51 protein-coding genes and 2 pseudogenes (1 of these 53 only partly in view) are annotated in these 56,112 nt (G+C 68.2%); 24 read left to right on the top strand and 29 right to left on the bottom strand.

The window, feature by feature from the left end; all coding sequences use genetic code 11:
- Both AC1RUS_RS15130 and AC1RUS_RS15135 read right to left on the bottom strand, forming a co-directional pair.
- On the bottom strand, positions 1 to 114 hold the 5' end (the start) of the coding sequence (locus tag AC1RUS_RS15130; RefSeq protein ID WP_492917406.1) for an alpha/beta fold hydrolase. It extends 723 nt beyond the left edge of the window; the window shows 114 of its 837 coding nt (coding positions 1-114); the start codon lies at positions 112 to 114; the stop codon falls past the left edge of the window.
- Between the two features lie 122 nt (positions 115 to 236).
- On the bottom strand, positions 237 to 1,856 hold the full coding sequence (locus tag AC1RUS_RS15135) for a PAS domain-containing sensor histidine kinase (RefSeq protein ID WP_492917407.1): 1,620 nt from the start codon (positions 1,854 to 1,856) through the stop codon (positions 237 to 239).
- A 186-nt stretch (positions 1,857 to 2,042) separates the two neighbouring features.
- On the opposite strand from AC1RUS_RS15135, the gene purD reads away from it, so the two are divergent.
- From purD to AC1RUS_RS15150, 3 genes are all read left to right on the top strand, one after another.
- Positions 2,043 to 3,329: a phosphoribosylamine--glycine ligase gene (purD, locus tag AC1RUS_RS15140; RefSeq protein ID WP_492917408.1), complete on the top strand. Its 1,287-nt coding sequence runs from the start codon at positions 2,043 to 2,045 to the stop codon at positions 3,327 to 3,329.
- 414 nt (positions 3,330 to 3,743) lie between these two features.
- Entirely contained in the window at positions 3,744 to 4,826 is a 1,083-nt protein-coding gene (locus tag AC1RUS_RS15145) for a phosphotransferase family protein (protein WP_492917409.1), read from the top strand.
- Positions 4,827 to 4,833: 7 nt separating this feature from the next.
- Positions 4,834 to 6,120 carry a metal-dependent hydrolase family protein gene (locus tag AC1RUS_RS15150; RefSeq protein ID WP_492917410.1) on the top strand — a complete coding sequence of 429 codons (1,287 nt, stop codon included), beginning with the start codon at positions 4,834 to 4,836 and terminating at the stop codon, positions 6,118 to 6,120.
- A gap of 118 nt (positions 6,121 to 6,238) precedes the next feature.
- Here AC1RUS_RS15150 and lpxK read toward each other — a convergent pair whose 3' ends face one another.
- Genes lpxK through AC1RUS_RS15175 form a run of 5 tightly spaced genes read right to left on the bottom strand, consistent with a single transcriptional unit; the run spans position 6,239 to position 12,073 of the window.
- Positions 6,239 to 7,246, bottom strand: coding sequence for a tetraacyldisaccharide 4'-kinase (lpxK, locus tag AC1RUS_RS15155; RefSeq protein WP_492917411.1), 1,008 nt, complete (start codon positions 7,244 to 7,246; stop codon positions 6,239 to 6,241).
- A complete protein-coding gene (locus tag AC1RUS_RS15160; protein WP_492917412.1) occupies positions 7,243 to 8,496 on the bottom strand; it encodes a 3-deoxy-D-manno-octulosonic acid transferase in 1,254 nt (417 codons plus the stop codon). The genes lpxK and AC1RUS_RS15160 overlap by 4 nt, the downstream gene beginning before the upstream one ends.
- Positions 8,493 to 9,530 (bottom strand): cation diffusion facilitator family transporter, encoded by a 1,038-nt coding sequence (locus tag AC1RUS_RS15165; RefSeq protein ID WP_492917413.1) that lies wholly within the window; start codon positions 9,528 to 9,530, stop codon positions 8,493 to 8,495. The genes AC1RUS_RS15160 and AC1RUS_RS15165 overlap by 4 nt, the downstream gene beginning before the upstream one ends.
- Positions 9,531 to 9,572: 42 nt before the next feature.
- Positions 9,573 to 10,298, bottom strand: a complete 726-nt coding sequence (locus AC1RUS_RS15170) for a lysophospholipid acyltransferase family protein (protein ID WP_492917414.1) — start codon at positions 10,296 to 10,298, stop codon at positions 9,573 to 9,575.
- Positions 10,295 to 12,073, bottom strand: coding sequence for an ABC transporter ATP-binding protein (locus AC1RUS_RS15175; protein WP_492917415.1), 1,779 nt, complete (start codon positions 12,071 to 12,073; stop codon positions 10,295 to 10,297). Before AC1RUS_RS15175 ends, AC1RUS_RS15170 begins: the two co-directional genes overlap by 4 nt.
- Positions 12,074 to 12,204: 131 nt before the next feature.
- Here AC1RUS_RS15175 and AC1RUS_RS15180 point away from each other — a divergent pair, with 131 nt between their 5' ends.
- Positions 12,205 to 12,870 (top strand): fused DSP-PTPase phosphatase/NAD kinase-like protein, encoded by a 666-nt coding sequence (locus tag AC1RUS_RS15180; RefSeq protein WP_492917416.1) that lies wholly within the window; start codon positions 12,205 to 12,207, stop codon positions 12,868 to 12,870.
- Positions 12,871 to 12,989: 119 nt separating this feature from the next.
- Here the strand turns inward: AC1RUS_RS15180 and AC1RUS_RS15185 are convergent, their stop codons facing one another.
- The 3 genes from AC1RUS_RS15185 to AC1RUS_RS15195 are packed head-to-tail and all read right to left on the bottom strand — an operon-like array spanning position 12,990 to position 15,351.
- Positions 12,990 to 13,223, bottom strand: a complete 234-nt coding sequence (locus tag AC1RUS_RS15185; RefSeq protein ID WP_492917417.1) for a DUF4170 domain-containing protein — start codon at positions 13,221 to 13,223, stop codon at positions 12,990 to 12,992.
- Positions 13,224 to 13,243: 20 nt separating this feature from the next.
- Positions 13,244 to 14,023 (bottom strand): 3'(2'),5'-bisphosphate nucleotidase CysQ, encoded by a 780-nt coding sequence (locus AC1RUS_RS15190; protein WP_492917418.1) that lies wholly within the window; start codon positions 14,021 to 14,023, stop codon positions 13,244 to 13,246.
- Positions 14,020 to 15,351, bottom strand: a complete 1,332-nt coding sequence (locus AC1RUS_RS15195) for a TldD/PmbA family protein (RefSeq protein WP_492917419.1) — start codon at positions 15,349 to 15,351, stop codon at positions 14,020 to 14,022. The genes AC1RUS_RS15190 and AC1RUS_RS15195 overlap by 4 nt, the downstream gene beginning before the upstream one ends.
- A gap of 50 nt (positions 15,352 to 15,401) precedes the next feature.
- Here AC1RUS_RS15195 and AC1RUS_RS15200 point away from each other — a divergent pair.
- Positions 15,402 to 15,550 (top strand): annotated as a pseudogene (locus AC1RUS_RS15200) (hypothetical protein); the annotation flags it as partial.
- Here the strand turns inward: AC1RUS_RS15200 and AC1RUS_RS15205 are convergent.
- The 9 genes from AC1RUS_RS15205 to obgE all read right to left on the bottom strand — a co-directional run bounded on the left by AC1RUS_RS15205 (position 15,535) and on the right by obgE (position 24,073).
- Positions 15,535 to 15,936, bottom strand: a complete 402-nt coding sequence (locus AC1RUS_RS15205) for an MAPEG family protein (protein WP_492917420.1) — start codon at positions 15,934 to 15,936, stop codon at positions 15,535 to 15,537. The pseudogene AC1RUS_RS15200 and the gene AC1RUS_RS15205 sit on opposite strands and share 16 nt — an antisense overlap.
- Positions 15,937 to 16,021: 85 nt before the next feature.
- A complete protein-coding gene (locus AC1RUS_RS15210; protein WP_492917421.1) occupies positions 16,022 to 17,851 on the bottom strand; it encodes a M14 family metallopeptidase in 1,830 nt (609 codons plus the stop codon).
- A 38-nt stretch (positions 17,852 to 17,889) separates the two neighbouring features.
- Positions 17,890 to 18,501 carry a hypothetical protein gene (locus AC1RUS_RS15215; RefSeq protein WP_492917422.1) on the bottom strand — a complete coding sequence of 204 codons (612 nt, stop codon included), beginning with the start codon at positions 18,499 to 18,501 and terminating at the stop codon, positions 17,890 to 17,892.
- Between the two features lies 1 nt (position 18,502).
- Entirely contained in the window at positions 18,503 to 18,823 is a 321-nt protein-coding gene (locus AC1RUS_RS15220) for a type II toxin-antitoxin system PemK/MazF family toxin (protein ID WP_492917423.1), read from the bottom strand.
- Positions 18,817 to 19,083 (bottom strand): AbrB/MazE/SpoVT family DNA-binding domain-containing protein, encoded by a 267-nt coding sequence (locus tag AC1RUS_RS15225; RefSeq protein WP_492917424.1) that lies wholly within the window; start codon positions 19,081 to 19,083, stop codon positions 18,817 to 18,819. The genes AC1RUS_RS15220 and AC1RUS_RS15225 overlap by 7 nt, the downstream gene beginning before the upstream one ends.
- Before the next feature lie 32 nt (positions 19,084 to 19,115).
- Positions 19,116 to 20,654: a UbiD family decarboxylase gene (locus AC1RUS_RS15230; RefSeq protein WP_492917425.1), complete on the bottom strand. Its 1,539-nt coding sequence runs from the start codon at positions 20,652 to 20,654 to the stop codon at positions 19,116 to 19,118.
- Positions 20,655 to 20,838: 184 nt separating this feature from the next.
- Entirely contained in the window at positions 20,839 to 21,861 is a 1,023-nt protein-coding gene (locus AC1RUS_RS15235) for a cupin-like domain-containing protein (protein WP_492917426.1), read from the bottom strand.
- 2 nt (positions 21,862 to 21,863) lie between these two features.
- A complete protein-coding gene (gene proB, locus AC1RUS_RS15240) occupies positions 21,864 to 23,012 on the bottom strand; it encodes a glutamate 5-kinase (protein WP_492917427.1) in 1,149 nt (382 codons plus the stop codon).
- Positions 23,009 to 24,073, bottom strand: coding sequence for a GTPase ObgE (gene obgE / locus AC1RUS_RS15245; RefSeq protein WP_492917428.1), 1,065 nt, complete (start codon positions 24,071 to 24,073; stop codon positions 23,009 to 23,011). Before obgE ends, proB begins: the two co-directional genes overlap by 4 nt.
- A 199-nt stretch (positions 24,074 to 24,272) precedes the next feature.
- Here obgE and AC1RUS_RS15250 point away from each other — a divergent pair, with 199 nt between their 5' ends.
- Positions 24,273 to 25,208, top strand: a complete 936-nt coding sequence (locus AC1RUS_RS15250; RefSeq protein ID WP_492917579.1) for a hypothetical protein — start codon at positions 24,273 to 24,275, stop codon at positions 25,206 to 25,208.
- 102 nt (positions 25,209 to 25,310) lie between these two features.
- On the opposite strand, the gene AC1RUS_RS15255 is transcribed toward AC1RUS_RS15250, so the two are convergent.
- From AC1RUS_RS15255 to rplU, 3 genes are all read right to left on the bottom strand, one after another.
- Entirely contained in the window at positions 25,311 to 25,844 is a 534-nt protein-coding gene (locus AC1RUS_RS15255; protein WP_492917429.1) for a GNAT family N-acetyltransferase, read from the bottom strand.
- Positions 25,845 to 26,033: 189 nt separating this feature from the next.
- Positions 26,034 to 26,303 (bottom strand): 50S ribosomal protein L27, encoded by a 270-nt coding sequence (gene rpmA / locus AC1RUS_RS15260; RefSeq protein WP_421736361.1) that lies wholly within the window; start codon positions 26,301 to 26,303, stop codon positions 26,034 to 26,036.
- Positions 26,304 to 26,335: 32 nt separating this feature from the next.
- Positions 26,336 to 26,854: a 50S ribosomal protein L21 gene (gene rplU / locus AC1RUS_RS15265; RefSeq protein WP_492917430.1), complete on the bottom strand. Its 519-nt coding sequence runs from the start codon at positions 26,852 to 26,854 to the stop codon at positions 26,336 to 26,338.
- A 199-nt stretch (positions 26,855 to 27,053) separates the two neighbouring features.
- On the opposite strand from rplU, the gene AC1RUS_RS15270 reads away from it, so the two are divergent.
- The 3 genes from AC1RUS_RS15270 (at position 27,054) to AC1RUS_RS15280 (ending at position 29,085) form a co-directional block, all read left to right on the top strand.
- A complete protein-coding gene (locus AC1RUS_RS15270) occupies positions 27,054 to 27,683 on the top strand; it encodes a hypothetical protein (protein ID WP_492917431.1) in 630 nt (209 codons plus the stop codon).
- A gap of 38 nt (positions 27,684 to 27,721) precedes the next feature.
- On the top strand, positions 27,722 to 28,828 hold the full coding sequence (locus AC1RUS_RS15275) for a CobW family GTP-binding protein (protein ID WP_492917432.1): 1,107 nt from the start codon (positions 27,722 to 27,724) through the stop codon (positions 28,826 to 28,828).
- A 98-nt stretch (positions 28,829 to 28,926) separates the two neighbouring features.
- Positions 28,927 to 29,085 carry a hypothetical protein gene (locus AC1RUS_RS15280; protein ID WP_492917433.1) on the top strand — a complete coding sequence of 53 codons (159 nt, stop codon included), beginning with the start codon at positions 28,927 to 28,929 and terminating at the stop codon, positions 29,083 to 29,085.
- A gap of 12 nt (positions 29,086 to 29,097) precedes the next feature.
- Here AC1RUS_RS15280 and AC1RUS_RS15285 read toward each other — a convergent pair whose 3' ends face one another.
- The 4 genes from AC1RUS_RS15285 to AC1RUS_RS15300 form a co-directional block, all read right to left on the bottom strand.
- The gene (locus AC1RUS_RS15285; RefSeq protein WP_492917434.1) at positions 29,098 to 30,240 is read right to left on the bottom strand and encodes an acyltransferase family protein; all 1,143 of its coding nucleotides are present in this window, start codon (positions 30,238 to 30,240) and stop codon (positions 29,098 to 29,100) included.
- Between the two features lie 60 nt (positions 30,241 to 30,300).
- Entirely contained in the window at positions 30,301 to 31,392 is a 1,092-nt protein-coding gene (locus AC1RUS_RS15290) for an endo-1,4-beta-xylanase (RefSeq protein WP_492917435.1), read from the bottom strand.
- A 26-nt stretch (positions 31,393 to 31,418) separates the two neighbouring features.
- The gene (locus AC1RUS_RS15295) at positions 31,419 to 32,249 is read right to left on the bottom strand and encodes a WecB/TagA/CpsF family glycosyltransferase (protein ID WP_492917436.1); all 831 of its coding nucleotides are present in this window, start codon (positions 32,247 to 32,249) and stop codon (positions 31,419 to 31,421) included.
- A 219-nt stretch (positions 32,250 to 32,468) separates the two neighbouring features.
- Positions 32,469 to 32,915 carry a biopolymer transporter ExbD gene (locus AC1RUS_RS15300; RefSeq protein WP_492917437.1) on the bottom strand — a complete coding sequence of 149 codons (447 nt, stop codon included), beginning with the start codon at positions 32,913 to 32,915 and terminating at the stop codon, positions 32,469 to 32,471.
- 211 nt (positions 32,916 to 33,126) lie between these two features.
- Here AC1RUS_RS15300 and AC1RUS_RS15305 point away from each other — a divergent pair, with 211 nt between their 5' ends.
- Positions 33,127 to 34,158, top strand: coding sequence for a WD40 repeat domain-containing protein (locus tag AC1RUS_RS15305; RefSeq protein ID WP_492917438.1), 1,032 nt, complete (start codon positions 33,127 to 33,129; stop codon positions 34,156 to 34,158).
- 82 nt (positions 34,159 to 34,240) lie between these two features.
- Here AC1RUS_RS15305 and AC1RUS_RS15310 read toward each other — a convergent pair whose 3' ends face one another.
- A complete protein-coding gene (locus AC1RUS_RS15310) occupies positions 34,241 to 34,903 on the bottom strand; it encodes a nitroreductase (protein WP_492917439.1) in 663 nt (220 codons plus the stop codon).
- A gap of 88 nt (positions 34,904 to 34,991) precedes the next feature.
- On the opposite strand from AC1RUS_RS15310, the gene mtgA reads away from it, so the two are divergent.
- Positions 34,992 to 35,684, top strand: a complete 693-nt coding sequence (mtgA, locus tag AC1RUS_RS15315) for a monofunctional biosynthetic peptidoglycan transglycosylase (protein ID WP_492917440.1) — start codon at positions 34,992 to 34,994, stop codon at positions 35,682 to 35,684.
- 16 nt (positions 35,685 to 35,700) lie between these two features.
- Positions 35,701 to 36,246: a GNAT family N-acetyltransferase gene (locus AC1RUS_RS15320; protein ID WP_492917441.1), complete on the top strand. Its 546-nt coding sequence runs from the start codon at positions 35,701 to 35,703 to the stop codon at positions 36,244 to 36,246.
- Here the strand turns inward: AC1RUS_RS15320 and AC1RUS_RS15325 are convergent.
- Together AC1RUS_RS15325 and AC1RUS_RS15330 are read right to left on the bottom strand one after the other, a co-directional pair.
- The gene (locus AC1RUS_RS15325; protein WP_492917442.1) at positions 36,233 to 37,192 is read right to left on the bottom strand and encodes a cation diffusion facilitator family transporter; all 960 of its coding nucleotides are present in this window, start codon (positions 37,190 to 37,192) and stop codon (positions 36,233 to 36,235) included. The two genes, AC1RUS_RS15320 and AC1RUS_RS15325, sit on opposite strands and share 14 nt — an antisense overlap.
- Before the next feature lie 38 nt (positions 37,193 to 37,230).
- On the bottom strand, positions 37,231 to 38,049 hold the full coding sequence (locus tag AC1RUS_RS15330) for a LytTR family DNA-binding domain-containing protein (protein WP_492917443.1): 819 nt from the start codon (positions 38,047 to 38,049) through the stop codon (positions 37,231 to 37,233).
- 66 nt (positions 38,050 to 38,115) lie between these two features.
- Here AC1RUS_RS15330 and AC1RUS_RS15335 point away from each other — a divergent pair, with 66 nt between their 5' ends.
- The 12 genes and pseudogenes from AC1RUS_RS15335 (at position 38,116) to odhB (ending at position 56,070) form a co-directional block, all read left to right on the top strand.
- On the top strand, positions 38,116 to 38,667 hold the full coding sequence (locus AC1RUS_RS15335) for a DUF2306 domain-containing protein (RefSeq protein WP_492917444.1): 552 nt from the start codon (positions 38,116 to 38,118) through the stop codon (positions 38,665 to 38,667).
- Between the two features lie 49 nt (positions 38,668 to 38,716).
- Positions 38,717 to 39,187 carry a DUF2141 domain-containing protein gene (locus AC1RUS_RS15340; RefSeq protein ID WP_492917445.1) on the top strand — a complete coding sequence of 157 codons (471 nt, stop codon included), beginning with the start codon at positions 38,717 to 38,719 and terminating at the stop codon, positions 39,185 to 39,187.
- 24 nt (positions 39,188 to 39,211) lie between these two features.
- Positions 39,212 to 40,666, top strand: coding sequence for a carotenoid oxygenase family protein (locus AC1RUS_RS15345; RefSeq protein WP_492917446.1), 1,455 nt, complete (start codon positions 39,212 to 39,214; stop codon positions 40,664 to 40,666).
- A gap of 500 nt (positions 40,667 to 41,166) precedes the next feature.
- A complete protein-coding gene (locus tag AC1RUS_RS15350; protein ID WP_492917447.1) occupies positions 41,167 to 41,877 on the top strand; it encodes a TetR/AcrR family transcriptional regulator in 711 nt (236 codons plus the stop codon).
- Between the two features lie 8 nt (positions 41,878 to 41,885).
- A pseudogene (locus tag AC1RUS_RS15355) lies at positions 41,886 to 41,977 on the top strand (hypothetical protein); the annotation flags it as partial.
- Positions 41,978 to 42,185: 208 nt separating this feature from the next.
- Complete coding sequence (locus tag AC1RUS_RS15360) at positions 42,186 to 44,429, top strand: TonB-dependent receptor (RefSeq protein WP_492917448.1); 2,244 nt, start codon at positions 42,186 to 42,188, stop codon at positions 44,427 to 44,429.
- Positions 44,430 to 44,511: 82 nt separating this feature from the next.
- The gene (locus AC1RUS_RS15365; protein ID WP_492917449.1) at positions 44,512 to 45,801 is read left to right on the top strand and encodes a spinster family MFS transporter; all 1,290 of its coding nucleotides are present in this window, start codon (positions 44,512 to 44,514) and stop codon (positions 45,799 to 45,801) included.
- Between the two features lie 94 nt (positions 45,802 to 45,895).
- The gene (locus tag AC1RUS_RS15370) at positions 45,896 to 49,258 is read left to right on the top strand and encodes a glycosyltransferase (protein WP_492917450.1); all 3,363 of its coding nucleotides are present in this window, start codon (positions 45,896 to 45,898) and stop codon (positions 49,256 to 49,258) included.
- Positions 49,259 to 49,523: 265 nt separating this feature from the next.
- The gene (gene sucC, locus AC1RUS_RS15375) at positions 49,524 to 50,738 is read left to right on the top strand and encodes an ADP-forming succinate--CoA ligase subunit beta (RefSeq protein WP_492917451.1); all 1,215 of its coding nucleotides are present in this window, start codon (positions 49,524 to 49,526) and stop codon (positions 50,736 to 50,738) included.
- Entirely contained in the window at positions 50,739 to 51,623 is an 885-nt protein-coding gene (gene sucD / locus AC1RUS_RS15380; protein ID WP_492917452.1) for a succinate--CoA ligase subunit alpha, read from the top strand.
- A gap of 175 nt (positions 51,624 to 51,798) precedes the next feature.
- Positions 51,799 to 54,762, top strand: a complete 2,964-nt coding sequence (locus AC1RUS_RS15385) for a 2-oxoglutarate dehydrogenase E1 component (RefSeq protein ID WP_492917453.1) — start codon at positions 51,799 to 51,801, stop codon at positions 54,760 to 54,762.
- A gap of 78 nt (positions 54,763 to 54,840) precedes the next feature.
- Positions 54,841 to 56,070 carry a 2-oxoglutarate dehydrogenase complex dihydrolipoyllysine-residue succinyltransferase gene (odhB, locus tag AC1RUS_RS15390; RefSeq protein ID WP_492917454.1) on the top strand — a complete coding sequence of 410 codons (1,230 nt, stop codon included), beginning with the start codon at positions 54,841 to 54,843 and terminating at the stop codon, positions 56,068 to 56,070.
- Positions 56,071 to 56,112 lie beyond the last annotated feature (42 nt).

Genomic DNA, 56,112 nt, shown 5'->3' on the forward strand with positions numbered 1-56,112 from the left:
GTCGGCCGACAACGGCCAGCCGTGGTGGAACACTAGGGGCTGGGCAGTCTTGGGACCCCAGTCCTTGTAGAAGATCTGCGCGCCGTCCTGGGTGGTGATGAAGCCGCTGCTCATGTCCGTTTTCCTTGGCTCGAAGGGAGCGGCTGGCCCGTCCCGTTGTTCGATGACGCCAAGATGGACGAGGTTGATCACTCCGAAAACGGAAATGATCGAAACCCATTGTTTCTGAAAATGCGCTACTCTCGCGAGGCCGTCGCGGCGGCGAGGGTCTCGAACAGGCCGGTGACCGTGATCGGCTTGGCCAGGTGCAGGTCGGCGCCGGCGCTGAGGCAGGCCTCGACCTGATGGGGCATGGCGTTGGCGGTCAGGGAAACGATCGGAATCCGCGCCGCGCCCGCCGCCTGCTCGCGCTCGCGGATCTCGCGGATGGCGGTCAGCCCATCCATGACCGGCATCTGGGTGTCCATCAGCACCACGTCGAAGGGCTGGGCGGCGAAGGCGTCCAGGGCCGCCTGGCCGTTGTCGGTGATCACCAGCTCGGCGGTCTCGCCCAGCATCAGCTCGACCACCCGCTGGTTGGTGGGATGGTCCTCAGCCAGCAGCACGCGCAGGCGGCGCAGCGGGCCGGCCTGGCCGGGGCTGCGGGCCGACGGCGCGTCGTCGACCGCGTGCGGCGCCAGCCGGGCCGTGAAAGTGAAGCGCGCGCCCTCGCCTGGCACGGAGTCGCAGGCGATGTCGCCGTCCATCAGCTTGGCCAGGCGCAGGGCGATCGACAGGCCCAGGCCCGATCCGCCGAACCGGCGGGTGATCGAGCCGTCGCCCTGCACGAAGCGCTCGAACAGGGCGGCGCGCGCCTCCGGATCGAAGCCCTCGCCGGTGTCCTCGACCTCGACCGACAGGGTCAGCCTGCCGTCGGCCGACGGCGTGGTCCGCGCGCGCACGGCGACGGCGCCGGCGGTCGTGAACTTCACCGCGTTGCTGACCAGGTTGTTGACGATCTGGCCGATGCGCAGGGCGTCGCCGATCACCTGGTCCTGGAAGCCCTCGGCGAACGACAGGGTGAAGCCCAGGCCCTTCTGCTGGGCCAGGCCCTCGAAGGTCGCGGCGGCGGCCGTCAGGTTGGCGCGCAGGTTGAACGGGGCAGGCTCCAGGGCGATCTCGCCGGTCTCCACCTTGGCGAGGTCGAGGATGTCGCTGAGCAGGGCGTTCAGCACGCGGCCGGAATTGAGGATGACGTCCATCATCTCGCGCTGGGCCGAGGTCAGCTCCGTCTGGGCCAGCACCTGGGCCATGCCCAGCACGCCGTTCAGCGGGGTGCGGATCTCGTGGCTCATATTGGCCAGGAATTCCGACTTGGCGACGCTGGCGGCCTGGGCGTTCTCCAGGGCCTTTTCCAGGGCGGCGGCCGAGGCCTTCCGCTCGGTGATGTCCTCGCTGATAATCAGCAGCAGCTTCTCGTCGCCCTCGCCGGGGATGGCGATCTTCTTGGTCTGCAGCCAGCGGTCGCCGTTGTGCGGCGTCTTCAGCGGCTCCTCGTCAATCACCCACAGGCGGTCGCTTTCCAGGACCTTGTTGTCCATCTCGGCGAAGAAGGCGGCCTGTTCGGCGGGGAAGAAGTCGGCGTCGCGACGGCCGATCAGGGCCTCGCGCGGCACGCCCAGCAGCTCCTCGCCGGTGCGGTTGACCAGGACGAAACGCCCGTCGCGGCCGTTCTTGACCACCAGCATGGCCGGGATGCTCTCGACCACGGCGTCGAGGAAGGCGCGCGAATGCAGCGCCTGGCGGGCGCGGGCGGTCTCGCTCTCGTCCCGGTCGGCCGTCGGCTCTTGGGGAGAAACGGCGGGATCAAAGGCCATGGTCGGCGTCGTTCTGGTTGAGGGCGATCGGCTCTAACATCTTGAATGTGCGAGCGAACGAAGCCGCGCATTGAGGCTTGGCGCGCGCCTGGACGCAAGAGCCGGAGCGCCCAGCAACGCCAGGCGGGACGATAAGACGCACCACGCGCTTGACCTGACGCCACCCCCGCGCGACACCCCGGCCTCATGGAAAAGCTGACCATTCTCCTCGTCGGGTCCGGCGGGCGCGAGCACGCCCTGGCCTGGAAGATCGCCGCTTCGCCGCTGTGCGGACGCCTGGTCGCCGCGCCGGGCAATCCCGGCATCGCCGCGCTCGCCGAGGTGCGACCCGTCAAGGCCGTCGACGTCGAGGGGCTGGTCGCCCTGGCCCAGGAGATCGCCGCCGATCTCGTCGTGGTGGGGCCGGAATCGGCGCTGGAGGTCGGCCTGGCCGATCGTCTGGCGGAACTGAACATCCCCTGCTTCGGCGGCAGCCAGCGCGCCGCGCGGCTGGAGACCAGCAAGGCCTTCACCAAGGACTTCTGCCAACGCCACGGCCTGCCGACGGCGGCCTATGGCGTGTTCACCGAGGCGGCCTCGGCCGGTGCCTTCCTCGACACGCTGGAGGCCCCGTTCGTGATCAAGGCCGACGGCCTGGCGGCGGGCAAGGGCGTGGTGATCGCCGAGGATCGGGCGGCCGCCGACGCGGCCGTGCTCGACATGCTGGGCGGCCGCTTCGGCACGGCCGGCGCGCGGGTGGTGATCGAGGAGTTCATGCACGGCGAGGAGGCCTCGCTGTTCGCGATCTGCGACGGGACGACCGCCGTCCTCTTCGGCGCGGCCCAGGACCACAAGCGGGCCTATGACAACGACCAGGGTCCCAACACCGGCGGCATGGGCACCTATTCGCCGCCGCCCGTCCTGACCGACGCCCTGATCGACCAGGCCTGGCGCGAGCTGATCATGCCGACCGTCGAGGGCATGGCGGCCGAGGGCAATCCGTATGTCGGCGTGCTCTATGCCGGCCTGATGCTGACGCCCACCGGCCCCAAGCTGGTCGAGTACAACGCCCGCTTCGGCGATCCGGAATGCCAGACCCTGATGCTGCGCCTGGACAGCGACCTCGTGCCGATCCTGCTGGCCGCCGCCAAGGGCGAGCTGGTCTCGGCCGACAAGCCGGTCTGGCGCGAGGAGGCCGCGATCTGCGTGGTGCTGGCCGCCGAGGGCTATCCCGACGCGCCGGTGACCGGCGGCGTCATTGAGGGCGCCGAGTCCGACTACGGCCACGAGGCCGAGATCTTCCACGCCGGCACGGCCCGCGACGCCGAGGGCCGTCTGGTCGCGGCCGGCGGTCGCGTGCTCAACGTCTGCGCCCTGGGCGCGACCCTGCACGAGGCCCGCGACGTGGCCTATGCGGCGCTCGGTACGATCTCGCTGCAAGGCGGCTTCTATCGCAACGACATTGGCTGGCGGGCGCTGAGCCAGCACGGCTGAGCGCGGGGATCGGCAGCGTGACGATCGGAGCGTTCAGCTTCGTCGGAAGGTCTCTTTCAAGTCTGCCAGACATCGCCAAAGCCCGCCCAAACGTCCGTCATCCCCCGCTTCATGCGGGGGACCCAAGCGGCGCTTGCGGTTGCATTCGCTGACCTTCGGCCGGACTTCGACCTCGGCTTGGGTCACCTGGACAAGCCGGGTGATGACGGATTTTTTTGGGTCTTGAGCGCGGGATAGCCGCCTTCGCATCCAACGCACCCAGCCCTCCCGTATTCTTACCCCACCTGACCTGCTTCGCAGGTCGTCCGCCCCCTATGGGGGAGGCGCGCTGAAGGCGCGGAGGGGGCAAGTGACTTGCGCGCGACGCCCCACCCTCTAAACTCGCGTTCAAACAAGCGTTGGGGAGACAAGCGCATGGCCGAGGCCGCCGAACAGACCGCTCAGGACCTGAACTCGGGCACCAAGCCGGTCGATCCCCGCCACGCCATCGACGAGGCCAGGCTGGCCGCGTGGCTGGAAGCCCATGTCGAGGGCTATCAGGGCCCGCTGGAGGTGCGCCAGTTCAAGGGCGGCCAGTCCAACCCGACCTATCAACTGGTCACGCCCGCCAAGAAATACGTCCTGCGCCGCAAGCCGCCGGGCAAGCTGCTGCCCAGCGCCCACGCCGTCGATCGCGAGTTCAAGGTGATCTCGGGTCTGAACAGGGCCCACTTCCCCGTCGCCAAGGCCTACGCGCTCTGCATGGACGAGGACGTGATCGGCACGATCTTCTACGTGATGGACAATGTCGAAGGCCGTATCCTGTGGGACGGCACGCTGCCCGACTACCAGCCGGCCGAGCGCCGGGCGATCTATGAGGCGCAGATCGACACCTTGGCCGCCCTGCACAATGTCGACTACGCCGCCGTCGGCCTGGCCGACTACGGGAAGCCAGGCAACTATTTCTCCCGCCAGATCGACCGCTGGACCAAGCAGTACAAGGCCAGCGAGACCACCGACCTGGAGGACATGAACAGGCTGATGGCCTGGCTGCCCACCTCGGCGCCGGAGGATGACCGCACCACCATCGTCCATGGCGACTATCGCCTGGACAACATGATCCTGCATGCGACCGAGCCCAAGGTGGTGGCGGTGCTGGACTGGGAGCTGTCGACCCTGGGCAATCCGCTGGCCGACTTCAGCTATTTCCTGATGAACTGGGTGATGCCGTCCGACCAGCGCGGGGGCCTGGCCGAGATCGCCGATCTGGAAGCCTATGGCGTGCCGACCATCGCGCAGGCGGTCGAGCGCTACTGCAAGGCCACCGGCCGCGACGGCCTGCCCAATCTGGACTGGTACTTCAGCTACAACCTCTTCAGACTGGCCGGCATCTGCCAGGGCATCGTCGGCCGCGTCCGTGACGGCACCGCCGCCAGCGCCCATGCGCAGCTGATGGAAGCGCGCGTGCCGGTGCTGGCCAGGGGGGCCTGGACCTTCGCGCAGAAGGCGGGGGCCTAGGAACGCAATGCGGAAACTGGCGGCGGGCGTCTGCGCCCTGGCTTTGACTTCGGCGCTGTCCGGCGTCGCGAGCGCCGAGACCCTGTTCGTCCAGGCCGGCAAGCTGCTGGCCGATCCCGCCACCGGCAAGGTCGAGACCGCCAAGACGGTGGTGATCGAGAACGGCAAGGTCGCCCGCATCGTCGACGGCTATGTCTCCGAGCCGGGCGGCAAGGTGGTCGACCTGCAGGACAGCTTCGTGCTGCCGGGGCTGATCGACAGCCATGTCCACCTGACCCACGAGCAGAGCCCCAATTCGCGGCTGAACGCCGTCACGCGCGGTCCCGCCGACGAGGCGATGGTCGGGGCCGGCTTCGCCCGCAAGACCCTGATGGCCGGCTTCACCACGGTCGCGGACCTTGGGGCCGACAACAAGGCGATCTTCGCCTTGCGCGACGGGATCAAGCGCGGCGACGTGATCGGTCCGCGCATCATCGCCGCCGGCTCGGCCGTGTCGGTCCACGGGGGCCACGCCGACGTCAACGGCTACAGCGAGGAGGTCATGCACGTGCTGCGGCCGACCTCGGTGTGCTCGGGCGCCGACGACTGTCGCCGGGCCGTGCGCGAGCAGGTCTGGCTGGGCGCCGACATCATCAAGATCACCGCCACGGGCGGGGTGCTCTCCAACACCGCGGCGGGCCTGAACCAGCAGTTCTCGGACGACGAGCTGAAGGCCATCGTCGAAAGCGCCCACCGCATGGGCCGCAAGGTCACCGCCCACGCCCACGGCGTCGACGGCATCAACAGCTTCCTGAAGGCCGGCGGCGACTCCATCGAGCATGGCACCTATCTCGACGCCGACAGCATTGCGCTCTTCAAGAAGAACGGCGCCTATCTGGTGCCGACCCTGATGGCCGGCGACTTCGTCTATCGGATCGCCACGGGCCCCAACAACTTCCTCACCCCCGCTCAGACCACCAAGGCGATCGAGGCCGGCCCCAAGATGCTGGCCATGGCCCGCCGGGCCCATGAGGGCGGCGTCAAGATCGCCTTTGGCACCGACACTGGGGTCTCGGCCCACGGCGACAACGCCGGCGAGTTCGCCCTGCTGGTCAAGGCCGGCCTGACGCCGCTGGAGGCCATCCAGACGGCGACGGTCAACGCCGCCGACCACTTCGACCTCTCGGCCGAGATCGGCAGCCTGGCTCCCGGCAAGGCGGGGGATCTGATCGCGGTGAAGGGCGATCCGCTGAGCGACGTGACCGTGCTGCAGCGGGTGACGTCGGTGGTGAAGGGCGGCGTGGTGGTGAAGTAATCACTTGCCCCCTCCGGGCCTTCGGCCCTCCTCCCCCAGAGGGGGAAGATGAGGTCGGCGCGGTTCATCTTCCCCCTCTGGGGGAAGACGATCGCGAAGCGATCCGTAGGGGGCGAGTCTAAAGCCCCGCCTTCGCCAACACCGCGTCCAGCGCCTCGGCGTCGTCGAACCGCGCCCGGACGGGCCAGGGCGTCACGCGTTCACGCCAGTTCTGCGGCAGCCGAACCCAGTCCTTCTCCGTCGTGACCAGGCCCGCGTCGTAGAGCCTGGCGCGGTCGGCCAACAGCTTCAGGGTCGCCTCGTCGTACTCGCCGTGATCCGGGAACGGGGCGAAGTCGACCAGGTCGCAGCCGGCGGCCTTGAGGGCCTTCTCGACCTTCCAAGGCTTGCCGATGCCGGCGAAACCGACCTGCGGACCCTTGGGCACGGGGGCGGCGGCCTCCAGCCGGGCGACCAGCACCGGCATGTCGCCGAACTGGACCAGCAGGTCGAAGTCGGGCTGCTCCAGGTCGGTCGGCAGCAGCACGATCACCGCGTCGGCCCGGGCCAGCCCCACCTTCAGCGGCTCACGCATCGGCCCGGCCGGAAACACGTTGCCGTCGCCGAACGGCCACTCGTCGTTGCGGGTCTCGCCGTCGACCACGATCAGGGACAGGGCCTTGCGCAGGTCCGGGTTCTGGTGGCCGTCGTCCATGACGATGGCCTGGGCTCCGGCGGCCGAGGCGGCGCGGGCGCCGGCCACCCGGTCCCGCGACACCCACATCGGGAAGTCCTGGGCCAACATCAGCGGCTCGTCGCCGACGTCGGCGGCGGTGTGCGTGGCGGTGTCGACCCGGGTCGGCCCCTTGGCCTTGCCGCCATAGCCCCGGGCCAGGCCATGGGCGTCGACGCCGCGCTGGGTCAGGGTCAGCAACAGCTCGCGGACGATCGGCGTCTTGCCCGTGCCGCCGACCGTGATGTTGCCCACGCAGATCACCGGCGCGCCGACCTCCCTGGGCGAGCCCTTGGCCAGCCGGCGGGCGGTGGAGGCGGCCCAGATCCACGACAGCGGCGTCAGCAGGGCGCGGGTCACCGGGGCGGGACCGCCGGACTTCACGTACCACCAGCGGGGCGTCGACAGCTTCATGGGACCAGCTCGATGATGCGCGACAGGCCATCGCGGGCCTCGGCGTCGCGGGCCTCGACGAAGGCTCGGGCCCGCGCGGCGCGAGCCTTGCCGGCGGCGGGATCGGCCAGGGCGGCGGCCAGGCGCTCGGACAGCACGGCGGCGTCGGCCAGGGTCACGCCGTCGACGGCGGAGAGGTCGGCATAGGCGGTCAGCCAGTTCTCGACATGGGGCCCCGAGACGATCGGACTGCCCAGCCGCGCCGGCTCGAGCGGATTGTGGCCGCCGATGCCGGGAACCAGGCTGCCGGCCACCAGCGACAGGTCGGCCAGTCGGAACCACAGGCCCAGCTCGCCCAGCGTGTCGGCGACGGTCACCTCGGATGTCGCCGTGGGGTCCAGGCTGCGGAGCGAGGCCGAGAAGCCCCGGGCGCGAGTCGCCTCGGCGATGGACGGGCCACGCTCGACATGGCGCGGGACGATGACCAACCGGGGGCGATCGGGCAGGGCGGCCCAGGCGTCGAGCACGATCTCGTCCTCGCCCTCGTGTGTGCTGGCGGCCAGCAGCAGGGGACGGCCCTCGAAGGTGGGCTTCAGCCGCGCCAGCTCGGCCGCAACGACCGGCAGAGGCGCGGAGCCGAACTTCAGGTCGGCCTCGCCGGCCACGGTCCCGCCCAGGCTGGTGAAGCGCTCGGCGGCGCGGGCGTCCTGGGCCAGGATCAGGTCGAAGCCCGAGAACAGCAGGTGCGCCGCAAACGGCCGGGTTCGCCAGCCGTCGAAGCTCTTGTCCGACAGCTTGGCCGAGACCAGGGCCAGCCGCGTCCCAGCGGCCTTGGCGGCCAGCAGCAGGTTGGGCCACAGCTCGCTCTCGACGAACACCGCCAGGTCGGGCCGCCAGTGACCGATGAACCGCTGGGCGCCGCCGGGCGTGTCGACCGGGACGAACTGGTGGATGACACCGTCCGGCAGGCGTTTGGACAGCAGGGCGGCTGAGGTCACCGTGCCCGAGGTCACCAGGATCGCGACGTCCGGTCGCTCGGTCCGGAGGCGTTCGACCAGGGGCAGGATCGACAGGCTCTCGCCGACGCTGGCGCCGTGCAGCCAGACCAGCTTGCCGTCAGGACGCGGCGTCGCCGGACGCGCCAGGCGCTCGTTGAGGCGAGCGGCGTCTTCCTTGCCCTTGGCGGCGCGGCGGTTCAGCAGCAGGGGCGCGAACGGCTCCAGCGCGCCGGTGGCGAGCCGGTAGAGCGAGAGCGAGAGCGGCAGGCTCACACCACGTCTGCGGGGGCCAGGCGGCAGGCGTGGGCGCCAGCGCCGTGTTCGATCTGCACCGTGGCGTGGCCGATCTTGAACTTGCCGGCCAGCTCCGCGCAGATGTCGTGCAGGAACTGGTCGTGATCGTCGCCGGCCGGGCGGACGACGTGGGCCGTCATCGCCGTCTCGGTGGTGCTCATCGCCCAGATGTGCAGGTCGTGGACCTCCAGCACGCCGGGGCGGGCGGCCAGCCAGTCGCGCACCTTGCCGGGGTCGATGCCGCGCGGGGCGGCGTCCAGGGCCATGTCCAGCGAGTCGCGCAGCAAGCCCCAGGTGCCCAGCACGATGACGGCGACGATCAACAGGCTGGTGACGCTGTCGATCCACAGCCAGCCGGTTAGCATCATCACCAGGGCGGCGACCACCACGCCGGCCGACACGGCGGCGTCGGCGGCCATGTGCAGGAAGGCGCCGCGGACGTTGAGGTCGTCCTTGGACCCCTTCATGAACATCAGGGCCGTGGCGGTGTTGATGACGATGCCGATGGCCGCGACGATCATCACCGGGCCGCTTTCCACGGGCGTCGGAGCGGCGAAGCGGCGGATGGCTTCCCAGGCGATGGCGCCGGTGGCCGCCAGCAAGAGGGCGGCGTTGGTCAGCGAAGCCAGGATGGTGCCCTTGCGCAGGCCATAGGTGTGACGGCCGCTGGGCGCGCGTTTGGCCAGAGCGGCGGCGCCCCAGGCCAGCACCAGACCCAACACGTCCGAAAGGTTGTGGCCGGCGTCGGCCAGCAGGGCCAGCGAGTGGGTGATCAGGCCGGCGCCGGCCTCGATCAGCACGAAGCCCAGGTTCAGCGCGGTGCCGATGGCGAAGGCGCGGCCGAAGTCCTTGGGGACGTGGTGATGGTGGCCGTGCCCGTGACCATGCGAATGGCCGTGATCATGCCCATGGTCGTGGGCGTGATCATGGTCGTGATCATGCCCATGGTCGTGGGCGTGATCATGGTCGTGATCATCGTGATCGTGCGAGTGGCCCGAATGGTCGTGCGGCATGGGCCCTACATCCCACCAAGGGCGGGTCGGATCAATGCTGGATCAGGCTGCCCGCGGCGGCGCGCCGTCCTCTTCGCCCACCAGCGCCTCGGCGCGGCGCGACACGGCCGAAAGCCGGGCGCCCCAGGCCTGGGTCAGGGCGTCGGGATCGTCGTCGCGCCCGGCCGTCGCCGGGCCGTCCCAGACCATCGCCGCCTTGGCGAAGGGCAGGGGGATGATGGTGCGATCCCAGGTGTTCAGCCGGATGCACGGCTTTATCGCCACGCCCACGAACAGCACCGGCGCGCCGCTGACCCGGGCCAGGGCCACGGCGCCCTTCTGCATCACCTCGACCGGACCGCGTGGGCCGTCCGGGGTGATGGCCATGGCCCCGCCGTCCTTCACCCACTTGACCATGTCGCGGAAGGCCTGCTCGCCGCCCTTGTTCTTGTGGGTGTCGGTCTTCTTCAGCGACGAGCCGCGAATGGACGGCAGGCCCAGCCTTGCGATGACGCGGGCGATGAACTCTCCGTCGCGCGATTGGCTGACCAGCACCCGGATCTCGGGCTTGTCGGGGCCCACCGGCCAGGTCGTGGCGCCCACCGGCACGCGGCTGTGCCACAGGGCCAGGATGGCGCCGGACTTGGCTCGCAGGGCCTCAGCCCAGACGCCTTGAGCGATCTCCTGGCCTTCCCGCGTCCAGCGCAGGGTCCTGTAGGTCAGGGCCAGATAGCCCGACATCAGGTTGGTGGTCAGGCTCATCACCAGCCGCGAACGAAGCGGTCTCAAGCGGTCGTCTCCGGAAGGTGGTCGAGGTCCTGCGCCCTGGCCAGGCGCGCATAGAGCCCCCCCTGACGAACCAGTTCGGCGTGGGTCCCGGTCTCGACCACTTGACCCTTATCGATGACATAGATGCGGTCGGCGCCTTTCACGGTCGACAGGCGGTGAGCGATCAGGATCGTGGTGCGGCCGGCCATCAGCCGCTCCAGCGCCGCCTGGACCTGGGCCTCGCTCTCGGTGTCCAGCGCGCTGGTGGCCTCGTCCAGCAGCAGGATCGGGGCGTCCTTCAGGAAGGCGCGGGCGATGGCGATGCGCTGGCGCTGGCCGCCAGACAGGCGCGCGCCGGCCTCGCCGACGCCGGTGTCGTAGCCGCCCGGCAGGGCCGAGATGAACTCATGCGCCGCGGCCTGCTGGGCCGCCGCGACGATCTGGGCGTCGGTGGCGTCGGGGCGGGCATAGGCGATGTTGGCGCGGATGGTGTCGTCGAACAGGAACGGCTCCTGGGTGACCAGGGCGATGCGGTCGCGCAAGGACGCCAGGGTCACCGTGCGCACGTCCTGGCCGTCGATGGTCACCGCGCCGCCGGTGACGTCGTAGAAGCGCGGGATCAGGTTGAGGATCGAGCTCTTGCCGCCGCCCGACGGGCCGACCAGGGCCACGGTCTCGCCGCGCTTGGCGGTGAGTGAGACGCCGGTCAGGGCGGGGATGTCGCCGCCATAGGAGAAGCTGACGTCCTCCAGCGCGATCGTGCCGTCGCCGGCGGGCAGGGGTTTGGCGTTGGCGGGGTCGACGATGGTGGGCTCGACGTCAAGGGCCGAGAACAGCCGCCGCGCGGCGGTCAGGCCTTCGCTGAAGACGGTCTGCAGGTTGGCCACCTGCCGCAGCGACTGGCCGGCGGCCAACAGGGCGGTCAGGAAACCGAAGAAGACGCCGGGGGTGATCGCGCCGGATTTGGCCCGCCAGCCGGCATAGACGAACACCAGCGCGACCAGCAGGGTGGTGATGGTCTCGGTGGCGGGGGTGGCGCGAGCCTTGGCGTCCGAGCCCTTGATCAGGTGGGCCTGACGGCGCTGGATCACGGCGGCGACGCGGGCTTCCTCGTCGGCCTCGCGGTTCTCCAGCTTGACGATCTTGACCCCGTCCAGGCTCTCCATGATCGCCGTCGACAGGGCCGAGGTCTCGCCCATGGCGCCCTTGGCGGCCTTGGTCGTGCGCTTGGAGAAGCTGCGCATCACCGCGTTGACCACGGGGGCGATGGCCAGCACGCCCAGGGCCAGCCACGGGTCGTAGGTGAACATCACATAGAGCGCGCCGACCACGGTCAGGCCCTCGCGCACATAGTTGACCACGCCGGTGGTCGCCGCCTCGCGGATCAGGCCGGCGTCGTACAGCACCGAGGCGACATAGGAGCCGGAATGCGCGCCGCGCAGCCGCGCCAGGTCGGCGCGCATCAGCTTGCCGAACAGCTGGATCTGCACGTCGCCGACCACGCCGTTGCCGATGCGGTTGATGAAGGTCGACTGCAGCACCTGGAACAGGCCGCGGCCGATGGCGAGGGCGGCGATGGCTAGCGGGATCCAGACGATCGCGCCGGGCGTCTGGCGGGTGATCAGGTCGTCGATCGCCGGCTGGATCATCTGGAACAGACGGGCGTTCAGCGCCGCCACGATCGCCGCGCTGGCCAGCGACACCGTTAGCCCCTTCCAGCGGGGCTTGAGATAGTCGCGCCAGACCCGCGCGGCGAGGGCGCGGTTGCTGGCTTGCGGCTGGGCGGCATCGGTCATGGGCGAGGGGTCGGACGTCGGGGCTTGGCTGTCAAGGACACCGGCGCATCACTCCGCCTGTAAAAGACCGCGCCTTTTGCATTGGGCGGCGGACCATCCTACTTAGGCGCGGACCGTTCAGAGGACCTCCGTTGGCCGATTTCGACCTCTCCACGCCTTGGGGGCGCTTGAAGACCTATCTCCACTATCTGTGGAACGACCACGCCTATCTGCGCCTGGGCTTCTCGAACGCCCACTGGGTGAGCCCCGAACTGGTGCGCGCCAACCAGCCCTGGCCGTTCCAGCTGGCCTGGTGGAAGAAGCGCGGCGTCAAGACCATCGTAAACCTGCGCGGCGGGTTCGACGGCAGCTTCTACGCGCTTGAAAAGGACGCCTGCCAGCGCCTGGGCCTGAACCTGGTGGACTTCACCATCACCTCGCGGGAAGTCCCGATCCGCGAGCGCGTGCGCGGAGCCAAGGTGCTGTTCGAGACCCTGGAATATCCGGCCCTGATCCACTGCAAGTCGGGCGCGGATCGGGCGGGCATCATGAGCGTGCTCTACGCCCACTACCGTCTGGGTTTGCCGATCCGCGAGGCGATGAAGGAGCTGTCGCCGCGCTATCTGCACATCAAGGCCGGCAACACCGGCGTGCTGGACTATGTCTTCGAGCAATATCTGGAACGGGGCGAACCCAAGGGGCTGAGCTTCACCGACTGGGTCGAGAGCGACGACTACGATCCCGTGGCGATGAAGAAGACGTTCCGCGCGGGGATGCTGGGCAAGGCGCTGACGGACAAGATCCTGCGGCGAGAGTAGGGGGCGGAACTTGCCCCCTCCGGGCCTTCGGCCCTCCTCCCCCATAGGGGGAAGATGACGAACCCCATCCGCCCCCTATGGGGGCGGACGACCGCGAAGCGGTCAGGTGGGGGCGAGTATCAAGCCAGGCTCGGATCCATCAGCTTGTGCGCATGGATGATGAAATACCGCGCGTGGGCGTTGTCGACCGTGGCCTGGGCCTTGGCCTTCCAGGCGGCGTGCGCGTCGGAATAGCTGGCATAGGCGCCGACGAACTCGACCTTGGACAGGTCGCGGAACTCGATGTCGGAAACATCCTTCAGTTCGCCGCCGATTACCAGGTGGAGAAGCTGCTTGTCGGCCATGGTGAGCACGTTCCTTGCGAGGATTATGATTATGGCAGCTCGATATGCCTGACGCGTGACAGGATCAACGGTTGAAGCGTCGCATTGGCGCAAACCAGGCTCGGAACGAGCGGAATGGGGCGGTTATAGCTGAAACCCTGGCCCTTGTGGTCCGTCAGGCAGGCGCCGGCCTCGGCGCGGATCAGGTCGGCGGCGGCCAAGTCCCACTCGCTCTTGGGCGACAGCGCCACGGCCGCGTCGAAGGCCCCGGCGGCCACCAGGCAGATGCGATAGGCGATGGAGTTACGGCTCTCGACGCGCATGGCCGGCCAGGGCGTGGTCCAGGCGGGGTGCACGAACATCTTGGCGTCGCCCAGCATGGCGGCGTCCTCGAGATCGTCGGTGTCGCTGGGCGAGATGGCCATGCCGTTCAAGGTCGCGCCGCCGCCGGCCGTGGCGGCATAGGTCTCGTTGAGGGCCGGGGCGTGGACGACCCCGGCGACGGGGCGGCCGTTCTCGACCACGGCCACCGAGACGGCGAACCACGGCTTGTTCTTCATAAAGGCGACGGTGCCGTCGATCGGGTCGACCACGAACTGGCGCGTGGTGGTCAGGCGGGCCGGATCATCGACGGTCTCTTCCGACAGCCAGCCATAGTCGGGCCGGGCCGCGCCCAGGCGCGCCTTCAGCAGGGCGTCGACGGCCAGGTCGGCGTCGGTGACCGGCGAGCCGCCGTCCTTGGACCAGACCTTCAGACCGCCGGCGCGGGCCTTCAGGGCCAGTTCCCCAGCCTCCCGCGCCGCGTCGAGGATCAGGTCCAGGTCGGTCATTTGCCGGCGATCGCCAGGCCGTCGACCAGGATCGACGGCGCGTTGTTCGAGCCCCGGAACTCCAGGTCCGAGCCCGGGATCAGGCGGGCGTAGATGTCGATCAGGTTGCCGGCCACGGTGATCTCGGTGACCGGGCCGGTGACCTCGCCGTTCTCGAACCACAGGCCAGAGCACCCCACCGACCAGTCGCCGGTGTTGCCGTTCAGCGAAGGGCCGAACATTGAGGTGACCAGGAGGCCGGTCTTGGCGTCGGCCATCAGGCCGTCCAGATCGCGGTCGCCGGTCGACAGGGTCAGGTTGGTGGTCGAGACGCCCGACGGACCGGCCAGGCCGCGCGAGGCGTGGCCGGTGGTGGCCAGGCCCAGCTGCTTGGCCGAGCTGGTGTTCAGCAGCCAGGTGGTCAGCACGCCGTCGTCGATCAGAGCGCGGCGGACGGTCTCGACGCCCTCGTCGTCGAACGGGGCCGAACCCAGGCCCCGCACCCGGTGCGGATCCTCGATCAGGTCGACGCCCTTGGCGAACACCTGCTGGCCCAGCTTGTCCTTCAGGAACGAGCTGCCGCGGGCGATCGACGGGCCGGAGATCGCGCCCAGCAGCGGGCCGATCAGCGACATGGCCAGGCGGTTCTCGAAGATCACCGGGGCGGTGGTCGAGGCGATCTTCTTGGCGTTCAGGCGCGCGACGGCCGAGCGGCCGGCTTCGCGGCCGATATCGCCGGCGCTGGGCAGGTCGGCGAAGTGGCGGGCCGATCGGCCCTCGCCGCCGCGCTCCATGCTGGCGCCCTCGCCGGCGATGGCCGAACAGGACAGCGAGTGGCCGGTGGCGGCGTGCACGCCCGAGAAGCCGTCGCTGGTCAGCAGTCGCCAGGAGGCCGAGCTCCAGGTGGCCGAGCCGCCGTCGGTGTTAGTGACGCCCTGATAGGTCCGCGCAGCGTCCTCGGTCATCCGGGCCTGGGTTTCCAGGGCCTCGGCGCTGGGCTCGTAGGCGTCGATCAGATCAAGGTCGGGGAACGGGCCCTTGGCCAGGCGGTCGCGCGGCGCGAGGCTGGCGTAGGGGTCCTCGGGGGCCAGGCGGGCCATGGCCACGGCGCGCTCGATCAACTTGGCGCGGGCGTCGCTGGAAATGTCCGAGCCGGAGACCGTGGCGCTACGCTGGCCGATGAAGACGCGCAGGCCCAGATCCCGCGCCTCCTCGCGCTCGACCTCTTCCAGATCGCCCAGGCGGACGCTGACGGAGAGGGATTGTCGTTCGGCGAAGACGGCCTCGGCGCTATCGGCCCCGGCCTTGAGCGCGGCCGAGACCACGTCGTTCAGCAGATTATCGTCCATGGGGTCTTATGGACGAGGCCGACGGGGGCGGGCAAGGCGAGAGAGACTTTCTCCTCCCCCGTAAAACGGAGGAGGGGGACCGCCGAATGGCGGTGGAGGGGGCGCGGCCGGCGCACGGACGCCCCCTCCGTCACGCCGCGTATTCGCGGCCCGCCACCTCCCCCGTTTCACAGGGGAGGATACTCAGGCGATCGCGTAGAACAGCAGGGCCACGCCGACGAAGATGTAGGCCAGCCAGGTGGCGACGATGCCGAGGGCTCGGGGGATCGAGGCGCCGCCGCTGTTGGACAGGCCCACGGCGTGAACCACGCGGCCGGCGAACAGCACGAAGCCCGCGATATGGATCGCCAGGGGCGGGGCGTCGACGACGGCCAGCACGGCGATGGCGACCAGGGCGGTGGGCACGTACTCGCTGGCGTTGCCGAAGGCGCGGATGGCGCGGGCCAGTTCGGGAATGCCTTCGTCGCCTAGGGCCACCTTGTGCTTCTGGCGCTGGCGCACGACCAGCAGCGACAGGGTCAGCATCAGGAAGACGTGCAGCCCCGCCCAGAGGGCGGCGGCGTGACCCGAGGTGATGTTGTCCATCGCGAGACCTTACTGAATTAACCACCCGACGCGCGGGAGGGGCGCATAGAAGCCCTCTCGCGCGCCGGCTTGCAAGCGATCTGCCCTATCGCGCGAGTTCCCGGGCGATCGGATAGAGCAGGTGGTGGTCGTCGTAGAAGGGCGTGCGGCGATAGAACCAGGCTAGGCGCGCCTCGGGATCGGCGGCGAACTTGGGCTCGGCGGCCAGCTTGGCCTCGAACTCGGCCTTCAGCTTCGGATCGGCGGCCAGCATCTTCTCGGCCAGCGGGGCGATGGCGTAGGGCTCGATATATTCCACGCGGCTGAGCACCTCGGGGACCATGCCCCAGGCGAAGAAGCTCTCGCTGGACTGCGGCTCCAGCAGCAGCACGGCCAGGTCGCCCAGCGGCTGGTCGGTGGGCACGCGGATCGAGCCCTTGGGGAAGATCCAGTCGCGGGTCTCGGTCGTGACCTTGTCGACGCTGATCTGGACGTGACCCTCGTTGGCGCGCGGGGCTATCTTGGGATCGACAAGGCGGATCATCTCGACCTTGACCGTCTTGTCCTGGGCCAGGGTCTCGAGTTTCAGGCCATGCAGCTTGAGGCGCTCGATCAGATCGGCGCGGTAGCTGGGCACGTAATAGGCGACCGGGCGCTTCAGGGTGAGCGTGGCGTGCGAGCCGTAGAACGGGGCCTTCCAGAGCTCCGGATCGGCTTCGCCCAGCCAGCGCACTTCCTTGCGGCCCGAGGCGGGGCTGTCATAGGTCTCGTACTTGATGCCCTTGAACGCCCGCGTGTAGCTGGGCTTGTCGTCCGACATGAAGTTGGCCGGGATCTCCGCCGGGCGCAGGGCGCTGTCGGCGGCGATGGCCGCGCGCAGGTCGCCGCCCTTGTCGGCCAGCAGCTTCAGGGCCGTCTCGATGAAGACATAGGTGCCCAGCACGCGCTGGGCGTGGGGCTTGAGGCTGTGGTTCTCGATCAGGATGGTCGGGACGTGGGCGGCCGCGCCCCAGCCGTTCGAAAAGCGCTCGCCCAGGCCGCCGTCGTTGAAGCCGGCCTTGGGGTCGTGCTCGTCGATGCCGAACACCAGCTCGCCCGGGATATGGCCCTCGGCTTCGAGGCCCTTGTTGATGGTGGGCTTCAGCACGTCGTCCAGCCACTTGGCGATGGCCGGTGAGCGGTTCCAGACCCCGTTCTCGCCGTTAAAGCCGTAGGTGACGTCGTACTGGTAGTCCATGCCGTCGGTCACGTGGACGTCGACATAGAGATCGGCCCTGTACTTGGCCTGCAGGCGTTTCAACGCCTGCATCTCCGGCTGGTCCAGCTTCATGAAGTCGCGGTTGAGGTTCTGGTTGGTCGCCGTGTTGCGCCAGCCCTGGATGCGCGGACCGCGCTGGTTGGGTCGCGAATAGGCGCTGGCCCGCTCGTGGCCGTCGACCGACAGGATCGGGATCAGGACCAGGTTGACCTTGTCCAGCAGCTTGTCCTTGCCGTGAAACGCCATGTCCCGCAGCAGCATCATGCCGGCGTCCTTGCCGTCGATCTCGCCGGGGTGGATGCCGCACTGGACCAGCAGCAGGGGCTTCTTCGGGTCCAGCGTCGCGCCGTCCTTGCTGGCGATCACGGCGTAGATGGTCCGGCCCTGCGGCGAGACGCCGAAGTCCTCGATGCGGATCAGGTCGCTGGCCTTGTCCAGCCGGTCGAACCAGGCGCGGGTGTCGACATAGCTGGGACTGAAGTCGTGGTCTGGATCAGCCTCGAACGCGGTCGCCCACGGATCGGACTTGTCGCGGATCAGCGCCTGGCTCGCGCCCTGCCAATGCGGGGCGGGCGGCAGGAAGGCGTCGTCCCAAGGGGGCTTGGGTGTGGTGGTCTGGGACATGGCGGGGTTTCCCAAGGCAAGCAGGGCGGTCAGGAGAAGGGCTGTCGAGCGCATCACGCAGTCCTCGCGCCTCCGATCGTGGAAGACAAGTCTTAGCCGCCCAGCAGCGACCAACCGCCCTGGCGGAGCAGCGTTCCGGCTGAGCGGGCGATCTGCCAGCCTTGATACAGCAGCAGGATCACCAGAGCCGTCGGCGCGGTCCATCGCCACGGCGCGATGGCGGCGACCAGGGTCACGACCATGAACAGGCTGGTGCCGATCCAGAAGACCCCGTCCAGCTTCAGTCGAGCGATCTCGCCCGTCAGGTTCACCAGGCCCAGGAACACCGCGACGATCAGCAGATTGGCGGCCAGCACGCTGAGCAGCACCAGCTTTCGGTGGGCCCAGAAGTGGGTGTCGAGGCTCTCACCGGCCTTGAGTTCACGCGGGAACACCTGGGTGGCGGCGACATAGAAGGTGCTGGCCACGATCAGCCCCAGGATCAGCAGCGCGTAATTGTAGGGCGCGGGGCGGAAGATCACCCAGGCCTGGTTCCAGAAGCTGGCGATGTCGATGGCCACGAACAGGGCCAGCAGCGGCGTCAGCAGGCCGAACCTGACCTGCTTGCGCCCCTCCAGAAGCCGCGCGAACCCGCCGACCAACTCGGCCACCGAGAAGCCCAGCAGCAGGCCATAGAAGCTGAAGAAGAACTCGAAGGCGTCCATATCAATCTGGCTCGAACATCAGGCGCAAGACGCCCAGGACCTGATCCAGCGCCGCGTCGTCCAACCGGCCGAGCCTTTTGACGAGGCGGCTTCGCGCCACCGACCTGATCTGGTCGGGCAGCACGCGGCCGGCCTTTTCCTGGAAGACAATCTCGACGCGGAAGCGGGCCTTCGCGTCGCCAGAACTCATCGGCGCGACGATGACGACGTCATGGTGGCTCAATCGATCCGGTGAGACGATCACGCAGGGGCGTGTCTTGCGGATCTCGCTGCCTTCGGTCGGATCCAGGCGGGTCAGCCAGACCTCGCCGCGCTTTACCATTCCCAGTCCTTGTCGGTCTCGCTGGTGAGCGGGGCTTCAAGCCACTCGCGATCTTCCTCGGTCAGGCCCATGGCGCCCAAGCGCTTGGAGTCCTCTTCCCAGCCAGCCCGAGGGTCGGCGACGACAGGGGACAGGAAGACACGACCGTCTTCCGCCACGAAATCGATGCGGTCGCCCAGCTTCGCGCCGAGCGTCTCGAGCACCGGCTTGGGCAAGATGACGCCTGCCGAATTGCCGATCTTGCGAATGGCCGAGGACATGACCTACTCCGTTCTAACGAAGTAATAACATGCTAGGTCCGCGACTTCCAGATCGGCTTGCCGTCTCCTGGCAGGCCCAGCCGCGACCACTTCTCGCTGACCGCGTCGATCACAGCCTGGTCCATACGGATCTCCTCACCCCATTCGCGATGAGTCTCGGGCGGCAGCTTGTCGGTGGCGTCCAGGCCGATCTTGCTGCCCAGGCCGCTCTCGGGGCTGGCGAAGTCGAGATAGTCGATGGGCGTGTTCTCGATCACCGTGATGTCCCGGGCCGGGTCCATCTTGGTGGAGATCGCCCACATCACGTCCTTCCAGTCGCGGGCGTTGATGTCGTGGTCCACGACGATCACCCACTTGGTGTACATGAACTGGCGCAGATAGCTCCAGACGCCCAGCATCACGCGCTTGGCGTGGCCGGGATAGGCCTTCTTCATCGACACCACGGCGATGCGGTAGCTGCAGCCCTCGGGGGGCAGCCAGAAGTCGACGATCTCGGGGAACTGCTGGCGCAGCAGCGGGATGAACACCTCGTTGAGCGCCTCGCCCAGCACGCTGGGCTCATCCGGCGGCCGGCCGGTGAAGGTGGTCAGGTAGATCGGCTGCTTGCGCATGGTGATCGCCGTCACCTGGAAGACCGGGAACTTCTCGACGCTGTTGTAATAGCCGGTGTGGTCGCCGTAGGGGCCTTCGTCCTCGTACTCGTCGAGCAGGACGTGGCCCTCCAGCACGATCTCGGCGTGGGCCGGCACCATCAGCGGAACGGTCTTGGCGGGGACCAGATCGACCTTGGCCCCGCGCAGCAGGCCGGCGAACTGGTATTCCGACAGGGTGTCGGGCACCGGGGTGACAGCGGCCAGGATGGTTCCGGGATCGGCGCCGAGCACGGCGCAGGCGGGCAGGGGCTCGCGCTTGCCGGCCTTCTTGTGGCGGGCGTAGTGCTGGGCTCCGCCGCGATGGGCCAGCCAGCGCATAATGCACTTGTCCTTGCCCAGCACCTGCATGCGGTAGATGCCGAGGTTGAAATCGTCCTCGCGGTCCTTGCCGGGACCCTTGGTGACCACCAGCGGCCAGGTGATCAGCGGGGCGGGCTCGCCGGGCCAGCAGGTCTGGACGGGCAGTTTCGACAGATCGATGTCGTCGCCGGTCAGGACCACTTCCTGCACCGGGGCCTTCTTCACCGTGCCCGGCCGCATGGCCATGACGGTCTTGGCCAGGGGCAGCATGTCGAGGGCGTCCTTCAGGCCCTTTGGCGGCTGGGGCTGGCGGAGGAAAGCGAGGAGCTCGCCCACCTCGCGCAGTTCGCCGGCGGTGGTGCGCGGCTCGCCGCCCAGGGTCACGCCCATGGCCACGCGCTTGACGGTGCCGAAGAGGTTGGCGAGGGCGGGCATGGGCGATCGGCTGCCGTCCGGCAGGATGACGTTCTCGAACAGCACCGCCGGGCCGCCGGTGGCCAGCAGGCGCGTCTGAATCTCGGTCATCTCCAGCACGGTCGAGACCGGTTCGGTCACCCGGACCAGTTCGCCCTGCGCCTCGAGGACGTCGATGAATTCGCGCAAGGAACGATAGGCCATGGGGACTCCTGGAACGGGCGGAACCTAGACCGGGCCGGCGGCGAACTGAATCGGTTTTTGCCGAACATATCCTGTCATCCCGGCCAAGCGCGCAGCGCGCCGAGCCGGGACCGCAGGAAGCGCAGAGCTTGTTGCGGTCCCGGGTCTTCGCTGCGCTACGCCCGGGATGACAGAACTAGAGCGGTCAGACCTTGCTCAGCGTCGCGATCAGGATCTGGCGGATGCGGTTGATGTGCTCGGGCGTCATCTCGCCCAGCGAGCCGCGTCGGTCGGGCGGGATATGGGCCACCGGGTCGCCGTGGGCCTGGAACACGAAGTGGTCGAAGACGCCGCGCCAGACGTCGCGCTCGCTCGGCGACAGTTCGCGGATCGAGGCCAGGGCGTGCAGCAGGGCTTCCAGCGGCCGGCCCAGCGTGGCGCGTGGTTCGGTCCACCAGTAGTTCACCAGCACGGTGAACGGGTCGAGCGACTCGACATTGTGGAACCAGAAATAGGGGATGTAGATCGCATCCCCAGGCTCCAGTTCCGCGACCTGAGCCTGGGCCCAGGCCTCCTCGAAGCGCGGGAAGCGCTCCAGGTCCGGCTTGGCGATGTCGACCATGCTGACGGGCGGGCCGGCGGGGGTGAACTCCAGCGGACCGAGATAGAGGTTCTTCAACTGGTCGGGTGGGAACAGGGTGAAGCGCCGCCGGCCCGCCACCGCGCAGGCGATGTTATAGTTCATGTCGAAATGGGTGGCGGTGGTGATGGCGTTGCCGATCCAGATCCTCGGTCCGACTGACGTGTCCAGCAGCGGCTGGGGATTGGCGTCGGTGAAGCCAGGCAGGGCGGTCGCCGTCGGCGTCGACTGCACGGCTAGGGCCGGCGGCTCGGCCGTGTCGCGGAACGACAGCAGCGCGCTCAGGGCCTCGGCCAGCGGGACCTGCCGGCGGCGGAAGTTCAGGCCGCCCATGTCGTCAGTGTAGAAAAACCGTCCGCCGATCTCGGGACCGCCGTTCAGCACGGTGACCGGCTTGCCGGCGTCCAGGCCCAGCAGGTAGCGGGCCATGGCCTCGTCGGAGTCGCGCCCGGCGGCCGTGGCGGGCCAGTCCGCGACCAGGCCCTTCAGGATCGCCGGGGCGGTGGCCGGCATGATCTCCGCGCGAAAGATTTCGGTCGTCACATCGCGCCACTCGCGCGTCTTGGCGGGGGCTTGCGACAGGGTCATGGCTATTCGGCGACCGCCAGATCGTCGGCGTGGATCATCGGGCCCTCCGTGAAGCCCAGCTCGGCCTCGATGGCGTCGGAGCGCAGGCCGGCGATGCGGTGGGCGTCGGCGCTGTCGTAGCGGATCAGACCCCGGGCCACCTCGCGGCCGCTCTCGTCGCGCACCCGCACGGCGTCGCCCTTGTCGAACGGACCTTCCACGGCGCGGACCCCGGCCGCCAGCAGGCTCTTGCCCTTGGCCAGCGCCGCGGCGGCGCCGGCGTCGACCGACAGCCAGCCCTGCGGCGCCAGCGATCCGGCGATCCAGGCCTTGTAGGCGGCGGCGGGGCTGGCCCCGGCCTCGATCAGGGTCGCTTTGGCGCCCTCTTCGATGGCCTTCAGCGGATGGGGGCGCGAGCCCAGGGTGATCAGGGTGGCGCAGCCGGCGGCGCGGGCGATGCGGGCGGCGGCGATCTTGGTGGCCATGCCGCCCGTGCCGACGCCCGAGGCGGCGTTGGCGCCCCCGGCCATGGCCTCGATCTGCGGCGTGATCTCGGAGATCGTCGCCAGGTGTGTGGCGTCCGGATCGCGGCGCGGATCGGCGGTGTAGAGGCCGTCGATGTCGGACAGCAGCACGAGCAGGTCGGCCCCCGCCAGCTGGGCGACGCGGGCGGCTAGGCGATCGTTGTCGCCGTAGCGGATTTCCTCGGTGACGACGGTGTCGTTCTCGTTGACCACGGGCACGACGCCCAGCGACAGCAAGGTCTCGGCCGTGGCGCGAGCGTTCAGCCAGCGGCGGCGCGTCTCGGTGTCGTCGCGGGTCATCAGGATCTGGGCGACGCCGATGTCGTGCGGCTCGAACGCCTCTTCCCAGGCCCGCATCAGCAGCGACTGGCCGGCGGCGGCGGCGGCCTGTTTCTCGGGCAGTGTCAGCGACTTGGAGCCGGTCAGCCCCAGCCTCCGGCGACCCAGGGCCACGGCGCCGGACGAGACCACCACCACCTGCTGGCCCCGGGCCCGCAGGGCGGCGGCGTCCTCGCAGAAGGCCTTCAGCCAGGCCTTGTTGGCCGCGCCGGTCTCGGCGTCGATCAGCAGGGCCGAGCCGACCTTGAAGACGATGCGCCTGGCGCTGGCGAGCGGCCCGCCCCCCCGGGCGCCCGAGGTCTGGCTCACGGCGTCCAGCCCCCGGGGGTCTCCGGGATGTGGTCTTCTTCCTCGTCGATTTCCTCGATCTCGTCGCCGCGACGCACGCGCACCTCGCGATAGGCGGCGCGCAGCAGCTCCTTCACGCCCTTGCCCGACACGCCAGATACCAAGCGCGGCTTGACGCCGGCGACGGCTTCCAGTTCCGCGACCTTCTCGGCGATCGTGTCTTCGTCGAGGGCGTCGATCTTGTTCAGCGCCAGGATTTCGGACTTGTCGCCCAGCTCGTCGCCATAGGCTTCCAGCTCGCCCCGGATGGTGGTCCAGGCGCCGGCGATGTCGTCCTGGGTGGCGTCGACAAGGTGGATCAACACCGCCGAGCGCTCGACGTGGCCCAAGAAGCGGGTGCCCAGGCCCGCGCCTTCCGACGCGCCCTCGATCAGGCCGGGGATGTCGGCCAGCACGAAGCGCTCGCTGGTCGACAGGTCGACCACGCCCAGGTTCGGCGTCAGGGTGGTGAAGGGATAGTCGGCGATCTTCGGCTTGGCGGCAGTGGCGGCGGCGAGGAAGGTCGACTTGCCGGCGTTGGGCAGGCCCACCAGGCCGACGTCGGCGATCAGCTTCAGCCGCAGCCAGATCCAGCGCTCTTCGCCTTCCTGGCCAGGATTGGCGTATTTCGGCGCCTGGTTCACCGGGCCCTTGAAGTGCAGGTTGCCCCAGCCGCCATTGCCGCCCTTGCACAGGCGTACGGCCATGCCGGCCGTGTCGAGGTCGGCGATCAGGGTCTCCTTGTCCTCTTCCAGCACCTGGGTGCCGACAGGGACCTTGAGCGTGATGTCGGCGCCCGCCGCGCCGTGGCGCTGGCGGCCCATGCCGTGGATCCCGGTCTCGGCCTTGAAGTGCTGCTGGTAGCGGTAGTCGATCAGGGTGTTGAGGCCTTCGACGGCCTCGATCCAGATATCGCCGCCACGCCCGCCGTCACCGCCGTCGGGGCCGCCATATTCGATGTACTTTTCGCGTCGGAACGAGACCGAGCCGCCGCCGCCGTTGCCGGAGCGGACGTAGATCTTGCACTGGTCCAGAAATTTCATGGACGTCTTTTGTCGTAAGGCGCTTGCTACGTCGAGCCGAAATGCCGCCGAGCAGATTCTGGCAAGCTTCGCAAGAACGCTGTTCGGGCGTGTGACGAAATGTTAAAACGTATTGTGCGACAAAGAGTCCTACAGCGAAACCGCTGCTTTTAGAGCGGCGCAGGGGAGGCTGGCTTTGACGACGACGCAAGACGGCGGGATGGAACTGGCGCAGGACCTTCGGGATCTGACGCTCCAGACGCTGTGTCGTAAGTACGCCGGCGAAGCCTCGATTCATCGCAACATCCTGATGAGCCGCGGCACGGGCGTGACCGGCACGTGGCGGGATTTCCGGGCTTTCCTGACCGACATCGGTCCCAGGCCGACCGCCGAGCATGGCCTGGTCCTGCTCAATCGCAACGAACGCACCTATGGTCCGGGCCGTGCGCGCTGGATGACGCCGGAGGAACAGGCGGCCCATGAGGCCGAGTTCGACCGCATCCAAGCCGAGAAGAAGCGCGACGAGCAGCTGCTGCTGCACCAGTCGGCCGCCATGAAGCGCGCCTCGGCGCCCAACGCCGCCTCGTTCGGCCAATGGACGCCGATGGCCGGCAAGCAGGTGGCCTATAGCGACGTCGCCAAGCGCCTGAACATTCCGGTCACGGCCTTGTCCAAGACCATGGCCGATGGCCGGTCGGCCGACGAACTGGTCAAGCGCGCAGCCGCCGGCAGCGAGCTGATCAACCAGGACGCCACCTGGCTGCCGCCCGATCCCAAGCGCAAGGCCGGCTTCTTCGAAGCCTTCCGTATCTGGCACATGCAGGTGCAGCCGCAGTTCAGCCGCGCCGCGACGCCGACCTTCCTGTTCCTCTACATCGCCCTGCCGGTGATGAAGGACTGCCGCGACGAGCTGATGGACCTGGACCTGTGGAATCCGCTGGGCCAGAGGGCGATGAACGCGCGCGACAGCCACATCTCGTGGAAGAAGTACTGCGAGTTCATGCCGCGCGCCCAGGTGGCGATGATGGAGATCCCCATCTACGCGACCTATTCGCTGCTGTCGGACCTTGACGCCCTGTGCGAGCGGATCCTGACCGCCGAGAAGCGCTTCCGCGAGGGCCCGCAGAAGGTCATCGCCACGCACCGCGCGGCTTAGCGCCAAAGCTGGTCATCCCGGGCGTAGACCCGGATTACACTGACTAAGGGCTTCGGCGATCCCGGCTCGGCGCGCTGCGCGCTTGGCCGGGATGACAGTTTATCAGGCCAGCCACACCATCATCCGCGTCGCCGCCGGCTGTCCGCGCGCAACGGACGGCTTCATCTCGACGACGCCGGTATAGAGAAAGCCCGCCTTGATCAGCACCTGGCCCGACGCGGGGTTGTCGGCGAAGTGGCCGGCGACGACCAGCTTCTTGCGCCACGCGCGCTTGGCCCAGTCCAGCGCGCCCTGGCAGGCCTCGGTGGCCAGGCCGCGGCCCCAGTAGGGCTTGCCGATCCAGTAGCCGATCTCCAGGTGGCCATTGGGCGGCGTGAACAGGCCCAGCACCCCGACAACGCCTTCGTTCTCCAGCTCGATGGCGAAGGTGTTGTCGCGCCGGCGATCCTGCGCGTGGCAGCGACCGACGAAATCCTCGGCGTCCGAGCGGCTGTAGGGCCAGGGCATGCGGGTGGTCATGCGCGAGATGTCGCGATCGCCGCCGAGCGCCGTCAGGCGCGGGACGTCGGACATGGCCGGAGCCCGCAGCGTGATCCGCCGCGTCTCGATGGTGGGGCTACTGTCGATGACGCACATCGTACGCCTCCCGGTTTCTCGGTCCCTCTTTGCTCGGGGACCGTGACGCCGCCATGGCGATCATGTTTCAGGGCGGCGCTGGACAAAACAAAAGCGGGGAGCCCGGCGTTCCCGGACTCCCCGCTTAGGTTCGTCTGTCCGGGTCGTCTTCTCGTCCGAGAAGCGCGACCCGAAAAAGTCGAGTGCGTGCTACTCGGCGGGTTGCGCGGTCGGCGCTACCGTCACGTAGGTGCGATTATGCTTCTTGGTCACGAACTTCACCGCGCCTTCGACGAGCGCGAAGAGGGTGTGATCCTTGCCGATGCCGACGCCGGCGCCCGGCCAGAACTTCGTGCCGCGCTGACGGATGATGATGTTGCCGGCGAGAACCTTCTCGCCGCCGAACTTCTTCACGCCAAGGCGGCGGCCGTCTGAGTCGCGACCGTTGCTGGACGAGCCGCCTGATTTTTTGTGAGCCATCTTGCTCTCCTAATCTCTAGAGGCGCAGCCGCTTAGGCTTCGCCGTCTTCCGTGGCGGCTGCGGCCTTCTTCGGCGCGGCCTTCTTCTTCGGGGCGGCTTCAGCGGCCGGAGCGGCGACCTTGGCGACCGGGATCGAGGCCACGTCAGCGACAGCCTTGTCGCCGAGGCCGCGAGCGCGGGCGTCCAGGATCAGCTTCGGGGTCAGGTCGACCACGCCGTCCCACTTGATTTCCTTGCCGCCGCCGGCGACCGAGGTCACGCGCACGACCGACTCGGTCTGGCGGTGGCCGCGGGTGCGACGATAGCCCTGACGGCGGATCTTCTTGAAGATCTTCACCTTCTCACCCTTGCGGGTTTCGATCAGGGTGCCGGAGACGACAGCGCCGTCCACCGTGGGGGCGCCGACCGTCACGGCCTCGCCTTCGCCAAGCATCAGGACTTCGCCGAAAGCGACTTCCGCGCCCGGTTCACCGTCGAGCTTTTCGACAACCAGCAGATCGCCGGCTTGGACCCGGTACTGCTTGCCGCCGGTTTTGATCACCGCGTACATAGGTTAGCGCCTTAAGAAACGTGCGTTCGCAAAATAGGGAACGCCCGCAAGGAAACCCGGCGGGCGAGGGGGCGGACTTATACAGCCGAGCGACCGTGAGTCAACGGGTTCGGACAGATTCCCGGTCAGGAAACGCCGGTGCTTCAACCGGAGCGATTCAGGCTGTACCGTTACAATATAACAGTATATAGCCTCGAACGTGACCTCGACCTTCTTCGCCTCCATCGCCGCCACCGGTTTCGCCGTGGCCTTCCTGCACGCGGCCCTGCCCACGCACTGGCTGCCGTTCGTGTTGGTGGGCCGCGCGCAGAAGTGGTCGACGGGCCGCACCCTGGGCGTCACCCTCCTGGCGGGCCTGGGCCATGTGGGCCTGACGATCCTTTTGGGCCTGGCCCTGGTGGTTGCTGGTCTGGCCCTGCAGCCCAGCCTGGGCGGGGTGTTCCACTGGATCGTCGGCGGGCTGATGGTCGCGGTGGGCGTCTTCTATATACTGCGCGGACGGCACAACCACGCCATGCCGGAAGCCGGCCGCAAGGCCTACGCCTCGGACCGCGCGGCGATCGCCGCCCTCGTCACCCTGCTGACCCTGTCGCCGTGCGAGGCCTTCCTGCCCTATTACCTGGCCGGCATGGAGCATGGCTGGCAGGCCTTCCTGGTGCTGAGCGCGGTGCTGATGGCCGCCACCTCGGCCGGCATGCTGATCTTCACCGCGCTGAGCCTGGCCGGCTTCAAGCGGCTGGGCCTGCAGTGGGTGGAGCGCTACGAGGAGACCATCCTGGGCGCGGCCCTGGTGGTGGTCGGCCTGGCGGTGGCGTTCTTCAAGACCTGAGGCTTTCGCCGGGCTCGGCTAGCCCCTAAATAGCGGCCATGACCCAGACAACCGCTCCCACCGGCAAAATCCCCGTCACCGTGCTGACCGGCTATCTCGGCGCCGGCAAGACCACCCTGCTCAACCGCATCCTCACCGAGGAGCACGGCAAGCGCTACGCCGTGATCGTCAACGAGTTCGGCGAGGTCGGCATCGACAACGACCTGGTGGTCGGCGCGGACGAAGAAGTGTTCGAGATGAACAACGGCTGCGTCTGCTGCACGGTGCGCGGCGACCTGATCCGCGTTCTTCAGGGCCTGATGAAGCGCAAGGGCGGCTTCGACGCCATTATCGTCGAGACCACGGGCCTGGCCGATCCGGGTCCGGTGGCCCAGACTTTCTTCGTCGACGACGACGTCAAGGCCCGCACGGCGCTCGATTCGGTCACCGCCGTGGTCGACGCCAAGCACATCCTGCTGCGTCTTTCCGACAGCAAGGAAGCGGTCGAGCAGATCGCCTTCGCCGACCAGATCGTCCTGAACAAGACCGACCTCGTCTCGGAAGATGACCTGCGCCACGTGGAAGCGCGCATCAAGCGCATCAACCCACTGGCCCCGATCCACCGCGCCCAGCGCTCGAACGTCCCGCTGAGCGCCATCCTGGGCAAGCACAGCTTCGACCTGGAGCGGATCACCGAACTGGAGCCGGACTTCCTCAATCCGCCGCACGGCGAGGACGGTCACGTCCACGATGAGCACTGCGGCCACGATCATCACCATCACGACCACGGCCATGTGCACGATGAGCACTGCGGTCATGACCATCACGGTCACGACCATGGGCACGACCACAAGAGCGACATCCACGACGACGGCGTGAAGGGTATCTCCCTGACCCTGCACAAGCCCGTGGACGGCCAGAAGATCACCGCCTGGCTCAACGACCTGCTGGCCCGTCGCGGGACCGACATCCTGCGCGCCAAGGGCATCATCGACGTGAAGGGCGAGGACAAGCGTCTCGTCTTCCAGGCCGTGCACATGATCCTGGAAGGCGACTTCCAGCGCGAGTGGACCGACAAGGACCAGCGCTACAGCCGCATGGTCTTCATCGGCCGCGACCTGGACGAAGCCGAGTTGAAGGCGGGCTTCGAGGCGACGGCCGCTTAAGGCGAAACGGCGGGCGCGACTGGCGCCCGCCTTGCGACCGCTTCCTCGAACATCGGCGTTCCGAGCCATTTTGGAACGCCGCACGACGGAGCCTAGCCTTGACCCTCGCCGCCTTCACCCTGAACGACCGACTGCTGGCCGCCATGCAACTGGGCGCCCACGTTCTGGTGTGGCTGCTGCTGCTGGCTCCGCTGGCCGTCGTGGCCCTGATGGCCATGGGCTTCAACGCCGCCAAGCCGCGCAAGGCCAACGCCTAGTTTAGAACGACCTTAGCCGAGCGCTTTGGCCGTCTGGTCCAGCGATGGGGCTGGGGCGGCGGCGCTCGTTTTGCGTCGCGGCGTCACCAGCGGCTTGAGCTTCTGGGCCGGCGTGTAGACGAAGCGATAGCTGAGCTCGGCGAAGATCCACGACAGCGCCACCACGAACGGCAGGGCCGCCAGCTGCGTCGCCCGCGGTGCGTTTTCGATGATCCCGCCATAGCCGACCGCCAGGCTGCCCAGGCTCAGCGCCAGCATGTGCCACAGATAGGCGGCGTAGGAGCGGCGGCCCATCCAGCGCAGCGGCGCGATCTCCAGGAGCTTGACCAGGCCGGCGAGGCGCGAGGCGGTCACCAACGGCAGGATGATCCCCACCAGCGCCAGGCCCTGGACCGAATAGCGCAGGGTTTCGCGGAAGACGTGGTCGCGCACGGCCAGCGAGGCCAGCATCGTCGCCGCGCCGGCGCCGAACACCAGCCAGGCGCGGCGCTTGACGACATCCATGGCCGCCGGCCAGGCGCGTTCGATCACGGCCGCCAGGCAGCCCCAGGCGATCGAGTCGATCCGGCATTCCGTGGCCTTGTAGGTATAGACCTCCGAGACGTGCAGCACGGCGAAGGCGTAGGTCCGCCAGGCCGCCGCGGCCACGATGACGGTCAGGAACAGGCCCGCCAGTCGTCGCGGCGCGAAACCGCACAACAGCAGGGTCAGCGGCATGACGAGGTAGAAGTGCTCCTCGACCGCCAGCGACCACAGGTGTCCCGTCACGGCGCAGTTGGCGCAGTCGCCCAGGCCGCTGATGATGTAGTAGTTGGTCCAGTAGGTCAGGCCCGCCAGGGCCTGGAGCGGCTGCATGTGCTGGCCCAGCAGCGGCCCGACCACGAAGGTCAGGACTAGCAGCAGCACCAGCATTTCCGGCAACAGGCGCAGGGTGCGCCGCCCGTAGAACCGCATCAGGTCGACGCCGCCGTTGGCGTCGCGCTCGGACCACAGCAGGCGGGTGATCAGGAAGCCGCTGATGAAGAAGAAGATGGTCACGCCCATCCCGCCGGGGATCAGATCGCCCAGGCCGACGTGACCCAGAATGACCATGCTGACTGAGGCCGCGCGCAGCCCGTCCAGGCCGGCGACATAGTCCTTGTGCTGACCGCTCATGAGCGACCCCTTCCGCGCAACGTGCGGTCGAGGCTAGCGGCCTAATCTTAAAAAACCGGATCAGCGGCCCTGGAGCACGTCGACCAGGGTCCAGAAGGTCTCCTTCGGCCGGCCCAGGTCGTCGAACATCAGCGGCGTGTCGGTCTTGTCCTTGACCCAGGCGGCGGTGCGTAGCCAGGAATCGGCGTCGCGTACGCCCCAGATCGTGAAGGCGTATTGCTGCTTCTCGGGCAGGGCGATGAAGGATTCCAGCGCCTCACGATAGAGCCGCAGCTGGCTGGCCTGGCGCTCGGCGGACGAACGCAGGGTGGGGCCTTCCGTCTGGAACGAGACGTCCAGCTCCGACAGGTGCACGGGCAGGCCAAGGCTGGCGATGTCGCGCATGGCCTCGGTGATCTTGCCTGCCGGCAGGTCGACGTCGATATGGGTCTGGTTGCCGATCCCGCCGATCGGCACGCCGCGCTTGAGCATGTCCTCGATCAGCTTCAGCAGGGTGCGGCGCTTATGAGGCTTGCTCTCCAGGTGGTACTCGTTGACGAATAGGATGGCGTCCGGATCGGCCGCGTGGGCCTCCTCGTAGGCGCGGATGAAGTGGCCTTCCTGGCCCAGGGCCTTGGTCCAAAGCGACTCGCGCAGGGTCACGCCGTCGTCGGCCACGGGCTCGTTGACCACATCCCAGCCCCGCGCCTGGCCGGCGTAGCGGCCCGCGACCTGATGGATATAGCTGGCATAGGCGGCGTCAAAGGCGCGGCGGTCGCCCTCCAGCTTCTGGAAGGTCGGCGGATTGTCGATGTACCAGATCAGGGTGTGGCCATGCAGGGCCTGGTTGTTGGTCTTGCAGAAGTTGGCGATGCGGTCGCCGCCGTCCCAGCGCATCGCGCCATCCTTCTGAAGGATGTACTCCATCTTCATCTCGAAGCCGGGCGTGATCTGCGAAAACTGGCTGCTGGCCGCAGCGTCGAAGCCGGGGCGGCCGAACTCGTCCGAGACGATCTCCGTTCCGATCCGGAACGGCGCGAGGTCCCGCAGCAGAGGCGGCGGCCCCTTGGGGCGAGCTTTGGGCGCCGGGCCGGCCGAGGCCTGGCCGGCGCCGCGCCCGCAGGCGGCCAGGGCGAGGGCCGAGGCCAGCACCGTCCGCCGGGCCAGGGTCAAGCCGCCGTTTGCGGCGCCCGCCGGGATCACTGCACGGCGCGGGTGGGCTTGGCAACCATCGCCGAACGTCCCAGCAGCGGCGTCACACCCAGCACCAGGGCCGCGAACAGGATCGCGCACTGGCCGTAGCGGGCCGCCAGGCGGCGAGGGTCGTTGGCCAGGCGCCAGAACCATTCGAGCTTTCCCCGTTGCATCCATCGGGGCGCACGACGGGCTTCGCCGGCGATGAAGTCAAGCGCGGCGCCGACGCAGATGAAGCCCACGCGGGGGCAGCGGGCGGCCAGGGCGTCGGCCAGGATCTCCTGCTTGGGCGCGCCCAGCGAGACGAAGCAGATGCGGGCGTCCGAGCTGTTGATGCGCTCGGCCATGGCGTCCAGATCCTTGTCGTCCAGCATCGCCTGGCCGTTGCCCGACGGCAGCTGCGGGGCTTCGAAGCCGGCGACGCGCAGGGTCTTGAAGCGGCGCGTCAGCTTGTCCAGGGCGTTGACCTGGGCGCGGGGGCCGGGGCCGACGAAATAGACGCCCAGGCCGCGCTGGGCGGCGGCCTGGCACAGCGGCTCGACCAGGTCGGCGCCCGTGGCGCGCTCCAGGCGGGCGTTCTTGCGGCCGGCCAGCCAGACGACGGGCCAGCCGTCGGCGGTGACATAGGTGGCGCGACGATAGACGGCCCGGAAGGCGTCGTTCGAGGTCAGTTTGACCAAGTGATCCAGATTGACGGTGAACAGGGTGAACCCCTCGCCGCTCTCGGCCCGGCGCAGCGCCTCGGCGGCGGCGGCGTCCAGCGACGGCAGGTTGATGCGCACGCCTTCGACCGAAACGGCGCCGGCGGAGGGGTCTTGGTTCCATTCGTTGAGCATTCGGCTCTCCCTGGTCTCGGCCGGGAACCGCTTCTGTTCGGAAACGGGACGCCTCGGCCTTGCTGGGAGAGTCGGGTTCAAGCGCCGTGCCGCCCGGCGCGCGCATTTCGGGACGGCTATTCCCGCCTCGGGCGATCGGCCGGCGTGCGACGGGACAAAGAAAAACCCCCGGAAGCCAGGCTTCCGGGGGTTCTGATTTCTGGTTGTCGCCGAAGATCCTTAGTGGATGTCTTCGTTGATCAGGCCGACCTTGTACCAGCCTGCGGTCTGCAGCTGGTTCAGCACGCCCATGAAGTCGGCGTACATGACGTCGGCGTCGGCGCGGATCATGACGCGCTGGTCGTCCTTCGGACCAGCTTGGCCGGTCGCGTTGAACTTGGCGTCCAGATCGACTTCCAGGTTGTCCAGGCTGGTTTGCTTGTCAGCGATGAACACGGCGCCCGACTTCTGGATCGAGATGAACACCGGCTCTTTCGGCTTCACGGGATCGTTGTTCGGAACGGCCGGCGGAAGGTCGACCTTGATGGCCACGGTGGCCATCGGGACGGCGACCATGAAGATGATCAGCAGAACGAGGAGAATGTCCACGAACGGGGTGACGTTGATTTCGGAGTTCTGGCCGAGAGAATAGCGACCACCGCCGCCGCCAGAGAGTTTAGCCGCCATAGCCTGACTGTCTCCCAAGGGCCGCGCACTCCGCGGTCCCGCAATTGTTAGGTCGCCACGTCTGGCTCAGACGGACGCGGAAGTAAAGCCCGACGACGCGCTGCAATGGCAACCCCTTTTCGACTCTTTCTGGTCGAACGTCGTTCGCATCGGGCAGGGCGCCGGCGCCGTCCGGCTAGGCGCCACGGCCTTGCCGGGGTATGGCGCGGGCATGATTTTCTCGTTCGACGCCTTTGTCACCGCCGCGCTTTTCGACAAGGCCGGCCGCGCCGCCTTCGCCCTAGGCGACGGCACCGTCCGCCTCGAGACCGACGGCGGCTATGTCACCGTCGAGGCCCATGGCGGCCCGATGGGCGGGGCCGCGCTCAGCGCCGTGGTCCATCCGTCCGGCAACGGCCTGATCACCGGCGGCGACGACGGCCGCGTGGTCTGGAGCCGAATCGAGAACGGCGAGGTGGCCGCCACGGTCCTGGCCGAGATGAAGGGCAAGTGGATCGAGCACGTGGCCGCCAGCCCTGCTTCGGGCCTGATCGCCTTCACCGCCGGCCGCGAGGCCCATGTCCGCGATGCCGCCGATTCGGCTTTCAGCCGCGTCTTCACGCACGAGAAGACGGTCTCGGGCCTGGCCTTCGATCCCAAGGGCCGCCGCCTGGCCACCGCAGCCTATGGCGGCGCGCAGCTATGGTGGGCCAAGATCGCCGAGCAGAAGCCGCAAATCCTGAAATGGGCCGGCAGCCATATCGCCGTGGCCTTCAGCCCCGACGGCAAGTTCCTGGTCTCGTCGATGCAGGAGAACCAGCTGCATGGCTGGCGCCTGTCGGACGGCAAGGACATGCGGATGGGCGGCTATCCGGCCAAGATCAAGAGCGTGGCCTTCTTCGACAAGGGGAACCTGCTGGTCACCGCCGGCGCCAATGGCGCGGTGGTCTGGCCGTTCGCCGGCGCCAGCGGGCCGATGGGCAAGGAAGCCGCCGAGATCGGTTTCTCGCGCGATTCGATGGTCGTTCGGGTCGCGGGCCTCGACGCCCAGCCCGTCGCCCTGGCGGGCCAGGACAACGGCAAGATCTGGGCGGCGCACATGCGCAACGGCCGCATCGAGACCCTGAAGGCCGAGAAGGGCGCGGCCATCAGCGCCCTGTCGGTGTCGCCCGACGGTCAGCGCCTGGCCTGGGGCGACGAAGACGGCGAGGCCGGCGTCATCGCCATCCCGGACATCAGCGGCCCGCGCCAGTTCGCGGGATAGGTGTGATAGGCGCCTGACGAATTCTACAGCTGACGCTGCAATAGACCTCATCCTGAGCTTGTCGAAGGACGAGGTCGGCCCCTCAGAACCCCTTCAGCTCGCCCCACGCCTCGAGCGGATCCCGGCGCGAGCGCCAGGTGTTCACCGGGGCGGTCTCGTCGCGGTAGCCCAGGGCCATGCCGGAAAACAGCATGTGGCCCTCGGGCAGGCCGATGTGGTCGTCGACGACCTTGTTGTAGTGCGACCAGAACTCCTGGGCGCAGGTGTCCAGGCCGCGCTCGACGGCCAGCAACATCAAGGTCTGCATGAACATGCCGACATCGCTCCATTGCGGCGGGCCACAGCGGCGGTCGATCGAGAAGAACAGCTGCACCGGCGCGCCGAAACCCTGACCGTTGCTGGCGAACCATTGCAGGCGGGCCAGTTTGTCCTCGCGAGGGATGCCCAACGCGCCATAGAGATCCTCGCCGACCTGGAAGCGGCGGCTGCGCAAAGGCTCCCAGAGATTGGCGGGATAGACGTCGTACTCCGGCGTATCCGGCGAGGCGACGCGCTGGAGCATGGTGGCTGTCAGCGCCTTCAGCGGCTCGCCGGTCACGGCCTGCACCCGCCAGGGCTGGAGATTGCCGCCGGACGGGGCGCGGGCCGCCGCCTCCAGCAGGTCGCGGACGACGGCGCCGTCCACCGGATCGGGCTTGAAGGCGCGCACAGACATGCGGCGGTTCACGGCGTCGAGGACATCCATGTCGTACTCCCAGATCCGAGGCCGAGGCCAAGCTCCCCGCGACAGGGGCGTCGTAGGTCGCTAGCATCCGGCCGCAGCGTCAAGACAAGTGCTTTGGGGACGATACGTGAAGCTGTTGCGCAATATCTTTCTGGCGCTGTTCATCGTGCTGGTCGCCGGGCCGGTGCTGGCGGTGATCGTGTTCCGTTTCGTGCCGCCGCCGGTGACGCCGCTGATGGTTATCCGCGCCGCGGAGGGCAAGGGCCTGGACCATCGCTGGAAGTCGATCAGGAAGGTCTCGCCGGCCCTGCCGCGCGCCCTGATCGCCGCCGAGGACGCCAAGTTCTGCGACCATCGCGGCTTCGACTTCGACGCCCTGCAGAAGGCCTACGCCAACAACGAGAAGGGCGGGAAGATCAAGGGCGGCTCGACCATCAGCCAGCAGACCGCCAAGAACATCTTCCTCTGGCCGGGGCGCTCCTATGTCCGCAAGGGGCTGGAGGCCTGGTTCACGGTGCTGATCGAGACCTTCTGGGGCAAGAAGCGGATCATGGAGGTCTATCTGAACTCCATCGAGTACGGCCCGGGCATCTATGGCGCCGAGGCCGCCGCCCAGCGCTATTTCGGGGTCGGGGCCGACAAGCTGACCGCGCCGCAGGCCGCCCGCCTGGCCGCCATCCTGCCCAGCCCCCTGAAGTGGAAGGTGGTCGGGGCCGGCAAGTACGTGAAGAAGCGCTCGCGCAACATCGGCAAGGCCTCGGGCGCGGTGCGCCGCGAGGGCCTGGCCGCCTGCGTCGTCTAAGAGGGGGAGAACGCCAATGCCTGTCGCGCCGGGTCCCGTGCTGGAGACCGAACGCCTGATCCTGCGTCCGACGGCCACCGAGGACCTCGACGGCTGGGCCGAGCTGATGGGTGACGCCGAGGCCGCGCGGTTCATCGGCGGCCAGCAGGAGCGGGCCGGCGCCTGGCGGTTCATGGCCACAATGGCGGGGTCCTGGACGCTGAAGGGCTTTGGCATGTTCTCGGTGATCGAGAAGTCGAGCGGCGATTGGCTGGGTCGCATCGGTCCCTGGCAACCTGAGGACTGGCCAGGAACCGAGGTCGGCTGGAGCCTCAAGCGCGCCGCCTGGGGCAAGGGCTATGCGGTCGAGGCTGCGGTGGCCGCCATCGACTGGACCTTCGACCACCTGGGCTGGGACGAGGTCGTGCACTGCATCGATCCCGAGAACTCGGCCTCGCAGAGGGTCGCCGAGAAGCTGGGCTCGTCCAATCGCGGTCGCGGCCAGTTGCCGGCCCCGTTCCAGGACCACGTCATCGACATCTGGGCCCAGAGCCGCGACGCGTGGCGGGCTAGATCGCGCTGACCGGTTCGATGGGACGGGCATAGGCTTCCCGCGCTCGGCCCGAGCGGACGAAGACGCGGGTGATGCGGGTGTCGATGGCGCGGATGCGGGCGGCGAAATCGTCGCCGGCGGTCTCGATGTCGACCGCCGTCAGGTCGTCGCGGAAATCCAGGGTCACGCCCAGCAAGATTTCCTGCGGGCCCAGGTGCATGCTCAGCACCTCGGCGACGGTGTCGATGCGCGGATCGGCCGCCAGCATGCCGCGCACGGCCTCGACGATTCGGGGCGAAGCCGCCTCGCCGGTCAGCAGCGAGCGGGTCTCGTTGGCCAGGAAGATCGCCACCAACACCAGCAGCGCGCCGATCGCCACCGAGGCCGCGCCGTCGGCCCAGGGCAGGCCCAACAGGCTGGTCCCGGCCACGCCCAGCGCGGCGATCGCCAGGCCGGCCAGGGCCGCGCCGTCCTCCAGCAACACCGCGAAGATCGACGGGTCCTTGCTACCCTTCAGCGCCTTGAAGAACGGGATGTCGCGCCGCACGGTCTTGAACTCGCGCCAGGCGACGACAAACGATCCGCCCTCGAACAGGATGGCCAGGCCGATGACCAGGAAGTTGATCCAGGCCCGGTCAATTGGCTCGGGTTCGAGGATCTTGTGGACCCCCTGGTAGATCGACACCGCGCCGCCCAGGGCGAAGATCAGCAGGGCCACCACGAAGGACCAGAAATAGAGCTCCATGCCGTAGCCGAACGGATGGGTGACGCTGGGCGGCTTGCCGGCTCGGGCCAGGCCCCACAGCAACAGACCCTGGTTGCCGGTGTCGACGGTGGAGTGGATGGCCTCGGTCAGCATGGCCGACGAGCCGGTCAGCAGGAAGGCCGCCAGCTTGGTCAAGGCGATGGCCAGGTTGCCGCCCAGGGCGGCGTAGATCACCAGGCGGGAGCTGTTCTTCGATCCGGTCGCGGCCATGCCTGCCCAACGTCGGGGCGGGGCCGCCGTTCCGGACGCTAGAACCAACCGGCCTCGCGCAGGGCCTTGGCGTAGGCGCGGCTGACCGGCGCCTCGATCCCGCCGCTCAGCATCAGGGTGGCGCGGCCGTCGCCGCGCCGGGCGTCCTCGACCGCGTCCTTGGCCACCCACCATGAGCGGTGGGTCTGGGCGCCTTCGATGCCTTCCAGCTCGGCGATGGCGTCGGACAGGCGCATCAGGATCAGGTCCTGGCCCTTGGAGGTGTGCAAGCGCAGATAGTGGTCCTGCGCCTCGACGGCGTGCAGGCTGGCGCCGCGCAGCCGGGGCGGCAGGCGGTCGAGGAAGCGCGGAGCCGGAGCCCCCGCCGGCGCGGCGTGGGTTTCGGGCGGCTGGCGCTGGACCAGGAAGTTCAGCGCCGTCATGCCGGCGGTGACGATGGCCACCGGACCCAGATAGAGCGGCAGGGCCGCCGGCCGCGGCGCGCCGGGATGGAAGGCCAGCTCGGTCACCAGCCAGACCACCGCCGTGAAGGGCAGGGTGATGCCGATGGCCACCAGGGTCCCGTAGAGCACCGGCTTTTCGTCGGCGCGGCCGTCACGGCCGACCAGCAGGCTGACCCCGGTGCCGACCACGGCCCCCGACATGCACAGGCCGATCCAGTAGAGGAGCCGGACCGGCAGCGACGCCTCGTCGGTTCCGAACGGCCCGATCATCGCCAGGAACAGTCCCGCGCAGGCCGAGACGACGAAGCCCCGCCGCGCCTGGCGGTTCGTCAGCGCCGTTCGCGAAGCGTGAACGGCGTCGGCCAGCCGTTCACGAAAGGAGGCCGGCGACTGACGCAACGACGATTGAGACACGAGGCGGGCGACTCCAGAAACGGGGCGTCGACGGATCGGACGCCGTCGACGCGAACGGAGATGAAGATGGCCCGCGAAAACATGTCAATCAAAGGCTCGGTCTGGAGCGGTCGTTTGGGCGTCCTGGCCCTGGCCGGCGTCACCCTGGCGATCGTGGCGACCAACCCCGGCGTCGTGGCGGGCCCCCTGCGGGCCCTGGCCGAGGCGGGCGTCCGTCCGCATGCGCCGAACCTGTCGCTGATCGCCGCCGCGCCCCTGGTGATCCAGTTGCACATCGCCGGTGCGGTGACGGCCTTCGTGATCGGCTCGGTCCTGCTGGCCGGGGTCAAGGGCACGCAACTGCACAAGACCCTGGGCTGGATCTGGGTGATGGCCATGGGCCTGACCGCGACCAGCTCGCTGTTCATCCGCACGATCAATCCCGGCCACTTCAGCTTCATCCACTTCCTGAGCGGCTGGACCCTGATCGCCCTGCCGATGGCCATCGTCGCCATCAAGCGCAAGAAGGTCGCCGTCCACCGCCGGGCCATGACCGGCATGTTCGTGGGCGGCCTGCTGATCGCCGGCCTCTTCACGTTCATCCCCGGCCGCCTGATGTGGCAGGTCTTCTTCGGCTGAAACGCCGTCTCCCCGACCCCTCTTTGATCCCTTTTCCTGGAGATCCGACATGACCTCGATCAAGACTCTCGCCCTGTGCCTGGCCCTGGCCTCGCCGGCAGGCGCCGTGCTGGCCCAGACCGTTCCCGTCACCCCGACCCCGGCCGTCGCCGCTTCGCAGGACGCGACCCTGGCCCTGGCGTTTCCGGACCTGAAGCAGAAGACCGGCGTGCTGATGATCGCCGTCTATGACGGTCCGGACGGTTGGAAGACCGGCAAGCCCGCCCGCGTCGCCCTGGCTGCGGCCGCCGACGCTGAGCCCGTCGCCAGGCTGGACGGCCTGACGCCCGGGACCTACGCCGCCCGCGTCTTCCAGGACCTCGACGGCGACGGAAAGATGGGGACCAACCCCTTCGGCCTGCCCACCGAGCCCTACGGCTTCAGCAACGGCGCCAAGGTCAATATGGGCCCGCCCAGCTTCGAGGCCGCCAGCTTCGTCGTCGCCGCCGGCGACAACCGCCAGACCCTGTCCCTGAACTAGCCGACCCGACCGGAGCCCACGCCCATGAACCGTCGCGACATCCTGCGCGGCGCCGCCCTCCTCGGCGGCGCGACCCTTCTGACCCCCGAGACCGTCTGGGCGGCCGCAGCCGGAGACTGGACCCTGGGCTTCGCGGATGTCGAGGCCGACATCGCCCCCACCGAGCTGACGCGGATCCACGGCCGGGCGCCGATCGAACTGGAGGGGACGCTGTTCCGCAACGGCCCGGCCAAGTTCCGCCGTCCGGGCGGCTCGGTCGGCCACTGGTTCGACGGCGACGGCCTGATCCGCCGGTTCTCCATCGCCGACGGCAAGGCGCGGATGGCCGCCCGCTTCGCCGACACGCCCAAGCGCCGGGCCGACACGGCCGCCGGGGCGGTGATCACCGCGGGCTTCGGCACGGCGCCGGGCAAGGGCGCGGCCGTGTCGAGCCCCGACGACGCCAACGCCGCCAACACCTCGGTGATGCTGGCCGGCGGCGAGCTTTGGGCCCTGTGGGAGCCCGGTTCGCCCCTGGTTCTGGACCCCGACACCCTGGCGACCAAGGGCTTCAAGACCCTGCGTCCGGACCTGAAGGGCATGCCGTTCCTGGCCCATCCGCGCGTCGAGCCCGACGGGACGATCTGGAACCTGGGCCTGGCGGGCCAGCAGGCGGTGGTCTGGCGGCTGGGTCCGGACGGCGCGCTGAAGGACGCCCAGGTCATCGCCCTGCCGCGCGCCAGCTACCTGCACGATTTCACGGCGACCGAGCATCACCTGGTCATCGTGCTGCAGCCCTGGATCCAGGAGCGCTTCAGCATACCCTACATCGCGGGCATGGCCTGGCGGCCCGAGCAGGGGACGCAGGTGCTGGTCATCGACAAGGCCGATCTCTCCAAGCGGCGGGTGTTCGAGCTGGAGCCGTTCTTCTTCTTCCATCTGGGCGACGCCTGGGAGGAGGGCGACGGGACGATCCGCTTCGACGCCTGCATCGACGACAATCCCGACGGCACGGCCAAGGCCAGCGACCGGCTGCTGCGCGGCCAGCCCCTGACCGGGATCGCTCCGCCGCGCCTGGCCCAGATCGTCCTGCGTCCGGACGGCAAGGCGTCGATGACGCGCTTCGCCAGCACCGCCGAGTTCCCGCGCTCGGACCCGCGCTTCGCGGGCCGCAAGCGCGCGTTCAGCGTCTACGCCACCAACGAGCGTCCCGACCGTCCGATGTTCCAGGGCGTGGCGGTGCGTGACTGGGTACGCGATCGCGAACAGGTCTTCGACTTCGGCAAGGACCATCTGGTCGAGGAGATGATCTTCGTCCCGCGCAAGGGCTCCAGCGCCGAGTTCGACGGCTGGCTGGTCGGGACCAGCCTGGACGTGAAGGCCCGGGCGACCCTGCTGCATGTGTTCGACGCACGGCGGGTCGAGGCGGGGCCGGTGGTGACCTGGAAGGCGCCGGCGGCGCTGCCGATGACGTTCCATGGCTGCTTCGCCCAGGTTTGAGGCGAGCGTCGGCGGCCTCGCGCTTTCGCTGCGATGGCGGTGGGAAGGGTCACGGAGCGTCCGGACCTTCGTCCGGAAGATTGGATGGAAAATACCGTTTCGACGAAGCCGTCCGCTCCGCGTGGCCTGCTTCCAGAAGCCTTCGGGACGCGGGGTCTTAACCCGCTCCCGAGCTCGGCCTCCGGCGGGCGGAGGGCTGGCTCCCCTCCGGACCGCATGGGCGATTTCAGCCCATGCCTACGTGTCCCGCTCGACCACCGCCAGAAGCCCGTCGGGTCGCCGGCCGACGTCCCTTCCCTTGCTCCTGGGTGAGACCAGTATGCGAGCGGTTCGGACGCCGCGGACCGGCGCGCTGCGTTTAATTTCAGCGCCTTGATCTTGCTGGGCTTTATTTGGGGAATCGCGGGTATTCGGCCTCGCCTTTCCCCGCGCCCCGCTTGCCACGCCTGCCCGGATGCTTCATCCGAGGACCGCGCAATCACGGCAGGCCAGAGAGTCGAATGACCGCAGCCAAGCCCCACGCCCGTCCCCTCGCTCGCAGCGGCGGACGCGGCAGACCGTCCAAGGCCAAGGGCCTGGACCTGAAGGAAACTATCCTCGACGCCGCCGAGGGCCTGTTCGCGCGCCACGGCTTCTATGGGGTGACGACTCGCCAGGTGGCGGCCGAGGCCGGGGTCGATACGGCGCTGATCCACTATTATTTCGGGGCCAAGCGCGAGCTGTTCGACGCGGTGTTCGTGCGCCGCGCCGAGATCCTCAACCAGGTGCGCGGCGCGTCGATGGACCTCTATGTCCAGACCCATGCCAAGACCATGACGGTGGAGGGCGTGATCGAGGCCTTCATCGAGCCGCTGCTGCGCATCTCGCAGGACGGCGGGCCGGGCTGGAAGAGCTATTTCGCCCTGGTCGCCCAGGTCAACAACACCCCCGCCTGGGGCGGCGAGACCATGGCCAGGTTCTTCGATCCGGTCGTCCATCGGCTGGTCGAGACCCTGAAGACCGTCCGTCCCGAGGCTGAGTATCGCGACCTCTACTGGTGCTACCAGTTCCTGACCGGATCGATGATGCTGGCCCTGTCGGAGACCGGCCGCATCGATTCGTTGTCGGAGGGCGAGTGCCATTCCAGCGATCTGGAGGCGGTGCGGCGCCGGCTGTTCGCCTATTGCGCGGCCGGGTTCGAGACTGTGATCGCGCGGGCGCCGAAGGGTTAGGGCGGGGCTTGGCCCTCGTCCTTCGACAGGCTCAGGATGAGGACCATGGCCGTCGCCTCGCGGTCGAGAACCTCATCCTGAGCTTGTCGAAGGACGAGGTTTTCGGGCGCTGAAGCCCAGGCATATCCGCCCTCGGATAATTCCTCGAAATTACCATTTCACCACCTGATGAAAAAAGACTGGCGCGATTCCGCCGTCTGAGTGACAGTGCTGCAATTCGCGGTTCGATGAATTCGCGGAACTCCGAACACGCGTCCGCCAAAAGGACCCGGTTCGGGATGGGCGGAACGTAAGGGAGGGGAAACCCAATGACTTCGATGTGGAAGGCTGCGCTGCTGGCTGGCGCGGCATGGAGCGCGGCCGCGACGGCCGTTTCGGCTCAAGAGGCTCCGGCCGCGACCGGCGACCTGCAGGTCGAACAGGTTGTGGTCACCGCTCGCCGGCGCGAGGAAAGCCTCAAGGACGTGCCCGTGGCCGTCTCGGCCTATAGCGGCGAGACCCTGGCTCGCCAGGGCGCGGCGGACATCACCGTCCTGCAGCAGACGACCCCGAACATCACGGTCCAGACCGCGCGCGGTTCGAACTCGACCCTGATCTCCTACATCCGCGGCGTGGGCCAGCAGGATCCGCTGTGGGGCTACGAGCCCGGCGTGGGCCTGTATGTCGACGACGTCTATATCTACCGTCCGCAGGGCGCGGTGCTGGACGTGTTCGACGTCGAGCGCATCGAAGTGCTGCGCGGCCCGCAAGGCACGCTGTACGGCCGCAACACCATCGGCGGCGCCATCAAGTACGTGACCAAGCGCCTGGGCGACGAGGCTCACGGCAAGATCAAGGGCACGTACGGCAGCTACGACCAGCGCGACCTGCTGGTCTCGGGCCAGACCCCGATCGGCGGCACGGGCCTGTCGGTGGGCGGCGCCTATGCCCTCTACAAGCGCGACGGCTTCGGCAAGAACCTGACCACCGGCGCCGAGCAGTACAACAAGGACGTCCAGGCCATCCGCCTCAGCGCCGAATATGCGCCCAACGACGACCTCTTCTTCCGCCTAGCCTACGACAAGGTGAAGGACGATTCCAACGCCCGTCACGGCCACCGCGAACTGCCGGCCCTGGTCGGCAGCTATCCGGTGCTGGACGTCTATGACACCCAGGCGGGCCTGGGCGACGACAACTCGGTCGAGACCGAAGGCGTGTCGCTGACCGGTCAGTACAACGCCACCGAGAACCTGACCTTCAAGTCGATCACCGCCAGCCGCAAGGGCCACACGACCACCGTCATCGACTTCGACGGCACCCCGGTCCCGACCCTCGACGTCCCGGCCACCTATGACGACCGGTCGTTCTCGCAGGAACTGCAGGCGGTCTATTCGGACGAGAACGTCCAGGGCGTGTTCGGCCTCTACTACATGAACAGCCAGGCCTCGGGCGAGTTCGACACCATCGCCGGGAACCTCGGCCTGTCCATCGCCGACGGCGGCAAGGTCAGCACCCAGAGCTTCGCGGCCTTCTTCGACTTCAGCGCCAACCTGACCGACCGGTTCAAGGTCTCGCTGGGCGCCCGCGCGACGCGGGACCACAAGCGCAGCAACACCTTCCGCCTGTTCTATCTGGGCGCCACCCGCTCGCCGTTCCAGGGCGGAACGCCGCGTCCGGTCCTGCAGACCCGCACCAACTACGCCGCCCAGAAGACCTTCGAGCAGTTCACGCCGCGCCTGAGCGCCTCGTACGACCTGAGCGACGACCTGACGACCTATGTGTCCTATTCCAAGGGCTACAAGTCGGGCGGCTGGGACATGCGCGGCGACGCGCTGATCACGCCGCAGACGGTGGACGGCTACGATCCCGAAACGGTCGACGCCTACGAGACCGGCCTGAAGGGCTATCTGTTCGATCGCCGCGTGTCGTTCGCCTCGGCGGCCTTCATCAGCAAGTACAAGGGCCAGCAGGTCACGACCCAGGTCGTGGTGCCCTCGGGCATCGCCAGCTCGGTCGACAACGCCGGCGCCTCCACCCTCTACGGCGGCGAATTCGAAGCCAAGGCCAAGCTGAGCGCCAGCCTGTCGGCCAATGTCGCTCTCGGCTACATCCACGCCAAGTACGACACCTTCAGCCGCTTCGTGCCGGCCGGCGCGCCCAACCCGCTGAACCCGTCGACCACGCTGGCGACGGGCCAGGTTATCAACGTCGCCGACCTGTACGGCTTCCAGAACACCCCCGAATGGACGGGCAATGTCAGCCTGACCTGGACGGGCGAGGTGGCCGGCGGCGTGCTGTCGGTGACCCCGATGGTCAGCTATCGCGACAGCTATCAGCAGTTCGAGCAGCCCCTGCCGCTGCTGGACCAGAAGGCCTTCACCCTGGTGGACCTGACGGCGATCTGGACCGCGCCGGGCAACCACTACAAGCTGGCCCTCACCGGCAAGAACCTGACGGACGAGCGTTATCGCACCGGCGGCTACAACTTCGGCGTCGCGACGTATAATAACTCCGTCATCGGTTTCTATGGCCCGCCGCGCACGGTTTCGGCGAGCCTCGAGATCGCATTCTGATCTAGGTAAAAACTGGCGGCGGCGCGCTGCAACGCGCCGCCGCCATTTCTTTGTCCGCAGTAGACCAGCGTAGGGGACGACCATGGGCGACGACCACATCGAGCGACCGCGTTCGCGCTATCGCTATGTCGTCCTGGCGATGCTGATCCTCGCCTACACCTTCAATTTCCTGGATCGGCAGATCCTCGGCATCCTGGCCGGGTCGATCAAGACCGAGCTCAATCTCACCGACACCCAGCTGGGCCTGATGGGCGGGGTCGCCTTCGCGGCGCTCTACACCACGCTGGGCGTGCCGATCGCCTGGCTGGCCGACCGCGTCAGCCGCACCTGGATCATGACCGTCGCCCTGACCCTGTGGAGCGGCTTCACGGTCGCTTGCGGCTTCGCCGGCGGGTTCTGGTCGCTGTTCCTGTCGCGCATGGGCGTGGGCATCGGCGAGGCGGGCGGCGTGGCCCCGGCCTATTCGCTGATCGCCGACTATTTCCCCAAGTCGCAACGCGCCCGGGCCCTGGCGGTCTATTCGTTCGGCATCCCGCTGGGCACGGCGCTGGGCGTGCTGTTCGGCGGCCTGATCGCCGCCTACGTCAATTGGCGCTTCGCCTTCATCGCCGTGGGCGCGGCCGGCGTGCTGCTGGCCCCGATCTTCAAGCTGGTGGTCAAGGATCCGGCGCGCGGCGGCATGGACCGCGAACCGGGCGAAGTCGCCCCCACCGAGCCGCCCAAGGCCCCGGCCTTCGGGGCGGTGCTGGCCACCATCCTGCCTAAGCCCAGCTTCTGGCTGCTGGCGTTCGGCGCGGCCTGCTCGTCGATCTGCGGCTATGGCGTGGCCTTCTGGCTGCCGACCTTCTTCCAGCGCAGCTTCGGCCTGTCGCTGACCGAGCGGGCCCTGTTCTACAGCGCGCTGTCGCTGTTCGGCGGCGTCGCGGGCATCTGGTTGGGCGGGTTCCTGGCCGACAAGTTCGGGGCCAAGAACAAGGCCGCCTACGCCCTGGCCCCGGCCATCTGCTTCCTGATCGCCCTGCCGTGCTTCCTGCTGGCGATGAACGTCCACTCGATGGTGCTGGCCTTCCTGCTGTTCCTGATCCCGACCGGCCTGAACCTGGCCTGGCTGGGCCCGGTGGTCGCCGCCGTCCAGCACCTGGCTCCGGCCTCGATGCGGACCACGACCTCGGCGCTGTTCCTGCTGATCAACAACCTGCTGGGCCTGGCCGTGGGCCTGTGGTTCTTCGGCTATGTGTCGGACCTGCTGGCCCCGCGCTATGGCGCGGAGTCGATGCGCCACGCCCTCTATTTCGGCCTGGGTTTCTATGTCGCCAGCGCGATCCTGCTGATCATCGCCTCACGCCGCCTGAAACGCGACTGGGTCGACTGAGTACGACAGATTGCCGCGATATTTCGTCGGCGCGAAACGGCCACGGTTAGGCCAAGATCGGGGATCAAGAGCCGCTTGAACCACGAGCACGCCCATGACTCCCGACGACCGCCACGTTTTCCATGATCCTTCGGGCCGGCGGGACCGCCAGGCCAAGCTGGTCCTGGGGATCGTGCTCTCGGTGGTCGCCGCGGTGGTGGCGGGCTTCCTGGCCACCCTGGCCTTCGCGCCCCGCCTGCCCAGCGCGCCGCTGAAGGACCCGCATGTCCTGACCTCGCTGCACCAGGAGACCCCGCGTCGCCACGGTCGGCAGGCCAAGACCTGGCGCCGGGTGCCCCATCCCCGGGTCGCGACCAACGGCAAGGCCGAGCGGCCGCTGAACGTCGGCTTCTATGTCAGCTGGGACGAGGACTCCCGCGACAGCCTGCGCCGCAATGTCGACAAGCTGGACGTGGTCTCTCCGCAGTGGATCGCCATCAAGGGCTCGAACGGCGACGTCGACCTGACCGACGATCCGCAGGGCGTGGCCCGCATCGCATCGGCCCCCAACCATCCGGCCGTGCTGCCCCTGGTCCACAACTCGGCCAACGCCGCCTTCAACGGTCCGGCCGCCGACGCCCTGCTGACCAACGCCGTGGCCCGCAAGGCGCTGGTCGGCCATCTGGTCGACCTAGCCAACACCCACGGCTACGGCGGCTACATCCTCGACTTCGAGGCCCTGTCGGCCAAGGGATTGGCGGCCTATCCCGGCTTCCTCAACGAGGTCCGCGCGGCGCTGAAGCCCTCGGGCCGCGAGGTTTGGGTCACCGCGCCGTTCGACGAGGAGGGCTGGCCGCTCAAGCGCCTGCAGGTCGCCTCCGACGCCCTGGTGCTGATGGCCTACGACCAGCACTACGCCTTGGGCGATCCGGGCCCCAACGCCGGCCAGGACTGGTACGAGGCCGAGCTGGAAAAGCGCTTCAAGCGCCTGGACCCCAACCGCACGATCCTGGCCCTCGGCGCCTATGGCTACGACTGGACGCTGAAGCCGGACGGGACGCGTGCGTCGGGCGCGGCGGCGACGTTCCACGAGGCCATGCGCAACGCCCAGGACAGCGGCGCGACCATCCGCATGGACGACGACGCCCTCAACCCGACCTACGCCTACAAGGACGACAACGGCGACGATCACGAGGTGTGGTTCCTGGACGCCGTCACCCTGTTCAACCAGATCAAGGTCTCCGATCCCTGGCGGCCGCGGGGCTATGGCCTGTGGCGGATGGGCATGGAGGATCCGGGCGTCTGGACCCTGTTGGGTAAGCCCTATGGCAAGGCCGATCCCAATACGCTGAAGGACCTGGCGACCGGGCAGGGGGTGGATTTCGACGGCGGCGGCGAGGTGCTGCACGTCTCGGCCCTGCCGACGCCCGGCAAGCGCAGCCTGGAGTTCGATCCGGACACGTCGCTGGTCGACGACGAGACCTACGACGTCATCCCCAGTTCCTATGTCATCGAACGCTACGGCCAGAAGTCGGGTCTGGTGGCCCTGACCTTCGACGATGGTCCCGACGCGCGTTGGACGCCGAAGATCCTCGACATCCTGAAGAAGAAGCAGGCCCCGGCCACCTTCTTCGTCATCGGCCAGAACATGCAAAAGCGCCCGGACCTTGTGAAGCGCGAGGTGGCCGAGGGCCATGACGTGGGCGGCCATACCTGGACCCACCCCAATATCGGCGAGACGCCTCTGGCCCAGGTGCAGGTCGAGCTGAACGCCACCCAGCGGCTGTTCGAGGTGATCACCGGTCGCTCGATGCGCCTGTTTCGCCCGCCGTTCTTCGGCGACGCCGAGCCCTCGACCCCGCACGAGGTGGCCCCGCTCGTGATCGCCCAGACCCTGGGCTACATGACCGTGGGCCTGCGGATCGACACCGACGACTGGCAGAAGCCCTCGCCCCAGCAGATCATCGACCGCACCCTGGAGCGCCTGGACCATCCGGGGAACAATCCGGGCCAGGTGGTGCTGCTGCACGACGCCGGCGGCGACCGCAGCCGCACCGTGGCGGCCCTGCCGGGCCTGATCGACGCCATCCGGGCGCGCGGCTATCGCCTGGTCACGGTGGGCGAGCTGGCGGGCATGACCCCGACCCAGGCCATGCCGCCGACCTCGCGCGACGGCGTCGAGCTGGCGCTGGACCGCATCGGCTTCGACTTCTTCCGTTGGCTGCGCACCGGCATGACGGCCCTGTTCCTGACCGCCATCTTCCTGGGCGTGGCGCGGCTGGTGTTCCTGGCCAGCCTGGCCCTGGTCCATCGCTGGACGGCGGTGACGCCGCCCGACCTCGATCCCGAGACCGGTCCGCTGGTCAGCGTGCTGATCCCCTGCTTCAACGAGGAGAAGGTCATCGCCGCCTCGGTGGCGCGGATCCTGGAATCGACCTGGACCAATCTGGAAGTGCTGGTGCTGGACGACGGCTCGACCGACGGCACCTCGGCCCAGGTCAAGGCCGCCTTCGCCGACAATCCGCGCGTGACGCTGCTGCGCTTCAAGAACGGCGGCAAGGCGCGGGCGGTCAACCAGGGCCTGGCCCAGGCCAAGGGCGAATATGTCGTGGCATTGGACGCCGACACCCTGTTCCCGCCCGAGACGATCGGCCAGCTGGTGCGCTGGTTCCAGGACCCCAGGGTCGGGGCCGTGGCCGGCAACGCCATCGTCGGCAACCGCCTCAACATCGTCACCCGCTGGCAGGCGCTGGAATATGTCACCGCCCAGAACCTGGAGCGACGGGCGCTGTCGGCCCTGGGCGCGGTCACCGTGGTGCCCGGCGCGGTCGGGGCCTGGCGCAAGAGCGTGCTGGACGAGCTGGGCGGCTATCCGTCCGACACCCTGGCCGAGGACCAGGACCTGACCATCGCCTGCCAGCGGGCCGGCTGGTCGGTGGCCTTCGATCCCGAAGCGCGGGCCTATACCGAGGCGCCCGACACCGTCGGTGGTTTGCTGAAACAGCGCTTCCGCTGGTCGTTCGGCACGCTGCAATGCGTGTGGAAGCACCGCAAGGCGATGTTCAGCCGCAAGACCCCGGTGCTGGGCTTCGTGGCCCTGCCGCAGATCTGGCTGTTCCAGATCCTGCTGGCCGTGGCCGCGCCGCTGGTCGACCTGGCGGTGGTCTGGAGCCTGATCGCCGGCCTCTATGGCGCGATCGCCCACCCGATGGAGTGGCGGCCCGACGACACGATCCAGGGCCTGCTCTACTGGGCGGTGTTCATCCTGGTCGACCTGTCGGCCGGGGCCCTGGGCATGGCGCTGGAAAAGCGCGCCCCATGGGCCGACCTGCCGTTCCTGCCTGTCCAGCGCTTCGGCTATCGCCAGCTGATGTACTATGTCGTGGTCAAGTCGGTGGTGGCCGCCGTGCGCGGCGGCAGCGTCGGCTGGGGCAAGCTGGAACGTAGGGCGACGGTGTCGGTCTCACCAAAGGGCTGAAGCCGCGAAATCGATCGTCGATAAAACTATGGTCGACGGGGTCGGGCGGTCCGTTCATGACCGCCACAGGCATGTGACCGGTAACAATGCCGCAAGGTCAGGGGCTTCCTGTCAAGGGCGCTCAGTGGGGCGGCGCCGCTGTCCTTTCGGACATAAGAACTGCGCAAGCCTTCACCTTATCGCCCGCGTGCGGTTGCGCCTGCGAAATCACGCTCCTATAACCCGCGCACATTTTCAGAAAAGCCGTCGTCGAGACCGGGCCCTCATGAACATCCACGAACATCAAGCCAAAGCCGTACTCGCCGAGTTCGGCGCTCCTGTTCCGCGCGGCTTCGCCGCCTTCACCCCCGAAGAAGCCTTCGCCGCCGCTGAAAAGCTGGGCACGCCGGTCTTCGTGGTGAAAAGCCAGATCCACGCCGGTGGCCGTGGCAAGGGCAAGTTCGAGGGCCTGGGCCCCGACGCCAAGGGCGGCGTCCGCGTCGTCAAGTCGGCCGAAGAGGTCAAGACCAATGCCGCCGAAATGCTCGGCCGCGTGCTGGTGACCCACCAGACCGGCCCCAAGGGCAAGCAGGTCAACCGCCTCTACATCGAAGAAGGCGCGGCGATCGCCAAGGAATTCTACCTGTCGCTGCTGGTCGACCGCGAAACCTCGATGGTCTCGGTGGTCGCCTCGACCGAAGGCGGCATGGACATCGAGGACGTAGCCCACGCCACCCCGGAAAAGATCCACTCGTTCTCGATCGACCCCGCCACCGGCGTGTGGCCGACCCACCAGCGCGCGCTGGCCAAGGCCCTGGGCCTGACCGGCGGCCTGGCCAAGGAAGCCGCCGTGCTGCTGACGCAGCTCTATACGGCGTTCCTGGCCAAGGACATGGCCATGCTGGAGATCAATCCGCTGATCGTCACGGCGGCCGATTCTAATGGGGAGGGGCACCTGCGCGTCCTGGACGCCAAGCTGTCGTTCGACGGCAACAGCCTGTTCCGTCACCCGGACATCAAGGCCCTGCGCGACGAGAGCGAAGAAGACTCCAAGGAAATCGAAGCCTCGAAGTACGACCTGGCCTATATCGCCCTCGACGGCGAAATCGGCTGCATGGTCAACGGCGCGGGCCTGGCCATGGCCACCATGGACATCATCAAGCTGTACGGCGCCGAGCCCGCCAACTTCCTGGATGTCGGCGGCGGCGCCAACAAGGAGAAGGTCACCGCGGCCTTCAAGATCATCACCGCCGATCCGGCCGTGAAGGGCATCCTGGTCAACATCTTCGGCGGCATCATGCGCTGCGACATCATCGCGGAAGGCGTCATCGCCGCCGTGAAGGAAGTCGGCCTGCAGGTTCCGCTGGTGGTGCGCCTGGAAGGCACCAACGTCGAACTCGGTAAGAAAATCATCTCGGAAAGCGGCCTGAACGTCATCGCCGCCAACGATCTGTCCGACGGCGCCGAGAAGATCGTCGCCGCTGTGAAGGGCGCCCGCTAAATGTCGATCCTCATCGGTTCTGAAACCAAGGTCATCTGCCAGGGCATCACCGGCGCCCAGGGCACGTTCCACTCCGAACAAGCCATCGCCTACGGCACCAAGATGGTCGGCGGCGTCACGCCCGGTAAGGGCGGCCAGCAACACATCGGCCTGCCGGTGTTCGACACCGTCGGCGAAGCCAAGGAAGCCACCGGCGCCGACGCCTCGGTGATCTACGTCCCGCCGCCCTTCGCGGCCGACTCGATCCTGGAAGCCATCGACGCGGAAATCGGCCTGATCATCTGCATCACCGAAGGCATTCCGGTGCTGGACATGGTCAAGGTGAAGAAGGCTCTGCAAGGCTCCAAGTCGCGCCTGATCGGCCCCAACTGCCCCGGCGTCCTGACCCCGAACCAGTGCAAGATCGGCATCATGCCGGGCGGCATCTTCTCGGAAGGCTCGGTCGGCGTCGTGTCGCGTTCGGGCACCCTGACCTATGAAGCCGTGTTCCAGACGACCAACGCTGGTCTCGGCCAGACCACGGCCGTCGGCATCGGCGGCGACCCGGTCAAGGGCACCGAGTTCATCGACGTGCTCGAGCTGTTCCTGGCCGACGAAGCCACCAAGTCGATCGTCATGATCGGCGAAATCGGCGGCTCGGCCGAAGAAGAAGCGGCCCAGTTCCTGAAGGACGAAGCCAAGCGCGGCCGCAAGAAGCCTATGGTCGGCTTCATCGCCGGCCGCACGGCGCCTCCCGGCCGTCACATGGGCCACGCCGGCGCGATCATCTCGGGCGGCAAGGGCGGCGCCGAGGACAAGATCGCGGCGATGGAAGAGGCGGGCATCCGCGTCTCGCCGTCGCCGGCCAAGCTGGGCGAAACCCTGCTTGAGGTCCTCAAGGGCTAAGACGACACCGAAACCCCGCCCTCGCGGGGCCCAGGTTTTTTGCGACCGCCAGTCGACGATCCGAAAAAATCACCTGGGTCCCCGCCGATGGCGCGGGCGCCCGGGTGATTGAGACACTATATTTACGGGCCTGGGTTACCGGTCCCGTAGACCGACGGATCTAAGGCGAAGAACCATGGCGGACGACGCAGGCATCATCAATCAGGTCTTGACCGAGACCTCGTTCCTTTACGGCGCCAACGCGGCGTTCGTCGAAGACCTGTACGCCCAGTGGGCGGCGAACCCCGGCTCGGTCGAGCCGTCGTGGAACGCCTTCTTCTCGACCCTCAAAGAGCAGGCCGACCAGGTCCAGGCCGCCGCCAAGGATCCGGCCTGGACGCCGCGCGCCGTTCCAACCGCCCGTCCCGACTGGCTGTCGGCCCTCGACGGCCAATGGCCCACAGTGGCTCCGGCCGTCGAAGCCAAGATGACCAAGGCCATCGAGGCCAAGGCCCCGGGCACGTCCGCCGAAGCCGTCCGCGCCGCCACGCTGGACAGCCTGCGCGCCATCATGATGATCCGGGCCTACCGGATGCGCGGCCACCTCGCCGCCAACCTCGATCCGCTGGGCCTGGAGCCCAAGCCGTCGGCCCCCGAGCTCGACCCCGCGACCTACGGCTTCTCGGAAGCTGACTACGACCGTCCGATCTTCCTGGACTTCGTGCTGGGCATGGAGACCTCGACGATCCGCGAGATCCTGTCGATCCTGCGCCGCACCTACGCCGGCAATGTCGGCGTGCAGTACATGCACATCTCGGATCCGACCGAGAAGGCCTGGCTGCAGGAGCGCATCGAGGGCCGCGACAAGGAGATCGTGTTCTCCAAGGAAGGCAAGGTCGCCATCCTGAAGAAGCTGGTCGAGGCCGAGGGCTTCGAGCGCTTCCTGCACAAGCGTTTCCCCGGCACCAAGCGCTTCGGCCTGGACGGCGGCGAAGCCATGGTCCCGGCCATGGAGCAGATCATCAAGCGCGGCGGCGCGCTGGGCGTGAAGGACATCGTCCTGGGCATGCCGCACCGCGGTCGCCTGAACGTGCTGGCCGCCGTGATGGGCAAGCCCTACCACGTGATCTTCCACGAATTCCAAGGCGGCTCGTCGGTCCCCTCGGACGTCGAGGGCTCGGGCGACGTGAAATATCACATGGGCGCCTCGTCGGACCGTGAGTTCGACGATAACAAGGTCCACCTGTCGCTGACGGCCAACCCGTCGCACCTGGAAATCGTCAACCCCGTCGTGATCGGCAAGGCCCGCGCCAAGCAGGCCTTCACCCTGCGCGAACAGCCGGACGCCGGCCGCGGCCACGTGCTGCCGCTGTTGCTGCACGGCGACGCGGCCTTCGCGGGCCAGGGCGTGGTGGCCGAGTGCTTCACCCTGTCGGGCCTGAAGGGCTACCGCACGGGCGGCACCATCCACTTCATCGTCAACAACCAGATCGGCTTCACCACCAGCCCGCGCTATTCGCGTTCGTCCCCGTATCCGTCGGACGTGGCGCTGATGGTCGAAGCGCCGATCTTCCACGTGAACGGCGACGACCCCGAAGCGGTCGTCTTCGCCGCCAAGGTGTCCACGGAATACCGCCAGAAGTTCGGCAAGGACGTGGTCATCGACATGTTCTGCTATCGCCGGTTCGGTCACAATGAAGGTGACGACCCGACGATGACCTCGCCGCTGATGTACGCGAAGATCAAGGGCCACCCCTCGACGCGCGAACTCTACGCCAACCGCCTGATCGCGGAAGGCACCGTCACGCAGGGCGAGGCCGACGGCTGGGTCAACGACTTCGAGGCCTTCCTCGACCAGGAATTCGACGCCGGCAAGAACTACAAGGCCAACAAGGCCGACTGGCTGGACGGCAAGTGGGCCGGCTTCGCCACGCCCGCCGACGAGGAGCGTCGCGGCAAGACCGACTTCCCCAAGACCCGCCTGCTGGAGATCGGCCGTCAGATCACGACCGTTCCGGACCGGATCAACGCCCACAAGACCGTCAAGCGCGTCATCGAGAACCGCCGCGAGGCCATCGAGAAGGGCGAGAACATCGACTGGGGCACCGCCGAGCACCTGGCGTTCGGCACCCTGCTCGACGAAGGCTTCCCGGTTCGCCTGTCGGGCCAGGATTCGGTGCGCGGCACCTTCACCCAGCGCCATTCGGACGTCATCGACCAGTCGACCGAAGAGCACTACACGCCGCTGAACAACATCCGCGCCGGCCAGGCCAACTATGAAGTCATCGACTCGGCCCTGTCGGAAGAGGCGGTGCTGGGCTTCGAATACGGCTTCTCGCTGGCCGACCCGAACACCCTGACCCTGTGGGAAGGCCAGTTCGGCGACTTCGTGAACGGCGCCCAGGTGGTGATCGACCAGTTCATCAGCTCGGGCGAGCGCAAGTGGCTGCGGATGAGCGGTCTGGTGATGCTGCTGCCGCACGGCTACGAAGGCCAGGGCCCCGAGCACAGCTCGGCCCGCCTGGAGCGCTTCCTGCAGTCGTGCGCGGAAGACAACATGCAGGTCGTCAACTGCACGACGCCGGCCAACTACTTCCACGCCCTGCGTCGCCAGATGAAGCGCGAGTTCCGCAAGCCGCTGATCGTCATGACGCCCAAGAGCCTGCTGCGCCACAAGCGCGCCGTCTCGAACCTGTCGGACTTCGTCGAAGGCTCCAGCTTCCACCGCGTGATGGTGGACGGCGCCGAGGCCGGCTGCGACGTCGGCGGCGTGACCCTGAAGCCCGACGCCGAGATCAAGCGCGTCGTGATCTGCTCGGGCAAGGTCTATTTCGACCTGGTCGACGCCCGCGCCAAGAGCGGCCGCGACGATGTCTATCTGCTGCGTCTCGAGCAGTTCTATCCCTGGCCGATGAAGTCCATGCTGGGCGTGCTCGGCCGGTTCAAGAACGCCGAGCTGGTCTGGGTTCAGGAAGAGCCCAAGAACATGGGCGGCTGGACCTTCGTCGACCCGTGGATCGAACTGACGCTCGACAAGCTGGACATCAAGGCCAAGCGCGCGCGCTATGTCGGTCGTCCGGCCAGCGCCTCCACGGCGGCGGGTCTGATGAGCCGCCACATGAAGGAGCTCCAGGCGTTCCTGGACGAGACCTTCGCCTAAACCCTTTGATCGGCCCCGCCCGCAAGGCGGGGCCGTCGCTACACCCGACCGGCAAAAACAAGAGACATCGGAACACCCATGGCCGACATCATGACCCCCGCCCTCGGCGAATCCGTCACCGAAGCGACGGTGGCGCGCTGGACCAAGAAGGCCGGCGAGGCGGTGAAGAAGGACGAGATTCTCGTCGAACTCGAAACCGACAAGGTCAGCCTGGAAGTGGCCTCGCCCGCTGACGGCGTGCTCAGCGCCATTGGCGCCGAGGAAGGCGCGACGGTTGTCCCGGGCACGGTCCTGGGCGTGGTGAGCGAAGGCGCGACCGCCTCGGCCGCCCCCGCCGCCGCTCCGGCTCCGAAGGCCGCCCCGGCTCCGGCTCCCGCGCCGACGCCGGCTCCCGCGCCCGCTCCGGTCGCCGCCGCGGCCCCGACCGCCGCGCCGGTCAGCCCGGCCCCGGCCCGCATCGCCGCCGAGAACAACCTGGACCTGTCGACCGTCGCCGGCACCGGCAAGGACGGCCGGGTGACCAAGGGCGACGCCCTGGCCGCCCTGGAAGCCCGCGCCAACGCCCCGGCTCCGGCCCCCTCGGCTCCGGCCGCGCCGCGTCCGATCCACGAGCGCGAAGAGCGCGTGAAGATGACGCGCCTGCGTCAGACGATCGCGCGTCGCCTGAAGGAAGCCCAGAACAACGCCGCCATGCTGACGACCTTCAACGAGGTCGACATGAGCGCGGTGATGGCTCTGCGCGGCCAGTACAAGGACGTCTTCGAAAAGCGCCATGGCGTGAAGCTGGGCTTTATGTCCTTCTTCACCAAGGCCGTCGTCGCCGCTCTGAAGGCCGTGCCGGACGTCAACGCCGAGATCGACGGCCAGGACATCGTCTACAAGAACCACTACGACATCGGCGTCGCCGTCGGCACCGACAAGGGCTTGGTGGTTCCGGTCGTCCGTGACGCTGACGCGCTGAACCTGGCCGAGATCGAGAAGGCCATCGGCGCCCTGGGCAAGAAGGCTCGCGACGGCCAGCTGGCCATCGAGGACATGCAAGGCGGCACCTTCACGATCACCAACGGCGGCATCTACGGCTCGCTGATGTCGACCCCGATCCTCAACGCGCCGCAGTCGGGCATCCTGGGCATGCACGCGATCAAGGAGCGCGCCATGGTCGTCAACGGCAAGATCGAGGTGCGTCCGATGATGTACCTGGCCCTGTCCTACGATCACCGCGTCGTCGACGGCCAAGGCGCCGTGACCTTCCTCGTGAAGGTCAAGGAAGCCCTGGAAGACCCGCAGCGCCTGCTGCTGGATCTCTAAGGCTCACAGCCGATCCGAACTGCGAAGGGGCCGCGAAAGCGG

This window comes from Caulobacter sp. GW821-FHT10F06, from assembly GCF_058809215.1.

Excerpts from the sequence above, each read along its gene's own strand:
- rplU (WP_492917430.1), bottom strand. The coding sequence starts at position 26,854 with ATGTACGCGGTGATCAAAACCGGCGGCAAGCAGTACCGGGTCCAAGCC.
- odhB (WP_492917454.1), top strand. The coding sequence starts at position 54,841 with ATGGCCGACATCATGACCCCCGCCCTCGGCGAATCCGTCACCGAAGCG.
- AC1RUS_RS15225 (WP_492917424.1), bottom strand. The coding sequence starts at position 19,083 with ATGTCCTCGGCCATTCGCAAGATCGGCAATTCGGCAGGCGTCATCTTG.
- obgE (WP_492917428.1), bottom strand. The coding sequence starts at position 24,073 with ATGAAATTTCTGGACCAGTGCAAGATCTACGTCCGCTCCGGCAACGGC.
- purD (WP_492917408.1), top strand. The coding sequence starts at position 2,043 with ATGGAAAAGCTGACCATTCTCCTCGTCGGGTCCGGCGGGCGCGAGCAC.
- AC1RUS_RS15365 (WP_492917449.1), top strand. The coding sequence starts at position 44,512 with ATGGGCGACGACCACATCGAGCGACCGCGTTCGCGCTATCGCTATGTC.
- sucD (WP_492917452.1), top strand. The coding sequence starts at position 50,739 with ATGTCGATCCTCATCGGTTCTGAAACCAAGGTCATCTGCCAGGGCATC.
- AC1RUS_RS15145 (WP_492917409.1), top strand. The coding sequence starts at position 3,744 with ATGGCCGAGGCCGCCGAACAGACCGCTCAGGACCTGAACTCGGGCACC.
- AC1RUS_RS15255 (WP_492917429.1), bottom strand. The coding sequence starts at position 25,844 with ATGTGCGTCATCGACAGTAGCCCCACCATCGAGACGCGGCGGATCACG.
- AC1RUS_RS15320 (WP_492917441.1), top strand. The coding sequence starts at position 35,701 with ATGCCTGTCGCGCCGGGTCCCGTGCTGGAGACCGAACGCCTGATCCTG.
- AC1RUS_RS15360 (WP_492917448.1), top strand. The coding sequence starts at position 42,186 with ATGACTTCGATGTGGAAGGCTGCGCTGCTGGCTGGCGCGGCATGGAGC.
- AC1RUS_RS15250 (WP_492917579.1), top strand. The coding sequence starts at position 24,273 with ATGGAACTGGCGCAGGACCTTCGGGATCTGACGCTCCAGACGCTGTGT.
- AC1RUS_RS15305 (WP_492917438.1), top strand. The coding sequence starts at position 33,127 with ATGATTTTCTCGTTCGACGCCTTTGTCACCGCCGCGCTTTTCGACAAG.
- sucC (WP_492917451.1), top strand. The coding sequence starts at position 49,524 with ATGAACATCCACGAACATCAAGCCAAAGCCGTACTCGCCGAGTTCGGC.
- AC1RUS_RS15350 (WP_492917447.1), top strand. The coding sequence starts at position 41,167 with ATGACCGCAGCCAAGCCCCACGCCCGTCCCCTCGCTCGCAGCGGCGGA.
- rpmA (WP_421736361.1), bottom strand. The coding sequence starts at position 26,303 with ATGGCTCACAAAAAATCAGGCGGCTCGTCCAGCAACGGTCGCGACTCA.
- AC1RUS_RS15300 (WP_492917437.1), bottom strand. The coding sequence starts at position 32,915 with ATGGCGGCTAAACTCTCTGGCGGCGGCGGTGGTCGCTATTCTCTCGGC.
- AC1RUS_RS15175 (WP_492917415.1), bottom strand. The coding sequence starts at position 12,073 with ATGACCGATGCCGCCCAGCCGCAAGCCAGCAACCGCGCCCTCGCCGCG.
- AC1RUS_RS15345 (WP_492917446.1), top strand. The coding sequence starts at position 39,212 with ATGAACCGTCGCGACATCCTGCGCGGCGCCGCCCTCCTCGGCGGCGCG.
- AC1RUS_RS15210 (WP_492917421.1), bottom strand. The coding sequence starts at position 17,851 with ATGCGCTCGACAGCCCTTCTCCTGACCGCCCTGCTTGCCTTGGGAAAC.
- AC1RUS_RS15165 (WP_492917413.1), bottom strand. The coding sequence starts at position 9,530 with ATGCCGCACGACCATTCGGGCCACTCGCACGATCACGATGATCACGAC.
- AC1RUS_RS15195 (WP_492917419.1), bottom strand. The coding sequence starts at position 15,351 with ATGGACGATAATCTGCTGAACGACGTGGTCTCGGCCGCGCTCAAGGCC.
- AC1RUS_RS15335 (WP_492917444.1), top strand. The coding sequence starts at position 38,116 with ATGGCCCGCGAAAACATGTCAATCAAAGGCTCGGTCTGGAGCGGTCGT.
- AC1RUS_RS15220 (WP_492917423.1), bottom strand. The coding sequence starts at position 18,823 with ATGGTAAAGCGCGGCGAGGTCTGGCTGACCCGCCTGGATCCGACCGAA.
- AC1RUS_RS15340 (WP_492917445.1), top strand. The coding sequence starts at position 38,717 with ATGACCTCGATCAAGACTCTCGCCCTGTGCCTGGCCCTGGCCTCGCCG.
- AC1RUS_RS15205 (WP_492917420.1), bottom strand. The coding sequence starts at position 15,936 with ATGGACAACATCACCTCGGGTCACGCCGCCGCCCTCTGGGCGGGGCTG.
- AC1RUS_RS15230 (WP_492917425.1), bottom strand. The coding sequence starts at position 20,654 with ATGGCCTATCGTTCCTTGCGCGAATTCATCGACGTCCTCGAGGCGCAG.
- AC1RUS_RS15275 (WP_492917432.1), top strand. The coding sequence starts at position 27,722 with ATGACCCAGACAACCGCTCCCACCGGCAAAATCCCCGTCACCGTGCTG.
- AC1RUS_RS15295 (WP_492917436.1), bottom strand. The coding sequence starts at position 32,249 with ATGCTCAACGAATGGAACCAAGACCCCTCCGCCGGCGCCGTTTCGGTC.
- AC1RUS_RS15385 (WP_492917453.1), top strand. The coding sequence starts at position 51,799 with ATGGCGGACGACGCAGGCATCATCAATCAGGTCTTGACCGAGACCTCG.
- AC1RUS_RS15215 (WP_492917422.1), bottom strand. The coding sequence starts at position 18,501 with ATGGACGCCTTCGAGTTCTTCTTCAGCTTCTATGGCCTGCTGCTGGGC.
- AC1RUS_RS15325 (WP_492917442.1), bottom strand. The coding sequence starts at position 37,192 with ATGGCCGCGACCGGATCGAAGAACAGCTCCCGCCTGGTGATCTACGCC.
- AC1RUS_RS15135 (WP_492917407.1), bottom strand. The coding sequence starts at position 1,856 with ATGGCCTTTGATCCCGCCGTTTCTCCCCAAGAGCCGACGGCCGACCGG.
- AC1RUS_RS15370 (WP_492917450.1), top strand. The coding sequence starts at position 45,896 with ATGACTCCCGACGACCGCCACGTTTTCCATGATCCTTCGGGCCGGCGG.
- AC1RUS_RS15310 (WP_492917439.1), bottom strand. The coding sequence starts at position 34,903 with ATGGATGTCCTCGACGCCGTGAACCGCCGCATGTCTGTGCGCGCCTTC.
- AC1RUS_RS15235 (WP_492917426.1), bottom strand. The coding sequence starts at position 21,861 with ATGACCCTGTCGCAAGCCCCCGCCAAGACGCGCGAGTGGCGCGATGTG.
- AC1RUS_RS15190 (WP_492917418.1), bottom strand. The coding sequence starts at position 14,023 with ATGACCGACCTGGACCTGATCCTCGACGCGGCGCGGGAGGCTGGGGAA.
- AC1RUS_RS15285 (WP_492917434.1), bottom strand. The coding sequence starts at position 30,240 with ATGAGCGGTCAGCACAAGGACTATGTCGCCGGCCTGGACGGGCTGCGC.
- lpxK (WP_492917411.1), bottom strand. The coding sequence starts at position 7,246 with ATGAAGCTGTCGACGCCCCGCTGGTGGTACGTGAAGTCCGGCGGTCCC.
- AC1RUS_RS15150 (WP_492917410.1), top strand. The coding sequence starts at position 4,834 with ATGCGGAAACTGGCGGCGGGCGTCTGCGCCCTGGCTTTGACTTCGGCG.